This is a genomic window from Nocardioides lianchengensis (assembly GCF_900101465.1).
GTDB lineage: Bacteria > Actinomycetota > Actinomycetes > Propionibacteriales > Nocardioidaceae > Nocardioides > Nocardioides lianchengensis.
The window spans coordinates 167442-222204 of the sequence record NZ_FMZM01000008.1 but is presented as its reverse complement, the minus strand read 5'-3'; the positions used below and the strand labels follow the sequence as shown (position 1 = coordinate 222204).

64 protein-coding genes (2 of these 64 only partly in view) are annotated in these 54763 nt (G+C 72.6%); 29 read left to right on the top strand and 35 right to left on the bottom strand.

Annotated elements, in window-relative coordinates; translation table 11 throughout:
• On the top strand, positions 1-346 hold the final stretch of the coding sequence (ilvA, locus tag BLT76_RS16015; RefSeq protein WP_090858203.1) for a threonine ammonia-lyase. 863 nt of this gene lie to the left of the window's left edge; the window shows 346 of its 1209 coding nt (coding positions 864-1209); its start codon lies off the left edge, out of view; the stop codon is at positions 344-346.
• Between the two features lie 3 nt (positions 347-349).
• On the opposite strand, the gene greA is transcribed toward ilvA, so the two are convergent.
• Together greA and BLT76_RS16005 are read right to left on the bottom strand one after the other, a co-directional pair.
• On the bottom strand, positions 350-853 hold the full coding sequence (greA, locus tag BLT76_RS16010; RefSeq protein WP_090858200.1) for a transcription elongation factor GreA: 504 nt from the start codon (positions 851-853) through the stop codon (positions 350-352).
• 212 nt (positions 854-1065) lie between these two features.
• Positions 1066-1482: a DUF4307 domain-containing protein gene (locus BLT76_RS16005; RefSeq protein WP_170867090.1), complete on the bottom strand. Its 417-nt coding sequence runs from the start codon at positions 1480-1482 to the stop codon at positions 1066-1068.
• 21 nt (positions 1483-1503) lie between these two features.
• Here BLT76_RS16005 and mca point away from each other — a divergent pair, with 21 nt between their 5' ends.
• Positions 1504-2397 carry a mycothiol conjugate amidase Mca gene (gene mca / locus BLT76_RS16000; protein ID WP_373366988.1) on the top strand — a complete coding sequence of 298 codons (894 nt, stop codon included), beginning with the start codon at positions 1504-1506 and terminating at the stop codon, positions 2395-2397.
• Between the two features lie 13 nt (positions 2398-2410).
• On the top strand, positions 2411-2650 hold the full coding sequence (locus tag BLT76_RS15995; protein WP_139175573.1) for a hypothetical protein: 240 nt from the start codon (positions 2411-2413) through the stop codon (positions 2648-2650).
• On the opposite strand, the gene BLT76_RS15990 is transcribed toward BLT76_RS15995, so the two are convergent.
• Both BLT76_RS15990 and BLT76_RS15985 read right to left on the bottom strand, forming a co-directional pair.
• Complete coding sequence (locus BLT76_RS15990; protein WP_090858188.1) at positions 2647-3069, bottom strand: SRPBCC domain-containing protein; 423 nt, start codon at positions 3067-3069, stop codon at positions 2647-2649. The genes BLT76_RS15995 and BLT76_RS15990 overlap by 4 nt on opposite strands.
• A 25-nt stretch (positions 3070-3094) precedes the next feature.
• The gene (locus BLT76_RS15985; RefSeq protein ID WP_090858186.1) at positions 3095-3463 is read right to left on the bottom strand and encodes a thioredoxin family protein; all 369 of its coding nucleotides are present in this window, start codon (positions 3461-3463) and stop codon (positions 3095-3097) included.
• 53 nt (positions 3464-3516) lie between these two features.
• Between BLT76_RS15985 and lplB the strand changes: the two genes are divergently transcribed.
• The 4 genes from lplB to BLT76_RS15965 are packed head-to-tail and all read left to right on the top strand — an operon-like array spanning position 3517 to position 6939.
• Entirely contained in the window at positions 3517-4569 is a 1053-nt protein-coding gene (lplB, locus tag BLT76_RS15980) for a lipoate-protein ligase small subunit (protein ID WP_090858183.1), read from the top strand.
• 24 nt (positions 4570-4593) lie between these two features.
• Entirely contained in the window at positions 4594-5568 is a 975-nt protein-coding gene (locus BLT76_RS15975; protein ID WP_090858180.1) for a YhjD/YihY/BrkB family envelope integrity protein, read from the top strand.
• Between the two features lie 37 nt (positions 5569-5605).
• Complete coding sequence (locus BLT76_RS15970; protein WP_090858177.1) at positions 5606-6097, top strand: SigE family RNA polymerase sigma factor; 492 nt, start codon at positions 5606-5608, stop codon at positions 6095-6097.
• Positions 6097-6939 (top strand): hypothetical protein, encoded by an 843-nt coding sequence (locus BLT76_RS15965; RefSeq protein ID WP_090858173.1) that lies wholly within the window; start codon positions 6097-6099, stop codon positions 6937-6939. The genes BLT76_RS15970 and BLT76_RS15965 overlap by 1 nt, the downstream gene beginning before the upstream one ends.
• Positions 6940-6958: 19 nt before the next feature.
• Here BLT76_RS15965 and BLT76_RS15960 read toward each other — a convergent pair whose 3' ends face one another.
• Positions 6959-7783: a DMT family transporter gene (locus tag BLT76_RS15960; protein WP_211753005.1), complete on the bottom strand. Its 825-nt coding sequence runs from the start codon at positions 7781-7783 to the stop codon at positions 6959-6961.
• 24 nt (positions 7784-7807) lie between these two features.
• On the opposite strand from BLT76_RS15960, the gene BLT76_RS15955 reads away from it, so the two are divergent.
• Positions 7808-8317 carry a TetR/AcrR family transcriptional regulator gene (locus BLT76_RS15955; protein WP_090858462.1) on the top strand — a complete coding sequence of 170 codons (510 nt, stop codon included), beginning with the start codon at positions 7808-7810 and terminating at the stop codon, positions 8315-8317.
• Here BLT76_RS15955 and bla read toward each other — a convergent pair.
• Positions 8280-9134 (bottom strand): class A beta-lactamase, encoded by an 855-nt coding sequence (gene bla, locus BLT76_RS15950; RefSeq protein WP_090858170.1) that lies wholly within the window; start codon positions 9132-9134, stop codon positions 8280-8282. The two genes, BLT76_RS15955 and bla, sit on opposite strands and share 38 nt — an antisense overlap.
• On the bottom strand, positions 9131-10099 hold the full coding sequence (locus BLT76_RS15945) for an ArsR/SmtB family transcription factor (protein ID WP_090858167.1): 969 nt from the start codon (positions 10097-10099) through the stop codon (positions 9131-9133). The genes bla and BLT76_RS15945 overlap by 4 nt, the downstream gene beginning before the upstream one ends.
• 56 nt (positions 10100-10155) lie before the next feature.
• Between BLT76_RS15945 and BLT76_RS15940 the strand changes: the two genes are divergently transcribed.
• Positions 10156-11424 carry an MFS transporter gene (locus BLT76_RS15940; RefSeq protein ID WP_090858164.1) on the top strand — a complete coding sequence of 423 codons (1269 nt, stop codon included), beginning with the start codon at positions 10156-10158 and terminating at the stop codon, positions 11422-11424.
• On the opposite strand, the gene BLT76_RS15935 is transcribed toward BLT76_RS15940, so the two are convergent.
• The 3 genes from BLT76_RS15935 to trhA are packed head-to-tail and all read right to left on the bottom strand — an operon-like array spanning position 11361 to position 14591.
• A complete protein-coding gene (locus tag BLT76_RS15935) occupies positions 11361-12689 on the bottom strand; it encodes a flavin-containing monooxygenase (RefSeq protein ID WP_090858161.1) in 1329 nt (442 codons plus the stop codon). The two genes, BLT76_RS15940 and BLT76_RS15935, sit on opposite strands and share 64 nt — an antisense overlap.
• A complete protein-coding gene (locus BLT76_RS15930) occupies positions 12686-13819 on the bottom strand; it encodes a serine hydrolase domain-containing protein (RefSeq protein WP_090858158.1) in 1134 nt (377 codons plus the stop codon). Before BLT76_RS15930 ends, BLT76_RS15935 begins: the two co-directional genes overlap by 4 nt.
• A 46-nt stretch (positions 13820-13865) precedes the next feature.
• Positions 13866-14591: a PAQR family membrane homeostasis protein TrhA gene (gene trhA, locus BLT76_RS15925; RefSeq protein WP_244509434.1), complete on the bottom strand. Its 726-nt coding sequence runs from the start codon at positions 14589-14591 to the stop codon at positions 13866-13868.
• A gap of 78 nt (positions 14592-14669) precedes the next feature.
• Between trhA and BLT76_RS15920 the strand changes: the two genes are divergently transcribed.
• From BLT76_RS15920 to BLT76_RS15910, 3 genes are all read left to right on the top strand, one after another.
• Positions 14670-15443 (top strand): isoprenyl transferase, encoded by a 774-nt coding sequence (locus tag BLT76_RS15920; protein ID WP_090858155.1) that lies wholly within the window; start codon positions 14670-14672, stop codon positions 15441-15443.
• Positions 15444-15729: 286 nt separating this feature from the next.
• Complete coding sequence (phoH2, locus tag BLT76_RS15915) at positions 15730-17064, top strand: RNA 5'-3' helicase PhoH2 (RefSeq protein ID WP_090858152.1); 1335 nt, start codon at positions 15730-15732, stop codon at positions 17062-17064.
• A 164-nt stretch (positions 17065-17228) separates the two neighbouring features.
• Positions 17229-17894, top strand: coding sequence for an aggregation-promoting factor C-terminal-like domain-containing protein (locus BLT76_RS15910; protein ID WP_090858149.1), 666 nt, complete (start codon positions 17229-17231; stop codon positions 17892-17894).
• A 44-nt stretch (positions 17895-17938) separates the two neighbouring features.
• On the opposite strand, the gene BLT76_RS15905 is transcribed toward BLT76_RS15910, so the two are convergent.
• Positions 17939-19408: a SulP family inorganic anion transporter gene (locus tag BLT76_RS15905; RefSeq protein ID WP_244509433.1), complete on the bottom strand. Its 1470-nt coding sequence runs from the start codon at positions 19406-19408 to the stop codon at positions 17939-17941.
• Positions 19409-19517: 109 nt separating this feature from the next.
• Between BLT76_RS15905 and BLT76_RS15900 the strand changes: the two genes are divergently transcribed.
• Positions 19518-20003, top strand: a complete 486-nt coding sequence (locus tag BLT76_RS15900) for an HIT family protein (RefSeq protein ID WP_211753003.1) — start codon at positions 19518-19520, stop codon at positions 20001-20003.
• A gap of 6 nt (positions 20004-20009) precedes the next feature.
• On the opposite strand, the gene BLT76_RS15895 is transcribed toward BLT76_RS15900, so the two are convergent.
• Genes BLT76_RS15895 through BLT76_RS15885 form a run of 3 tightly spaced genes read right to left on the bottom strand, consistent with a single transcriptional unit; the run spans position 20010 to position 22439 of the window.
• Positions 20010-21401, bottom strand: coding sequence for a class II fumarate hydratase (locus tag BLT76_RS15895; RefSeq protein ID WP_211753001.1), 1392 nt, complete (start codon positions 21399-21401; stop codon positions 20010-20012).
• Positions 21398-22081, bottom strand: a complete 684-nt coding sequence (locus tag BLT76_RS15890; protein WP_090858147.1) for a spermine/spermidine synthase domain-containing protein — start codon at positions 22079-22081, stop codon at positions 21398-21400. Before BLT76_RS15890 ends, BLT76_RS15895 begins: the two co-directional genes overlap by 4 nt.
• A gap of 37 nt (positions 22082-22118) precedes the next feature.
• Positions 22119-22439 (bottom strand): TFIIB-type zinc ribbon-containing protein, encoded by a 321-nt coding sequence (locus BLT76_RS15885; RefSeq protein ID WP_090858144.1) that lies wholly within the window; start codon positions 22437-22439, stop codon positions 22119-22121.
• Between the two features lie 69 nt (positions 22440-22508).
• Here BLT76_RS15885 and BLT76_RS25760 point away from each other — a divergent pair, with 69 nt between their 5' ends.
• Positions 22509-22715 carry a hypothetical protein gene (locus tag BLT76_RS25760; protein ID WP_090858141.1) on the top strand — a complete coding sequence of 69 codons (207 nt, stop codon included), beginning with the start codon at positions 22509-22511 and terminating at the stop codon, positions 22713-22715.
• Positions 22716-22808: 93 nt separating this feature from the next.
• On the top strand, positions 22809-23291 hold the full coding sequence (locus BLT76_RS15875; protein ID WP_090858138.1) for a DoxX family protein: 483 nt from the start codon (positions 22809-22811) through the stop codon (positions 23289-23291).
• A gap of 84 nt (positions 23292-23375) precedes the next feature.
• Here the strand turns inward: BLT76_RS15875 and BLT76_RS15870 are convergent, their stop codons facing one another.
• Complete coding sequence (locus tag BLT76_RS15870) at positions 23376-25079, bottom strand: fumarate hydratase (protein ID WP_090858135.1); 1704 nt, start codon at positions 25077-25079, stop codon at positions 23376-23378.
• 138 nt (positions 25080-25217) lie between these two features.
• On the opposite strand from BLT76_RS15870, the gene BLT76_RS15865 reads away from it, so the two are divergent.
• From BLT76_RS15865 to BLT76_RS15840, 6 genes are read left to right on the top strand one after another with little or no spacing between them, the layout of a single operon-like run.
• Entirely contained in the window at positions 25218-26342 is a 1125-nt protein-coding gene (locus tag BLT76_RS15865; RefSeq protein ID WP_090858132.1) for an ABC transporter substrate-binding protein, read from the top strand.
• Complete coding sequence (locus BLT76_RS15860; RefSeq protein ID WP_211752999.1) at positions 26343-27254, top strand: ABC transporter permease; 912 nt, start codon at positions 26343-26345, stop codon at positions 27252-27254. It abuts the gene before it with no gap.
• The gene (locus BLT76_RS15855) at positions 27251-28033 is read left to right on the top strand and encodes an ABC transporter permease (RefSeq protein ID WP_090858126.1); all 783 of its coding nucleotides are present in this window, start codon (positions 27251-27253) and stop codon (positions 28031-28033) included. Before BLT76_RS15860 ends, BLT76_RS15855 begins: the two co-directional genes overlap by 4 nt.
• Before the next feature lie 2 nt (positions 28034-28035).
• A complete protein-coding gene (locus BLT76_RS15850; protein ID WP_090858123.1) occupies positions 28036-29094 on the top strand; it encodes an ABC transporter ATP-binding protein in 1059 nt (352 codons plus the stop codon).
• Positions 29095-29116: 22 nt separating this feature from the next.
• The gene (locus BLT76_RS25755; protein WP_170867089.1) at positions 29117-31555 is read left to right on the top strand and encodes a tetratricopeptide repeat protein; all 2439 of its coding nucleotides are present in this window, start codon (positions 29117-29119) and stop codon (positions 31553-31555) included.
• Entirely contained in the window at positions 31552-32193 is a 642-nt protein-coding gene (locus tag BLT76_RS15840; RefSeq protein ID WP_090858120.1) for a DUF1707 SHOCT-like domain-containing protein, read from the top strand. The genes BLT76_RS25755 and BLT76_RS15840 overlap by 4 nt, the downstream gene beginning before the upstream one ends.
• Before the next feature lie 13 nt (positions 32194-32206).
• Here BLT76_RS15840 and BLT76_RS15835 read toward each other — a convergent pair whose 3' ends face one another.
• The 7 genes from BLT76_RS15835 to BLT76_RS15810 all read right to left on the bottom strand — a co-directional run bounded on the left by BLT76_RS15835 (position 32207) and on the right by BLT76_RS15810 (position 38503).
• On the bottom strand, positions 32207-32734 hold the full coding sequence (locus BLT76_RS15835; RefSeq protein ID WP_090858116.1) for a hypothetical protein: 528 nt from the start codon (positions 32732-32734) through the stop codon (positions 32207-32209).
• A 1-nt stretch (position 32735) separates the two neighbouring features.
• Complete coding sequence (locus BLT76_RS25420; RefSeq protein ID WP_139175570.1) at positions 32736-33038, bottom strand: hypothetical protein; 303 nt, start codon at positions 33036-33038, stop codon at positions 32736-32738.
• A 125-nt stretch (positions 33039-33163) separates the two neighbouring features.
• Entirely contained in the window at positions 33164-34387 is a 1224-nt protein-coding gene (locus BLT76_RS15830) for an ABC transporter ATP-binding protein (RefSeq protein ID WP_139175567.1), read from the bottom strand.
• A gap of 4 nt (positions 34388-34391) precedes the next feature.
• The gene (locus BLT76_RS15825) at positions 34392-35222 is read right to left on the bottom strand and encodes a carbohydrate ABC transporter permease (RefSeq protein ID WP_090858113.1); all 831 of its coding nucleotides are present in this window, start codon (positions 35220-35222) and stop codon (positions 34392-34394) included.
• Between the two features lies 1 nt (position 35223).
• Positions 35224-36165 carry a carbohydrate ABC transporter permease gene (locus BLT76_RS15820; RefSeq protein WP_211752997.1) on the bottom strand — a complete coding sequence of 314 codons (942 nt, stop codon included), beginning with the start codon at positions 36163-36165 and terminating at the stop codon, positions 35224-35226.
• Positions 36162-37469, bottom strand: a complete 1308-nt coding sequence (locus tag BLT76_RS15815; protein ID WP_090858110.1) for an extracellular solute-binding protein — start codon at positions 37467-37469, stop codon at positions 36162-36164. Before BLT76_RS15815 ends, BLT76_RS15820 begins: the two co-directional genes overlap by 4 nt.
• 125 nt (positions 37470-37594) lie before the next feature.
• Complete coding sequence (locus tag BLT76_RS15810) at positions 37595-38503, bottom strand: alpha/beta fold hydrolase (RefSeq protein WP_090858107.1); 909 nt, start codon at positions 38501-38503, stop codon at positions 37595-37597.
• 93 nt (positions 38504-38596) lie between these two features.
• Between BLT76_RS15810 and BLT76_RS15805 the strand changes: the two genes are divergently transcribed.
• Positions 38597-39436 carry an alpha/beta fold hydrolase gene (locus BLT76_RS15805; RefSeq protein ID WP_090858104.1) on the top strand — a complete coding sequence of 280 codons (840 nt, stop codon included), beginning with the start codon at positions 38597-38599 and terminating at the stop codon, positions 39434-39436.
• Here BLT76_RS15805 and glpX read toward each other — a convergent pair.
• From glpX to BLT76_RS15775, 6 genes are read right to left on the bottom strand one after another with little or no spacing between them, the layout of a single operon-like run.
• Entirely contained in the window at positions 39401-40417 is a 1017-nt protein-coding gene (gene glpX, locus BLT76_RS15800) for a class II fructose-bisphosphatase (protein WP_090858102.1), read from the bottom strand. The genes BLT76_RS15805 and glpX overlap by 36 nt on opposite strands.
• A 43-nt stretch (positions 40418-40460) precedes the next feature.
• Positions 40461-41498, bottom strand: a complete 1038-nt coding sequence (locus BLT76_RS15795) for a sulfate/molybdate ABC transporter ATP-binding protein (protein ID WP_090858098.1) — start codon at positions 41496-41498, stop codon at positions 40461-40463.
• Entirely contained in the window at positions 41495-42283 is a 789-nt protein-coding gene (locus BLT76_RS15790; RefSeq protein WP_244509432.1) for an ABC transporter permease, read from the bottom strand. The genes BLT76_RS15795 and BLT76_RS15790 overlap by 4 nt, the downstream gene beginning before the upstream one ends.
• Before the next feature lie 5 nt (positions 42284-42288).
• The gene (modA, locus tag BLT76_RS15785; RefSeq protein ID WP_090858095.1) at positions 42289-43056 is read right to left on the bottom strand and encodes a molybdate ABC transporter substrate-binding protein; all 768 of its coding nucleotides are present in this window, start codon (positions 43054-43056) and stop codon (positions 42289-42291) included.
• Positions 43056-43451 (bottom strand): TOBE domain-containing protein, encoded by a 396-nt coding sequence (locus BLT76_RS15780; protein ID WP_090858091.1) that lies wholly within the window; start codon positions 43449-43451, stop codon positions 43056-43058. The genes modA and BLT76_RS15780 overlap by 1 nt, the downstream gene beginning before the upstream one ends.
• Positions 43452-43507: 56 nt before the next feature.
• Positions 43508-44755 (bottom strand): SLC13 family permease, encoded by a 1248-nt coding sequence (locus BLT76_RS15775; RefSeq protein WP_090858087.1) that lies wholly within the window; start codon positions 44753-44755, stop codon positions 43508-43510.
• Between the two features lie 34 nt (positions 44756-44789).
• On the opposite strand from BLT76_RS15775, the gene BLT76_RS15770 reads away from it, so the two are divergent.
• The gene (locus BLT76_RS15770; RefSeq protein ID WP_090858084.1) at positions 44790-45368 is read left to right on the top strand and encodes a DUF4245 family protein; all 579 of its coding nucleotides are present in this window, start codon (positions 44790-44792) and stop codon (positions 45366-45368) included.
• Here BLT76_RS15770 and BLT76_RS15765 read toward each other — a convergent pair.
• Positions 45365-45577, bottom strand: coding sequence for an exodeoxyribonuclease VII small subunit (locus BLT76_RS15765; RefSeq protein ID WP_090858082.1), 213 nt, complete (start codon positions 45575-45577; stop codon positions 45365-45367). The genes BLT76_RS15770 and BLT76_RS15765 overlap by 4 nt on opposite strands.
• Complete coding sequence (gene xseA, locus BLT76_RS15760; protein WP_090858079.1) at positions 45570-46805, bottom strand: exodeoxyribonuclease VII large subunit; 1236 nt, start codon at positions 46803-46805, stop codon at positions 45570-45572. Before xseA ends, BLT76_RS15765 begins: the two co-directional genes overlap by 8 nt.
• 45 nt (positions 46806-46850) lie before the next feature.
• Between xseA and BLT76_RS15755 the strand changes: the two genes are divergently transcribed.
• Both BLT76_RS15755 and BLT76_RS15750 read left to right on the top strand, forming a co-directional pair.
• On the top strand, positions 46851-47858 hold the full coding sequence (locus tag BLT76_RS15755; RefSeq protein ID WP_090858076.1) for a 4-hydroxy-3-methylbut-2-enyl diphosphate reductase: 1008 nt from the start codon (positions 46851-46853) through the stop codon (positions 47856-47858).
• A 3-nt stretch (positions 47859-47861) separates the two neighbouring features.
• The gene (locus BLT76_RS15750; RefSeq protein WP_090858073.1) at positions 47862-48485 is read left to right on the top strand and encodes an L-threonylcarbamoyladenylate synthase; all 624 of its coding nucleotides are present in this window, start codon (positions 47862-47864) and stop codon (positions 48483-48485) included.
• Here the strand turns inward: BLT76_RS15750 and BLT76_RS15745 are convergent.
• The 4 genes from BLT76_RS15745 to BLT76_RS15730 form a co-directional block, all read right to left on the bottom strand.
• The gene (locus BLT76_RS15745) at positions 48442-48909 is read right to left on the bottom strand and encodes a DUF6542 domain-containing protein (RefSeq protein WP_244509431.1); all 468 of its coding nucleotides are present in this window, start codon (positions 48907-48909) and stop codon (positions 48442-48444) included. The genes BLT76_RS15750 and BLT76_RS15745 overlap by 44 nt on opposite strands.
• A complete protein-coding gene (locus BLT76_RS15740; protein ID WP_090858070.1) occupies positions 48906-49982 on the bottom strand; it encodes a DNA recombination protein RmuC in 1077 nt (358 codons plus the stop codon). The genes BLT76_RS15745 and BLT76_RS15740 overlap by 4 nt, the downstream gene beginning before the upstream one ends.
• Before the next feature lie 46 nt (positions 49983-50028).
• The gene (locus BLT76_RS15735; protein ID WP_090858067.1) at positions 50029-50331 is read right to left on the bottom strand and encodes a hypothetical protein; all 303 of its coding nucleotides are present in this window, start codon (positions 50329-50331) and stop codon (positions 50029-50031) included.
• Positions 50332-50400: 69 nt separating this feature from the next.
• Positions 50401-51192: an exodeoxyribonuclease III gene (locus tag BLT76_RS15730; protein ID WP_090858064.1), complete on the bottom strand. Its 792-nt coding sequence runs from the start codon at positions 51190-51192 to the stop codon at positions 50401-50403.
• Between the two features lie 35 nt (positions 51193-51227).
• Between BLT76_RS15730 and BLT76_RS15725 the strand changes: the two genes are divergently transcribed.
• Both BLT76_RS15725 and BLT76_RS15720 read left to right on the top strand, forming a co-directional pair.
• Complete coding sequence (locus BLT76_RS15725; RefSeq protein ID WP_090858060.1) at positions 51228-51971, top strand: CDP-alcohol phosphatidyltransferase family protein; 744 nt, start codon at positions 51228-51230, stop codon at positions 51969-51971.
• Positions 51972-52193: 222 nt separating this feature from the next.
• Positions 52194-52655, top strand: coding sequence for a hypothetical protein (locus BLT76_RS15720; protein WP_090858057.1), 462 nt, complete (start codon positions 52194-52196; stop codon positions 52653-52655).
• Positions 52656-52668: 13 nt separating this feature from the next.
• Here BLT76_RS15720 and BLT76_RS15715 read toward each other — a convergent pair whose 3' ends face one another.
• Positions 52669-53706 (bottom strand): alpha/beta fold hydrolase, encoded by a 1038-nt coding sequence (locus tag BLT76_RS15715; RefSeq protein ID WP_090858054.1) that lies wholly within the window; start codon positions 53704-53706, stop codon positions 52669-52671.
• Positions 53707-53749: 43 nt separating this feature from the next.
• Between BLT76_RS15715 and BLT76_RS15710 the strand changes: the two genes are divergently transcribed.
• Positions 53750-54604 (top strand): MOSC domain-containing protein, encoded by an 855-nt coding sequence (locus BLT76_RS15710; protein WP_090858052.1) that lies wholly within the window; start codon positions 53750-53752, stop codon positions 54602-54604.
• A gap of 39 nt (positions 54605-54643) precedes the next feature.
• On the top strand, positions 54644-54763 hold the 5' portion of the coding sequence (gene ychF / locus BLT76_RS15705; RefSeq protein WP_090858049.1) for a redox-regulated ATPase YchF. The gene runs 954 nt beyond the window's last position; the window shows 120 of its 1074 coding nt (coding positions 1-120); it begins with the start codon at positions 54644-54646; its stop codon lies beyond the right edge, outside the window.

Sequence of the window (54763 nt, the reverse complement as noted above, 5' to 3'; positions counted from 1 at the left end):
CGAACCCGGCCGGTTCCGGACCCCGGCGGTCGCGGTGCTCTCCGGTGGCAACGTCGACCCGCTGCTGCTCGGCAAGGTGATCCGGCACGGCATGGCCGCCGCCGGCCGCTACCTCAACCTGCACGTCACCGTCCCCGACACCCCGGGCGGCCTGGCCCAGCTGCTGGGCGAGGTGGGCGCCGCCGGGGCCAACGTCCTCGAGGTGGTCCACGAGCGGATCTCGCCGTCCCTCAACCTCGACGAGGTCGAGGTCCACCTGCAGCTGGAGACGCGCGGAGCCCCGCACACCGAGCTGCTGCTGGAGCGGCTGCGGGGGCGGGGCTACCGGGTGTTGGGTGGTGCCTGAGTCTCAGCCCGTGTAGGGCACGGCGTCCAGGATGACGACCTTCAGCTCCTTGCCGTTGGGCGCCTCGTAGCTGACCGTCTCGCCCTTGTTGTGGCCGTTGATGGCCGAGCCGAGCGGTGACTGCGGGGAGTAGACCGTGAGGTCCTCGGGCTCGATCTCGCGGGCGCCCAGCAGGAAGGTCTCGGCCTCGTCGTCGTCATCGCCGACGAACTTGTAGGTCACGACCATGCCGGGCTCGACGACGCCGTCGTTGGGGGGCGTCTCGCCGACCTGGGCGCGGCGCAGCATGTCCTCGAGCTGGCGGATCCGGCCCTCGACCTTGCCCTGCTCCTCGCGGGCGGCGTGGTAGCCGCCGTTCTCCTTCAGGTCGCCCTCGTCGCGCGCGGCGCTGATCCGGGCGATGACCTCCTGGCGGATGGGTCCCTTGAGGTCCTCGAGCTCCTTCTGGAGCTTGTCGAAGGCGTCCTGGGTCAGCCAGATGGTGCCCTGCTCGGTCGACTGGGTCATGGCGATGCTCCTGCACTGCTGGGGGGTACGACGGGACGAGCCCGCCGGGGATCGGGGTGTGGCGTCCGCTCCGGTCGGCCACCACGTGGCACTGTCCCGGAAGTCGCGGGGCCTCATCTGGACAGCCCGGCGGGACGGCTCAGACGGATGAGTTTAGCAACCTGCCCCCGAGGAAGCAGGTCGACGCGTGACCTGGGTCTCAGGTCGAGGCGTCAGCTGGGGCGGGCCTGGCCCTCGGCGGTGCAGCCGAGGAACTCGACCGAGGTGGCCCTCCGCTCCGTGCGGACCGACTCCTCCATCCGGTTCGGGTCGCCCGGCTCGGGATTGAAGGCGAGCTCGCCGACGACGCTGTGGTCCTCGGCGAACGCCCGCAGCAGGCAGGAGACGTCGGTCGCGTCGTCGGCGACCCGCACGTCGACCACGGCGGTCGCGGTGTGCTCGTCGACCACGTCGAAGGAGACCAGGTCGGAGTCGACGGGCTTGGTCGACTGGTCGGCGATCGTCCACGCGAGCCAGGCCAGGAACACCGCGGCGACCGCCGCGCTGACGGCCCAGAGGACACGTCGACGCCAGGGCGCGGGGGCGCCGTACCGCTCCGCGAGGGCGGTGGAGGAGTCCTGCGGGGTCACCCGTCCATGGTCGCACCTACGATGGAGACCATGTCGCAGCACCCCCGGTCGGGCCTCCGGCTGATGCATGTCCACGCCCACCCCGACGACGAGTCGAGCAAGGGCGCCGCCTCGACGGCGAAGTACGTCGCGGAAGGCGTCGACGTCCACGTCGTGACCTGCACCGGCGGCGAGCGCGGCTCCATCCTGAATCCCAAGATGGAGCGCCCCGACATCCTCGAGAACATCACCGAGATCCGGCGTCAGGAGATGGAGCGCGCCCGCGACATCCTCGGCGTCAAGCAGGACTGGCTCGGGTTCGTCGACTCCGGCTGGCCCGAGGGCGACCCCAAGCCCCCGCTCCCGGAGGGCTGCTTCGGGCTGGTGCCGCTGGAGGAGGCGGCCGCGCCGCTGGTCCGGCTGATCCGCGAGCAGCGCCCCCACGTCATGACGACCTACGACGAGCGCGGCGGCTACCCGCACCCCGACCACATCAAGTGCCACGAGATCAGCGTGTACGCCTTCGAGGCGGCCGCCGACCCTGAGCGCTACCCCGAGCTCGGCGAGCCGTGGCAGGTCCTGAAGCTCTACTACCACCACTCGTTCAACCGCGACCGGATGCAGCGGCTGCACGACGCGATGCTCGCCCACGGGCTGGAGTCGCCCTGGGCGGAGCGGCTGAAGGAGTGGAAGCCCGAGCCCGAGTGGGACGCGCGGGTGACCACGAAGGTTCCGTGCGCCGACTACTTCGGCGTGCGCGACCAGGCGCTGCTGGCCCACGCCACCCAGATCGACCCCGACGGCTTCTGGTTCGCGATCCCGCGCGAGCTCCAGGAGGAGGTCTGGCCCACCGAGGACTTCGAGCTCGTCGTGAGTCACGTCCCGTCCACCACCCCGGAGGACGACCTGTTCGCCGGCATCACCGACCCCGTCTGAGAGGGTGGCCGTCATGCAGCACCTGCTCCTCGTCGCCGCCACGATCCTCACCAGCGACCCCGTGCCCGAGGACGAGGACGTGGTGGCCGGTTGGCCCGGATTCGTGATCTTCATCGGGCTGATCCTGGCCGTGGCCGTGCTCGGGTACTTCCTCACCAAGCAGCTCAAGCGCACCGAGGCCAACCGCAAGGCGGGCGTGTTCGGCCCGGTCGACGACGAGGAGCCCCGGGACCCCGAGGAGCCCCGCTCCTAGGTGCCGGCGCAGGCCGCGGCGTAGCGGCCCAGCAGGTGCGGCCAGTCGCCGTACCTCGCCCGGGCCTCGCCGTTCGCGGCGGTCCACCCGCCGTGCTCGAAGGTGACCTCGCAGACGCCGTCGACGTCCACGAACCTCACCTCGATGGTCGAGGGGTACGCCGGGTCCATCGCCAGCCAGAAGGTCTGCGCGTAGCGGACGCCCGGCTCCCAGGCCGTGACCGCCCCGAACACGGACCGCGTGTCGCCCAGCAGCAGCTCGACCGCTCCGCCCACCTCCGGCGGGACCGCGATGCCGGTGAAGGCGGCCGGGTCCGGCGAGTACGCCGGGTCCCACCAGCCGCCCATGCCACGGGTGAAGACCGTGAACGCGTCCGCGGCGGTGCTGGCCACGCTGACGACGTGGCGGATCGGCTCCATGGGCCGATCCAACCACCGGACCGCCTCAGCCGGCGGTCTGCTGCTCCGCGACCTGCCGGTGCACGTCGGCCATGTCCAGACCACGCACGGCCTCGATGAGCTGGTCGAGCGCGGGGGCCGGCAGGGCGCCGGCCTGCGAGAACACCAGTACGCCCTCGCGGAAGGCCATCAGCGTCGGGATCGACTGGATGCCGGCCGCGGCCGCGAGCTGCTGCTGGGCCTCGGTGTCGATCGAGCCGAAGACGATGTCGGGGTTCGCCTCCGAGGCGGCCTCGTAGGTCGGGGCGAACTGGCGGCAGGGGCCGCACCAGCCGGCCCAGAAGTCGACGAGCAGGATGTCGTCGCCCTCGACGTGGGTGCTGAAGTTCTCGGCGGTCAGCTCGATCGTGGCCATGCTCCCCACGGTACGAGCGGCATGAAACGGCGGCCCGCGGTGTTCGCTCCGTTGTGAGGAAGCACGGTGAGTACAAGGTCTCCGGCGGCAAGCTCGTGGTCGCCGACGTCGACGTGGTGGAGGGCCGCCTGCGCGACGTCGTCCTCTCGGGCGACTTCTTCCTGGAGCCCGACGAGGCGCTCGGCTGGATGTCCGACGCGCTGGAGGGTCAGCCGGTGGACGCGCCGCTCGGCGCGCTGACCGAGGCCGTCGACCGGGCCGCGGGCGCCGCCGTACTCGTCGGGTTCGACGCCCGGGCGGTCGCGCTGGCCGTGTTGCGGGCGCTCGGGCGCAGCACGGCCTGGCACGACCACGCCTTCGAGCTGGTCGAGACCGGGCCACTGCACCCGCCGGTGCAGATGGCGCTCGACGAGGTGCTGGCCCGGCAGGTCGGCGACGGCACCCGTCCGCCGAGCCTGCGGGTCTGGGAGTGGGCCTCGAACGCGGTGATCATCGGCTCGTTCCAGTCGCTCTCGAACGAGGTCGACCTCGACGCGGCCGCGCGCCACGACACCACCGTCGTACGACGGATCTCCGGCGGCGGCGCGATGTTCGTGGAGCCCGGCAACACCATCACCTACTCGCTCTACGTCCCGGCGACGCTGGTCGAGGGGCTGAGCTTCGCCGAGTCCTATGCGTTCCTGGACGCCTGGGTGATCCGCGCGCTGCGCGAGCTGGGCGTCGACGCGTCGTACGTGCCGCTCAACGACATCGCCTCGCCGCTCGGCAAGATCGGCGGCGCCGCGCAGAAGCGGCTGGCCAACGGGGCCGTGCTCCACCACGTGACGATGTCCTACGACATGGACGCCTCGAAGATGCTCGACATCCTGCGCATCGGGCGCGAGAAGCTGTCGGACAAGGGGCACGTCAGCGCGGCCAAGCGGGTCGACCCCATCCGCAGCCAGACCGGTCTGACCCGCGCGAAGGTGGTCGACGCGATGCTCGGCCACTTCGAGGCGTCGTACGGGCTGGCCCGGCGGGCGGTCGACGACGCGACGCTGGCCGAGGCCGGCGAGCTGGCGGTCTCGAAGTTCGGCGACCCGGACTGGCTGGCCCGCGTGCCCTGAGGCCCGCGCGGGCACTCTCTCCGGGTGACCACCGCCCGCACGGTCCCCGTGACCACCGAGCTCGACGGCGACGAGCTCGACGCCGAGGACGCCTGGCACCTCGCCCGCAAGCACGGGCTGCGCACGGTGGCGGTCGGCGCCTTCGTGCGGTTCCGGTACGGCGACGGCTTCAGCAGCTCGCGCGCGCTCGCGCTGCAGGCCTGCCTGGCGCTGGTGCCGTTCCTGCTCGCGCTCACCGGGTTGGCCGCCGACCTCGACGAGGAGCGGGTCTCGACCGTGGTGGCCCAGACCGTGGACGGGATCTCGCCCGGGCAGGGGTCCGGCGACGCGCTGGCGTCCGCGGTGGCCGGCGACGAGAGCAGCGAGGACGCCGGCGAGCTGGCCCTAACCCTCGGGCTGCTGCTCTCGCTCGCCTCGATGACCACCGCGATGGCCCAGGTCGAGCGGGGCGCCAACCGGATCTACGGCATCCGGCGCGACCGGCCGGCGCTGCAGAAGTACGGCCGCGCGGCGGTGCTCACCGCGCTGCTCGCGCTGCCGGTCGGGCTGGGCTTCCTGCTCCTGGTCGGCGGGCACGCGTTCGGTGCCGCGATGACCGAGTCCTACGGCTGGTCGGACGGGACCCGACTGGCCTGGAACGTCGCGCGCTGGCCGATCGGGGTCGCGCTCGCGGTGCTGGCGATCGCCGTCCTGCTGGACCACGCGCCGCGGCGCCGCCAGCCCGCGCTGAGCTGGCTGGCCCTCGGCGGGACCCTCGCGGTCGCGCTGAGCATGGTCGCCACCGGCGCACTGGCGGCGTACGTCGGGCTCAGCGGCTCGTTCGGTGCCACCTACGGCCCGCTCGCGGGCATCGTCGCCCTGCTGCTGTGGGCCCTGGCCGCCGCGGTCTCCTTCTTCTACGGCGTCGCGGTCTGCGCCCAGCTGGAGGCGCTGCGCGCCGGCGTCCCGGAGCCGGCGTACGACGATCCCGGGCGTCCGCACGGACACGTCGTGGAGTGAGGTGAACCCGCCGCGGGGTCGGCGGAGTATGAACGGTATGCAGCGAGGCGACCGGGACGCGGAGTTCACCGAGTTCTACGGTGCGCGCGTCGCGGCCCTGCGTCGGGTGGCCTACGTCGTCACCCGGGACTGGTACGCCGCCGAGGACGTCACCCAGCGGGCGTTCGTGAAGGTCTACCGGGCCTGGCCCCGGATCAGGCCCGACGGGCTCGAGGCCTACGTGCGCCGGGCCGTCGTCAACGAGGCGTTGAGCTGGACGACCCGACGCCCGCGCGACGTCGTCGCGGAGCACCTGCCCGAGCGGGCGGTGGTCGAGCCCGAGACGCCGCTCGACCTGGAGGCCGCCCTGGCGACCCTGCCGGCCCAGCAGCGGGCGGTGGTCGCCCTGCGGTTCGTCGACGACCGCTCCGTCGCGGAGACCGCCGTGGCCCTGGGCCTGGCCGAGGGCACGGTCAAGAGCCACACCGCCAAGGCGATCGCCACGCTGCGCCGCCACCTCCCGACCCTCACCGAGCCCTGGAGCCCCTGATGACCGAGCACGAGCTCTCGACCCTGCTGCGCGAGCGCCTCGCCGATCCGCCGCCCGCGCGGGTGACCGCCGCCGACGCGATCCGCACGGGCCGCCGCCAGACCACCCGCCTGCGCGCCGTGGTCGCCGGTGCGGGCGCCCTCGCGGTGGCCGCCGTCGCGACCCTCGGCGGTTCCGGGGTGGTCGGCCGTGGGGACGACCCCGGCCCGGTCGCCCAGGAGCGGCCGGCGCCGGTGCTGCGCACGGGGCCGCTCGACCAGGTGATGGAGGCCGTCGCGACCGACGCCCTCACGCCGTACGTCGGCGCGCTGGGCGAGCCGCGCTGGAGCGTCAACGACGTGCTCGGACGGCCGGTCGGGGTCGGCGACCCGGCCGCGCAGGTCTTCCTGCTCGACTATCGCCCCGCCGGCACCCCGCAGGTCAACCTCACCGTCGGGGGCTTCGCCGAGGAGGACCGCGAGAACTACCCGTTCGAGGGTGCGTGCGCCGCCGGACTCGCCCGCGGCACCCTCGCGGACTGCGACGAGACGACCCTGGAGGACGGCTCGCTGCTGACGGTCAGCGTGGGACCGATCTCGCAGATCGGGGGCGACTCGCCCCGACTGCTGACCCTGGCCGAGGTCGAGGGCCGCGATCCCAGCACCTTCGCCTGGTCGCGGGTCGTCTCGGTCGACTCGGCCGACGAGGTGAGCACCCGGGCGTCGGAGTACGTCCGGGGCGCGGACGTCGGTACGGCGGACTGGCAGGTCCCGGTGTCGGTGCTGCGCGAGCTCGCCCTCGACCCGTCCCTGCTCGCGGCCGAGGTGGCGCACGAGCCGATGCCGCTGTTCACCGGCGAGTAGCGCGCCGTCACAGTGCCCCTCAGAGGGCCAGGGCCAGCGCGCCGGCGACGATCACGGCGGTGCCGCCCAGGGTGCGGGGCGTGCGCGGCTCGTGCAGCAGCCAGATGCCGACCAGGGCCGCGAAGACGACGTTGAGCGCCCGGCCGGCGGCGATCACGGCGGGCGGCGCGAGCTCCATCGCCACCAGGACCAGGCCGTAGGCGGCCGGCACCAGCACGGTTACCGCGAGCGCGGCGCGCCAGTGTGTCCGGGTGACGGCGGGGACCCGGGCGCGGTGGGGGAGGACGACGACCGTCAGCAGCACAGCCTGGGCCAGCGAGCTCACCGCGAGGTAGGGGAGCGGCGCGACGTCGAGGGAGGTGATCGCGAACGCGTCCCAGAGGGTGTACGCCGTGATGAACGCGGCCACGCCCAGGCCGGCCACGACCGCCGCCAGGCCGCCCGCGCCCGGCCGGACCGGTCCGCTCATCAGGGTCAGGCCGGCGACGACCAGGACGATCCCCACGAGCTCGGGGGCGCTCGGGACCCCGACGAACGGCGCGCTCACCGCCAGGACGAGGACCGGGGCGGCGCCCCGGCTGACCGGGTAGACGACGCCGAGGTCCGCGCCGGAGTACGCCCGCTGGAGGGTGATCGCGTAGCCGGTGTGCAGCAGCATGCTGACCAGGGCCGCCCACCAGGCCGGGCCCGGTCCGGTGACCAGCAGGACGGCGAGGGCCACCGGGGCGGCGAGGACGCAGTAGAGCCACACGAAGAGGACGTCGGCGGTGCCGGAGCGCTTGACCAGGAAGTTCCACCAGGCGTGCAGCGCCGCGCTGAGGGTCAGCAGCAGCACGGCGGTCACCCGCCGATGGTAGACACTGTCTACATGCCTTCCGATCTCGAGGTCCGGCTGGTGGCCGCGGCACGCGCGCTGCTCGACGAGGCGGGCGCCGACGCGGTCACGATCCGCGAGGCGGCCCGCCGGTGCGGGGTCAGCCACGGCGCCCCGCGCCGACACTTCCCCTCCCTGACCCTGCTGCTCGCCCGGCTCGCGGGCGACGTGGCCGACGAGCTGGGCGTCGTCCTGGTCGCCGTCGCCGCCGAGCCGCGCGCGATGGCCGAGGCCTACGTCGGGTACGCCGTCGCCCACCCGCACGCGTTCGACCTGATGACCCGCCACGACCTGGTGGCGGGCTCCGGGTTCGGCCTGCGCGCCCACACCCTGCCGCTGCTCGACGCCTGGGTCGCCGCCTGCCGGGCGCACCTGCCCGGCGACGAGCTCGACGCGGTCGCGCGATGGGCGGGCGTGCACGGCGTCGCGACGCTCGCCGCGCGGACCGCCCTCGACGTACCGGGGGTCAGCGCCGCGAGCCTGCTGGACCGGCTGCTGCGCTGACCACCAGGCGCGCGACGGCCGCGACGAGGTCCTGGTCCGGCTCGGCCGCCGGGTCGTCGTACGACGTGTAGACGGCGAGCACGAACGCCTCGCCGCCGGGCGGACGGACCACCGCGACGTCGTGGGTGCTGCCGTAGCCGCCGGTGCCGGTCTTGTCGCCGACCCACCAGTCCTCGGGGAGTCCGGCGCGGATCCGCTCGGCCCCGGTCGTGCTGCCGACCAGGAGGTCGGTCAGCAGGTCCCGGGCGCCGCGGGGGAGCGCGTCGCCCAGGACCAGAGTGCGGTAGGTCGCGGCGATCGCGCGCGGGCTGGTCGTGTCGCGCGGGTCGCCCGGGACCGCCGAGTTCAGGTCGGGCTCGCGCCGGTCCAGGCGGGTGACGTCGTCCCCGAGCGTCCGGGCGAACCGGGTGACCGACGCCGGTCCGCCGAGGCGGTCGATCAGCCGGTTGGCGGCGTCGTTGTCGCTGTCGCTGACCGCTCGCCGGAGGTCCTCCCGGAGCGAGGCGCCGGGCTCCGGCTCGCCGGCCAGGACGGCTCCTGCCAGCACGGTCTTGAACGTCGAGCACAGCGCGAACCGCTCGTCGGCGCGGTGCTCGAGCGGTTCGGTCGGCGGGTCGACGTAGACGCCGATCCGGGCACCGCTGCGACGCTCCAGGCGGGCGAGTCCGGGGATCCGGGTGGACGGTCGTGCCGGCGCGGCCGGTGGCGCGGGCGTCGGCGTCCTCGGCGGCGTCGGGTCCTCGTCCGCGCAGCCCGCCAGCAGGCCGAGGGATCCGGCCAGCAGGAGGGGGCGGCGTCCGAGGCGTCGAGGGGTCATCCGGAGGTCGATCCTGCCAGCAGCGCGTCCCCGAGCTCCGAGCGCAGGTAGAGCACCGACCGCCCGTGCCGGGCCGAGGTGAGCCATCCGGCGGCCCGCAGAGCGCGCAGGTGCTGGTTGACCGCCGACGTCGTCACGCCGAGCCGTACGGCGAGCTCGGTCGACGAGGCGGGTGACTCCAGGGCGGCCAGCAGCCCGGCGCGGACGTCGCCTACGAGCGTGGCCAGGGCCGCGGGCCCGCCGGTGCGATCGGGCTGCCAGACGGTGCCGGTGCCGCGGGCGAGGTAGACGAGGAGCGGCGCCTCGTCCGGGTCGAACGGGCCGGCGGTCCGGTGGGTGAACAGGGTCGGCACCAGGGTGAGTCCGTCGCCCGCGGTGACCCGGCGGCGGAGCACGGCGCTGCCACCCTGCACCCGGACGACGTCGCCGGTGAGGGTCACGTCGGGGGCGAGGTCGGCGAACATCGCCGCCACGCCGGCGCGGGCGGTGGTCCGCCCGCGGTGCACGACGTCGGCCTCCAGCACCGCCCGCATCCGCGGCCACCACGGGGCCAGGGCGACGGCCCAGTAGTCGGCGAGCTCGGCCACGATCCGACCCAGGACCCGGGCCGTCGGACCCCGGAGCGGGCCGGGCAGGCCCTCGGGGTGGACCTCGGCGAAGTCGGCGCGGACGACGTCGAGCGGCGTCGCGGCGACGACGGCCAGCTCGTCCTCCAGCCGCTCCAACGGGGTGCGCGGCCGGGGCGTGAGGAAGTCGGGGAGGCCCAGGCGGGTGTTGGTCAGGGCGACCAGCAGGTCGCCGTCGAGGCCCTCCCGGGCGCGCTGGGTCGCGGTGAGCCACGGCAGCTGCAGCGGGAACCGGCCCGGGTCGCGCCAGGCGCGCAGCGAGAACGCCAGCTCGTTGACCGGCGAGATCGCGAACCGGACCGCGCCGAGATCCGAGCCGCTCAGGTCGTACTCCAACATGAAGCAGGACGCTACATCGTTAACGTCCGGCCGGGCGCCGGTGCGAGAACGGTCCCATGACCCGCACGATCCTCCCGGCCGACCCGGTCGAACGCGCCCTCACCTTCACCACCCTGGCCGGCTCGATGGCCAACGGCGTCTTCTACGGCGTCAGCGCCCTCTACTTCACCCGGGTCATCGGCCTCTCCGCCGCCTCCGTCGGCGTCGGCCTGACGATCGCGGGCGCCGCCGGCGTCGTCGCGTCGTACGCCGGGGGACGCCTGTCCGACCTGGTCGGCGCCGACCGGGTGCTGCGCTGGGCGTCGGTCGCTCAGGCGCTCGCCCTGCTGGCGTACGTCGCGGCCGCAGGCTGGTCGTCGTTCGTGGCGATCGCCTGCGCCGCGGTCGGCTTCCGCAGCCTCCAGGGCTCGGCGAAGTCGGCCCTGCTCGCCCGCTGGTTCACCGGCCCCGACCGGGTGGCGGTCCGGGCCCGGCTGCGGGTGGTCATGAACGTCTCCATCGGCCTCGGCACGCTGGCCGCCGGCCTCGCCCTGCTGGTCGACACCCGGGCCGCCTACCAGGCCGCGATGGTCGTCGTCGGGCTGCTCGCCCTGCTGTCCGTGCTCCCGGTGCTGGGCCTGCGCGAGCGGGTGCCGGGCCTGGCGGAGGCGATCGGCGTGCGCACGCCGGGCACTCCGGCGGCCGTGCGCGGCCGCTCGCCGTTCCGCGACCCGACGTACCTCTCGGTCTCGGCGCTGAACGCCGTCATCGCGATGCAGTTCGGCATGCAGAGCGTCGGCGTCCCGCTGTGGATCGCCGGCCACACCGACGCGCCTGCGGTGATGATCTCGGTGCTGCTCGTGCTCAACACGGTGCTGGTCGCCTCGCTGCAGGTGCGCGCGGCCCGCGGGACCGACGACGTCCTGGTCGCGGGCCGGACCGTACGGCGCGCCGGCGGGGCGCTCGCCGTCGGCTGCCTCCTGTACGGCGCCGCCGGCAGCCTCGGCGCGCTCGCGGCCGTGCTGGTGCTGCTCGTCGCCGAGGTGGTCGCCACCCTGGGCGAGATCTGGGCCGAGGCCGGCGCCTGGGGCCTGGCCTTCGAGCTGGCCGACCCCGCGAGCGTCGGGGCCTACCAGGGCGTCAGCCAGATGGGCTACGCGATCGCCGGCATGCTCGCCCCGCTGGTCGTCACGGCCACCGCCATCGACCACGGCCTGCTCGGCTGGGCCGCCCTGGGCTGCGTGTTCACGGTGGCCGGGATCGCCGTCGCCGCGATCGCCCGTCACGCCTCCGCGCGCGCCCTCTCCTCCCCGGCCGCGATCTCGGCGTGCAGGTCGACGCAGTAGCGGCCGAAGTCGATCTGGATGGTGTGCCGCGGGGCGTCGTAGTACTGCTCCAGGTGGGCGGCCTCGTCGGCGCGCATGATCCGCTCCTGCTCCACCACCGACGGCAGCCGGTAGGAGCCGTCGAGCACGCCGGCGATCAGCTTCGACTGCTGCTCGGCCAGGTTGACGATCGTCGGCGACGACTGCGCCAGCCCGGCGTAGAAGAGGTGGTCGACGCCGGGCTTGATGATCCGCTTGAACAGCGGATAGCGGTGCTCGTCGTCGGGGTGCAGGTCGGCCTCGCCCCCCTCGAAGAACGGGAAGCTCATCTCGTAGCCGGTCGCGCAGACGATCACGTCAGCCTCGACCGACGAGCCGTCGGCGAGGTGCACGGTCGAGCCGTCCAGCCGCTCGATCGCCGCGAGCATGTGGATGTCGCCCGACCCGGCCTTGGTCAGGAAGTCGGCGCTGACCGACGGGTGCGCGGCGAGCGGCTCGTGGTCCGGCTCGGGCAGCCCGTACGACGACATCGAGCCGACCAGGTCGCGGATCAGGGCCCGGGACGCGACCAGCGCCTGCTCCTTCGGGATGTCCGGCGGCGCCATCACCTTGTCGGCGGGCTGACCGTTGCGGTACTTCGGCAGCACCCACACGCCGCGCCGGGCGGAGACGTAGAGCCGGTCCGCCATCCACGGCGCCGACAGCTCGCTGGCAATGTCCATCGCCGAGTTGCCCATCCCGACCACGACCACCCGCTGGTGGCGCATCTGGACCGGCTCGAACGGCGAGACGTACTCGTGGCTGTGCATCAGCACGCCGTCGAAGTGGCCGGGGTAGTCGGGCAGCCGCGGCTTCCAGTGGTGGCCGTTGGCGACGACCAGGTCGGTGTAGCGGCGGGTCTCGCCGGTGCTCAACGTGACGTCCCATCCGCCGCTCGCCGTACGGACGGCACGCTCGACGCCGGTCCGGAAGGTGATCGCGTCGCGCAGGCCGAAGTGGTCGACGTAGTCGCGGAAGTAGGCGTGGATCAGCGTGTGGTGCGGGAAGTGCGGGTAGTCCGCCGGCGCCGGGAAGTCCTCGAACTCCAGCCGGGTGGTCGAGGTGTCGATGTGCAGCGACTCGTAGACCGCGGACCGGCCGTTCGGGTTGCGGAAGTACCAGTTGCCGCCGACGTCGTCGGACAGCTCGAACTGGTCGTAGGCGATGCCGTGGTCGGCCAGCCGCTTCGCCGTGGTGATGCCGGAGCAGCCGGCGCCGATGATGCAGACCTTCACGTCGGTGCTCACCGGGCCACCGCCTCGAGGCACGCGAAGGCGGTCCGCACGTAGGCGTCGGTGCGCGGCGAGGATGTGAAGTGGTTCTCCATCCGGTTCATCGCGTAGGCGACGGTCACCCGCCGGTCGAGGTCGTTGACGACGATCGCGCCGCCGTACCCGGTCCACCAGCAGACCCGGCCCTCCGGCACGGCCGGCGCGGACGCGGGCTGGGGGAGTCCGTAGCCGATGCCCCAGCGCAGTGGGACCATCAGCACCAGGTCCGGCCCGTCGGCCTGGACCTCGAAGATCCGGTCGATCGTCGCGGGGGAGAGCAGGCGTACGCCGCCCACCTCGCCGCCGTGCGAGACCACCGACTGCGCCCGGGCGATCGACCGTGCGTTGCCGTGACCGTTGCACCCCGCCACCGAGACCCGCCGCCACTCGGCGCTGTTGCAGAACCCGCCGACGTCGAGCAGCGGGTTGGCGATGGTGGGGACCAGCAGGTTGCCCTCGGGGAGCAGCGAGAGGTCGAGGCCGCCGGGCGGGGGTGGCTCCAGGTCGGCGCAGCGGTCCAGCGCCTCCTCGGGCACGCCGAGGTGGAAGTCGGCGCCGAGCGGCCCGGCCACCAGGTCCCGGTACTGCTCGGCCAGGGGCTTCCCGGTCGCCGCCCGGACCAGCCCGTCGAGCAGGTGGCCGTAGCCGATCATGTGGTAGCCCGAGGCGGTCCCGGGCTCCCACCACGGCTCCTGCTCGGCCAGCAGCTGCTCGCTGTGCTCGAGGTCGAGCAGCCCGGCGACGTCGAGCGGCGCGGTCCAGCCGGCGTAGCCGGAGGTGTGCGCGAGCAGGTGCCGGACCAGTACGTCGCCGCGCCGGAACGCCGGCCAGTACGACGCCACCGGCGCGTCCAGGTCGAGCGCGCCCCGGTCGACGAGCACCAGCACGGTCAGCGCGGCCATCGGCTTGGTGACCGACCAGACCTGCACGATCGTGTCCTCGAGCCACGGCTCGCCGGCGCGCGCCGTACCGCCCCAGAGGTCGACGACGAGCTCGCCGTCCCGGACGACCGCGAGCGAGGCGCCGGCCTCGGCGCCGGAGGCGAGGTTCGCGTCGAGCAGGTCGCGCAGCGGGGTGAACGGTTCCTGGCAGGTGCCCTGGGTCATGCCCAGGAGGATAGGAACGTGTTCTAGTTCGTGCTACCCCTGGCCGTCAACGCACCGCGTAGGTCGCCAGCGAGACGCCGACGTAGTGCGACACGAAGGCCAAGATCGTGAAGGTGTGGAAGACCTCGTGGAAGCCGAACCAGCGCGGCCAGGGGTTGGGCCGCTTGAAGCCGTAGACCACGCCGCCCAGGGTGTAGAGCGCGCCGCCGACCACGATCATCACGAAGGCCGCGATGCCGACGCCGCCGAAGGTCCGGGCGCCCTCGAGGAAGCCGGGGATGAAGAAGATCGCCGCCCAGCCCATCGCGATGTAGATGGGGGTGTAGAGCCAGCGTGGGGCGTCGGTCCAGAAGACCCGGAACAGCACGCCGAGGATGGCTCCGGTCCACACCACCGAGAGCAGCACCGTGCGTTGGGTGCCCTCCAGGAAGATCAGGCTGAACGGCGTGTAGGAGCCCGCGATCAGCACGAAGATGTTCGAGTGGTCGAAGCGGCGCAGGAACGCCCACGTCCGCGGCGACCAGGTGCCGGTGTGGTAGATCGCCGAGACCGTGAAGAGGATCAGCGCCGAGGCGGTGAAGACCGCCGACCCGACCCGGGTGAGGGTGTCGGGGGAGAGCGAGATGAGCACGATGCCGCCGGCCAGCGTCAGCGGGGCGATGCCGAGGTGGAGCCAGCCGCGCAGCTTGGGCTTGAGCTCCTCGAGGGTCTCGTGCAGCGACTCACCGAGGTGCTCGATCCCCGCACGCACGTCGTTCATCGCCTTCGCCATGTCCTTAAGTTACCCGCCAGGAGGTTGGCGAACCGCCGAACGAGGTGAAGCACACCTTCGCGCCGCTACCCTGGGACGGTGGCGGACTGGAAGCGCGGGCTCAGGCGGGTCGTCTATCCCGCCTACGAGGCCCGGATGCTGCGCAAGATGCCCGCCGACCTGCCCCAGCACATCGGCGTGATGCTCGACGGGAACCGCCGCTGGGCCAAGGCCGTGGGCCGCGACACCGCCCACGGCCACCGCGCCGGCGCCGCCAACATCGAGCCGCTGCTCGGCTGGTGCGACGAGGTCGGGATCAAGGTGGTCACCCTCTGGCTGCTGTCCACCGACAACCTCAACCGCCCCGAGGCCGAGCTGGCCCCGCTGCTCGAGATCATCGAGGAGGCGGTCGACTCGCTGGCCGACCAGCGTCGCTGGCGGCTGCACCCGGTGGGCGCGCTCGACCTGCTGCCCGCCACCACCGCCGAGCGGCTCAAGGCCGCCGAGGAGGCGACCCGCGACGTCGACGGCATGCTCGTCAACATCGCCGTCGGGTACGGCGGCCGCCGCGAGATCGCCGACGCCGTCCGCTCGCTGCTCCACGAGCACGCCGCGAAGGGCACCTCGCTGGAGGAGCTCGCCGGCATCCTCGACGTCGAGCACATCGCCGACCACCTCTACACCAAGGGCCAGCCCGATCCCGACCTGGTGATCCGCACCTCGGGCGAGCAGCGCCTCGGCGGCTTCCTGCTCTGGCAGTCCGCCAAGTCGGAGTTCTACTTCTGCGAGGCCTACTGGCCCGACTTCCGGCGCGTCGACTTCCTGCGCGCCATCCGCGCCTACGCCCTGCGCGAGCGTCGCTTCGGCTCCTGACCGGACCCGCCGCGACCCCGCGTTACGGACGTGTGACGTTCACTTCTGGTTTCGGGCGTGTCGCCGAAAACCGAGCAGCGGGCGGCGTACGTTCCGAGCATCGGTGAGTGGGGAAGCTCGCCGTACCGGGAGGCCCGATCGTGAGCATTCACGACTGCACCGCACGACGGCTCGTACGCCGTGCGTTCGGAGGCGGGCACTCCCGTCTTCGGGTGTGTCCCCGGTCCGTCAGCAGCAACTAGGACCGGGACGACGAGTGCGCGTGCCGGCCCGTGAGGGGTGAACCGTGCCGTCGAAGGCCGAGAAGAACCAGCGTTCCGCTCCCACCGCCCGCACCTACGTGCTCGACACCAGCGTGCTGCTCGCCGATCCCGGCGCGCTCAAGCGCTTCGCCGAGCACGAGGTGGTGCTGCCCGTCGTCGTGATCACCGAGCTCGAGGGGAAGCGTCACCACCCCGAGCTCGGCTACTTCGCGCGCAGCGCCCTGCGGATGCTCGACGAGCTGCGGATCACCCACGGCCGGCTCGACGAGCCGGTGCCGGTCGGGGAGGATGGCGGGTCGCTCCGGGTCGAGCTCAATCACACCGACCCCCAGGCCCTCCCGTCGGGCTTCCGGCTGGGCGACAACGACACCCGCATCCTCGCGGTCGCCAAGAACCTCGCCGACGAGGGCCACGCCGTCACGGTGGTCTCCAAGGACCTGCCGATGCGCATCAAGGCCTCGGCGGTCGGCCTGGACGCCGAGGAGTACCGCGGCGAGGCGATCAGCGAGTCCGACACCGGCTACTCCGGCATGGCCGAGATCGAGGTCCCGGCCTCCGACCTCGACGAGCTGTACGACGACGGCGTGCTCGACCTCGCCGAGGCCCGCGAGCTGCCCTGCCACCAGGGCCTGGTGCTGCTGTCCGACCGTGGCACCGCCCTCGGGCGGGTCGGTCCGGACAAGCAGGTGCACCTGGTGCGCGGCGACCGCGAGGCGTTCGGGCTGCACGGCCGGTCGGCCGAGCAGCGGATCGCCCTGGAGATGCTGCTCGACCCCGAGGTCGGCATCGTCTCGCTCGGCGGCCGGGCCGGCACCGGCAAGTCCGCCCTGGCCCTCTGTGCCGGCCTGGAGGCGGTCATGGAGCGCCGCCAGCACAAGAAGGTCGTCGTCTTCCGTCCGCTCTTCGCCGTCGGCGGCCAGGAGCTCGGGTACCTGCCCGGGTCGGAGTCCGAGAAGATGTCGCCCTGGGGCCAGGCGGTCTTCGACACCCTCGGGGCGATGACCTCGCGCGACGTGATCGACGAGATCCTCGACCGCGGGATGCTGGAGGTGCTGCCGCTGACCCACATCCGTGGCCGGTCCCTGCACGACGCGTTCGTGATCGTCGACGAGGCGCAGTCGCTGGAGCGCAACGTGCTGCTCACGGTGCTCTCGCGGATCGGGGCGAACTCCAAGGTGGTGCTCACCCACGACGTCGCCCAGCGCGACAACCTCCGGGTGGGTCGCCACGACGGCGTGGTCGCGGTCATCGACAAGCTGAAGGGGCACCCGCTGTTCGCCCACGTCACGCTGACCCGCTCCGAGCGGTCGCCGATCGCGGCGCTGGTGACCGAGATGCTGGAGAACGTCACCCTCTGAGGCTGTGGCCGGAGTGCCCCACGGGTCTGCTGTGACTCGTGGGGCACTCGGGTCGTCACCGCAGCCTCAAGAAGTCCTCAACAACCGGACGTTCGGTTTGCGACCCTCCTGCCCGTCGGGCAGGGTGGTCGGGACCCACGACCCCTACCCGTGAGCCATCCCCTGTGTCGAAGCACGTCAAGCACGTCCCCACGCACCGCGGTGCCCCGAAGCGACCCGTCTCCGCCGACGCTCCCAAGAAGGCGATCCGGACGACCCTGGTGATGTCCTCCGTGGCCGTCGCCGCGACCGGTGCGACCATCTCCGGCGGACTGCTGGGGTCCGCGCCCGACACCGTGAGCGCCGCGGCCGCCGACCTGGGTGCGACCCGGGACGACCAGGCTGCCGACACCGGCGCCACCGCGGCCGCCGAGGCGCCGGCGCGCACCCCGGTCGTCTCGCGCTCCGACCGCCGCGAGGCCTCCGACCCGGTGAAGGTCGCCGCGCTGTCGCAGGCCGAGGGTGGGGCGATGACGGTCACCGAGTCCCTCTCCGACAACGACCCGCGCGACATCGCCCGGGCGCTGCTGGGCGAGTACGGCTTCTCGTCCGACCAGTTCGGCTGCCTCGACTCGCTGTGGACCAAGGAGAGCGGCTGGAACATCCACGCCGACAACCCGTCGTCCTCGGCCTACGGCATCCCGCAGGCGCTCACCGCCACCCACGACCTCGGTGCCGACTACATGACCAACCCGGTCACCCAGATCGAGTGGGGCCTCGGCTACATCCGCGACCGCTACGGCTCGCCGTGCAGCGCCTGGGGCCACAGCCAGAGCACTGGCTGGTACTAGCGAAGTCGCGACCCGCGTGACGAGACCCGATCTTGGCTTGCGGGTTACGACAAGGTCCCGCTCAGCCGGCCGTGCATGGCCGCGCTCGGGGCGTTCAGCCCGACGATCTCCAGGGTGACCCCGCGGGCGGCGTACTTGGTCTCGACCGCGTCCAGCGCGGCGACGGTCGAGGCGTCCCAGACGTGCGAGGCGGTGAGGTCGACCACGACCCGCGGCGGGTCCTCGGCGTACGAAAACTGCGTGTAGAGATCGTTGCTGGAGGCGAAGAACAGCTCGCCGGTGACGCGGTACGTCGCGGTGCCGCCGTCCGGTGACAGTTCGCGAGTGACCTCGGCCAGGTGGGCGACGCGGCGGGCGAAGAGCATCATCGCGACCAGCACGCCGGCGACGACGCCGATGGCGAGGTTCTCGGTGGCGACCACGACGGCCACCGTCACGAGCATCACGGCGGTCTCGCTGCGCGGCATCCGCCGCAGGGTCGCGGGCCGGATGCTGTGCCAGTCGAAGGTGGTGACCGCGACGACCGTCATCACGCAGGCCAGGGCCACCATCGGGATCCGGCCCACCGTCTCGCCTAGGCCGACGACGAGGACGAGCAGCCACACGCCGGTCATGAACGCCGAGACGCGCGAGCGGGCGCCGGCCTCCTTCACGTTGACCATCGTCTGGCCGATCATCGCGCAGCCGCCCATGCCGCCGAAGAACCCGGTGACCAGGTTCGCGCCGCCTTGGCCGAGCGCCTCGCGGGTCTTGCTCGACCGGGTGTCGGTGAGGTCGTCGACCAGCTTGGCGGTCATCAGCGACTCCATCAGCCCGACCAGCGCCACCGCCAGGGCGTACGGCGCGATCACCCGCAGCGTCTCGCCCGTCATCGGCACGTCCGGCCAGACCAGGCCGGGCAGGCTGGTCGGCAGCTCGCCCTCCCCGGAGAGCAGGGGTACGTCGAGGCCGCCGACCGCGACCAGCACACCCAGCAGCAGCACCGCGATCAGCGGCGCCGGCACCACCCGAGTGACCCGGGGGAGCAGCACCAGGACCACGACCGCCAGCACCGCGAGCGCGTAGACGGGGCCGCCGTGCCCGACCAGGTGCGGCACCTGGGCGACGAAGATGAGGAGGCAGAGGGCGTTGACGAAGCCCACCATCACCGAGCGCGGGATGAACCTCATCAGCCGGCCCAGCCCGGCCAGGCCCAGCACCAGCTGCATCGCCCCGGCGAGGAGCACGGTGGCGATGAGGTACTCCATGCCGTGCGAGGCGACCAACGGAGCGATCACCAGCGCCGTGGCGCCGGCCGCGCCGGAGACCATCGCGGGCCGGCCGCCGAGCACCGCCGCGGTCACGGCCATGGTGAAGCTGGTGAACATCCCCACCCGCGGGTCGACCCCGGCCAGCACCGAGAACGACAGCGCCTCCGGGATCATCGCCAGCGCCACCACGAGCCCCGCGACCACCTCAGTGCGCAGCAGGCGGGGCGAGCGGAGGACTGTCAGGACGGTGGGGCTGGCGGACACCGGAGAAGGCTAGGAGCACTCGCCCCGTTCCCGTGAAACGCCGACCCGTCACTGAATGCCCCGTTTCTGCGGCGTGTCGGCCACGGATCGACGGCTCGGTGAGGGCTGGATGGACGACGTGTCCTCCGACTTCCGCACCGACCGCGTGGGCGCGGCCCTCGCCGGCACCAACCCGACCGTGCTGCGCCGGATGCGGGCCGGGTTCGCCGTCATCGGCGACAACCAGCACCTGCCGGGCTACTGCGTGCTGGTCAGCGACACCCCGGGCATCGACCAGCTGACCGACCTGTCGCCGGCACGACAGCTGGTCTTCCTGGAGGACATGGCCCTCCTCGGTCGCGCCGTCTCCGCCGTGTGCGCGCGCCGCGACCCCGAGGGGTTCCGCCGCATCAACCTGGAGATCCAGGGCAACACCGACGCGTTCCTGCATGCCCACGTCACCCCGCGCTACCACTGGGAGCCGGCCGAGGTCGTCGGCTGGCCGGCCGCCCGGTGGCACTGGGAGGGCCGGGTCCCGCCCGCGCCGTACGACGACCCCGCGTACGACGGCCTGCGCCACGAGCTCGGCGAGGAGCTGGACCGACTCGCCGGCTGACGCCGCTCAGGGGTGGGTCATCGACTCCACGTCGAGCGCCTCGTCGAGCTGCTCCTCGGTGAGCTCGCCGCGGTCGACGTACCCGAGGGCCAGGACGGTCTCGCGGATCGTCGCGCCGTCGGCGAGCGCCTTCTTGGCGATCTTGGCGGCGGCCTCGTAGCCGATGTGCTTGTTGAGCGGCGTGACCACCGAGGGGGACGACTCGGCGTACTGCCGCATCCGCTCGGGGTTGGCGGTGATGCCGTCGACGCAGCGCTCGGCGAGGACCCGCGAGGCGGCGGCCAGGAGCCGGGTCGACTCGAGGACGTTGCGGGCGATGACGGGCATGGCCACGTTCAGCTCGAAGCTGCCGCTCGCGCCGGCCGCGGTGACCGCGGCGTCGTTGCCGACGACCTGGAAGCAGACCATCAGCGTCGCCTCCGGGAGCACCGGGTTGACCTTGCCGGGCATGATGCTCGACCCGGGCTGCAGGTCGGGCAGGTGGATCTCGGAGAGACCGGTGGTCGGGCCGGACGACATCCAGCGCAGGTCGTTGCAGACCTTGGTGAGGCCGACGGCGTACGTCCTCAGGACCCCGCTGAGCTCGACCAGCGAGTCGCGGGTGCCCTGGGCCTCGAAGTGGTTGCGGGCCTCGGTGAACTCCTGCCCGGTCAGCTCCCCGAGTACGGCGATCGCGCGCTCCGCGAAGCCGGCGGGGGTGTTGATGCCGGTGCCGACGGCGGTGCCGCCGAGGGGCAGCTCGCGGACCCGGGGGAGCACCGAGGCCAGTCGCTCGGCGGCGTAGCGGACGGTCGCGGCGTACCCCGAGAACTCCTGGCCGAGCATGACCGGGGTGGCGTCCATCAGGTGCGTCCGGCCGGACTTCACCAGGCCCGCGAACTCCTCGGCCTTCGCCTCGAGCGATGTCGCGAGGACGTCGAGCGCCGGCAGCAGGTCGTCGACGACGGCCAGGGTCGCCGCGACGTGGATCGCGGTCGGGAAGGTGTCGTTGCTGGACTGGCTGGCGTTGACGTGGTCGTTGGGGTGCACCTCGGTGCCGGCGCGGGCGGCCAGGCTGGCGATGACCTCGTTGGCGTTCATGTTGGAGCTGGTGCCCGAGCCGGTCTGGAAGACGTCGATGGGGAACTCCGCGTCGTGTGTCCCGGCGGCCACCTCGGCGGCGGCGTCCCGGATCGCGTACGCCTGCTCCCGCGGCAGCACGCCCAGCTCGAAGTTGGCCCACGCGGCGGCCTGCTTGACCGTGCCGAGCGCCTGGACGAGCCGGGGCTCGATCGGGGTGCCGCTGATCGGGAAGTTCTCCACCGCCCGCTGGGTCTGGGCCCGCCACAGGGCGTCGGCCGGGACGAGGACCTCGCCCATGGAGTCGTGCTCGGTGCGGAACTGCTGGTCGTCGCTCACTCCTGCGACGGTACCCGCGCGACGTAGAGCCAGTAGTGCTCGTCGCGGTCCTGCAGTCGGACCTCCAGCGGCCTCGCCTCGGCGCTGCCGAAGACGCCGGCCAGCGTGGTCTCGAGGTCCGGCGCGACGTCGGCCGACCACACGACCAGCGCACCGCCGGGCCGCAGCGCCGCGCGCGCCGTCTCGAGGAAACGGGTCTGGTAGAGCCGGGCGTTGGTGTCGTGGACCAGGTAGCCGGGACCGTTGTCGACGTCCAGCAGCACGAGGTCGTACGACGCCGGCCGCGCCTCGGCCATCGCGACCGCGACGTCGGCGACCACGAGCGCCGCGCGCTCGTCGGCCAGCAGGGTCGGGCCGTGCGGCACGGTGCCGTCGCGCATCCAGCCGACCAGCGCCTCCTCGATCTCCACGACCGCGCACCGCTCGACCCGGCTGTCGGCGAGCACCTCGTGCAGGGTGAAGCCCAGGCCGAGCCCGCCGACGACGACCGCCCGTGGGTCGGCGACCAGGTCGAGTGCGGCCGTGGCGAGGGCCTGCTCGGTGCTGGTCTCGAGCGTGTCCATCACGAAGACGCCGTTGGCGCGCAGCTCCAGCACCACCGGCGCACCCTCGTCGCGGCGCTCCCGCAGGACCAGCTCTCCGCGCTCGGACTCGGCGCGCGCGACCTCGACGTACTCCACCCGGACAGCCTGCCAGGCCGGTCCGGGCGGCCCGACGTCAGTCGAAGATCTCGCTGAGCCAGCTCTCCTTGCGCTTCTTCTTGTAGGAGCCCTGGTCGTAGCGGCGGTCGTCGTAGCGCCGGTCGTCACGGTCCCGGCGGTCGTCCCGGCGGTCGTCGCGGTCGTAGCGCTCGTACGACGGCGCGGGGGCCGGCGGCGGCACCGGTGCGGCCGCGGCGGGCTGGCCCAGCGAGCGGTCGATGATCTTGTCGAGCTCACCCCGGTCCAGCCAGACGCCCCGGCAGGTGGGGCAGTAGTCGATCTCGATCCCGCTGCGCTCGCTCATCACCAGCGTGGTCTCGTCGGTCGGGCACTTCATCGGGTCCTCCTGGGGGTCACCCCTGTCCAACGTCCGCGTCGCGCGGGAGGTTCCGGGTACCGGGCGCACATGAACCAGCACCAGGACGACGCGCAGGAATCCGCCGGCCAGGTCTCTGAGGTCGGCGCGATGGACCCGGCCGACGCCGACACCGAGATCTCCGACGACCAGGGCGTCGCGGGCAACCCCGATGCCGACAACGCGCTCGAGGAGGGCGAGGATGCCGGGCCGAACGGCAAGCCGGCCGGCAACAAGGAGTCGAACCGCAGCTACTGACACACAGTCGTCACCGCGCTCTCACCGTTCTCTCATGCTTGCTGCCTACCGTGGTCGGTGAACGATCAACTACCTCCTCGGAAAGGCAGCATCGTGAAGTCACTCCTCGGGAACCACGCACCCGCGTCCGCCCAGGACGCCGTCCTCCTCCTCGCCCGGGTCCTGCTCGGCGTCGTGCTGGTCAGCCACGGCTGGCAGAAGGTCGTCACCAACGGCTTCGGCGGCACGGCCGACGGCTTCGACATGATGGGCATCCCCGCGCCGTACGCCGCCGCCGTGTTCGCCGGCCTGGTCGAGCTGGTCGGTGGGGCGCTGCTCCTGCTCGGCCTGATCACCCAGGTCGTCGGCGTCCTGGTCGCCGCGAACATGGCCGGCGCCTTCTGGTTCGCCCACCGCGGCACGGAGGTGATGGCCAGCGAGGGCGGCTGGGAGCTGGTCGGCGTGATCGGCCTGGCCGGCCTGGTGTTCGCCGCCGTCGGCCCCGGCCGGCTCTCGCTCGACCATGCGCTGTCCGGACGCCAGCAGGTCGGCGAGCCGGTCCTCAGCAAGGAGGCCCGGGAGCCCGCCCGCGCCTGATCGCCGAGTCAGCAGAAACCGAGGGCCGAGTCAGCACTACTGGTGCTGACTCGGCCCTCCACTTCTGCTGACTGGGCAGTGGGGCTACTGGGCGGAGCGGACGCGGAGGCCCGTCACGGGGACCGTGACGGTGCCGGACGGGTCGGTGAAGAAGTCGTTGCCCTGGTGGTCGACGACGATGAAGGCGGGGAAGTCCTCGACCTCGATCTTCCAGACCGCCTCCATGCCGAGCTCGGCGTACTCGATGACCTCCTGGCTGCGGATGCAGTCCTGGGCCAGCCGGGCCGCGGGGCCGCCGATCGAGCCGAGGTAGAAGCCGCCGTGGGCGTGGCAGGCCTCGGTGACGGCCTTCGAGCGGTTGCCCTTGGCCAGCATCACCATCGAGCCGCCCGCGGCCTGGAACTGCTCGACGTAGGAGTCCATGCGACCCGCGGTGGTGGGGCCGAACGAGCCCGAGGCCATCCCCTCCGGCGTCTTGGCCGGGCCGGCGTAGTAGACCGGGTGGTCCTTCAGGTACTGCGGCATCTCCTCGCCCGCGTCGAGCCGCTCCTTGATCTTCGCGTGCGCGATGTCGCGCGCGACGACCAGCGGGCCGGTCAGCGAGAGCCGGGTCTTCACCGGGTGCTTGCGCAGCTCGGCGAGGATCTCGCTCATCGGCTGGTTGAGGTCGATCTGGACGACCTCGCCGCCCGCGATGTCCTCGGCGACGCCGGCGTCGGGCATGTACTGCGCGGGGTCGGTCTCCAGCTGCTCGAGGAAGACGCCCTCGGGGGTGATCTTCCCGAGCGCCTGGCGGTCGGCCGAGCAGGACACCGCGATCGCGACCGGGCAGGACGCGCCGTGCCGGGGGAGCCGGACGACGCGGACGTCGTGGCAGAAGTACTTGCCGCCGAACTGGGCGCCGATGCCGAACGACTGGGTCAGCTTGAAGACCTCCTCCTCCAACTCGAGGTCGCGGAAGCCGTGAGCGGACATCGAGCCCTCGGTCGGGAGGTGGTCGAGGTAGTGCGCCGAGGCGTACTTGGCGGTCTTCAGCGCGAACTCCGCGCTGGTGCCGCCGATCACCACCGCCAGGTGGTACGGCGGGCAGGCGGCCGTGCCGAGGGAGCGGATCTTCTCGTCCAGGAACTCCAGCATCCGGGTCGGGTTGAGGACCGCCTTGGTCTCCTGGAACAGGAACGACTTGTTGGCCGAACCGCCGCCCTTGGCCATGAAGAGGAACTTGTACTCCTGCCGAGGAATCCCATCTGGCCCACTCGTCTGCGGGGTCGAGTAGAGCTCGATCTGCGCGGGCAGGTTGGTGCCGGTGTTCTTCTCGTCGTACGTCGTCAGCGGCGCCAGCTGGGAGTAGCGCAGGTTGAGCTTCGTGTAGGCGTCGTACACGCCGCGGGAGATCGCCTCGCCGTCATCGACGCCGGTCAGCACGCCCTCGGACTTCTTGCCCATCACGATCGCGGTGCCGGTGTCCTGGCACATCGGCAGCACGCCGCCCGCGGAGATGTTGACGTTCTTCAGCAGGTCGAGCGCCACGAACCGGTCGTTCCCGGAGGCCTCGGGGTCGTCGATGATCTTCCGCAGCTGGGCCAGGTGCGCCGGGCGCAGGTAGTGGGAGATGTCGTGCATCGCCTCCGACGTCAGCCGCTGGATCGCCTCGGGGGAGACCCGCAGGAACGTCTGGCCGTCGGCCTCGAAGGTCGAGACGCCCTCGGTCGTGATCAGCCGGTACGGCGTCTCGTCGGTGCCGAGGGGCAGGAGGTCGGAGTAACGGAACTCTGGTTCGGTCGCCACGAGCCGCCAGCGTACGCCGCGCCGTGGTCGTTCATCGCAGGACCTCCGAAAGGCCACCTAGGAGTACCGTCCGAGCCATGCCCACCCCTCAGGGTGAGCGCCGGCGCAATCCCATGCGCCCTTGAATCAGGAGAACACGTGAAGGTACGCACCTCGTTCATCTCGGTCCTGGCGGTCGCGTCGCTCATCTCGCTCGCGGCCTGCGCTCCTCCCGAGGACGACAAGGACTCGGGGTCCGGCAGCTCCGCCGACGCCGCCGAGGCCACGTCGGCCGCCGACCTCGGGGGCCTGGAGGGTCTCGTCGACGCCGCCGAGGAGGAGGGTGAGCTCAACGTCATCGCCCTGCCCCCGGACTGGGCCAACTACGGCGCGATCATCGACGCCTTCGAGGCCAAGTACGACATCACGGTCAACTCGGCGCAGCCCGACGCGGCGAGCCAGGACGAGATCAACGCGGCGAACCAGCTCGCCGGCACCGACCGCGCACCCGACGTGTTCGACCTCGGTCAGTCGGTGGCGCTCGCGAACACCGACATGTTCGCGCCGTACCAGGTGGAGACGTTCGACGACATCCCGGCCGAGTTCAAGGACCCGGACGGCACCTGGGTCAACGACTACGGCGGCTTCATGTCGGTCGGCTACGACTCCGCCAAGGTGCCGGACGTGACGTCGCTCGACGACCTACTCGGCTCGGAGTTCAAGGGCAAGGTCGCGCTCAACGGCGACCCGACCCAGGCCGGTGCCGCGTTCAGCGGCGTCGTGATGGCCTCGGTGGCCAACGGCGGCTCGGCGGACGACATCGCTCCGGGCGTCGACTACTTCGCCGAGCTGAAGAAGGCCGGCAGCTTCCTGCCGGTCGACCCGACGGCCGCGACCATCGAGTCGGGCCAGACCCCGGTCGTCATCGACTGGGACTACCTCAACGCCGCCGAGTCGGCCAAGCTCGACAGCTGGAAGGTCTTCGTCCCCGAGGACGCCCCGATCGCGGGCTACTACTTCCAGGCCATCAACGCCGATGCCCCGCACCCGGCAGCGGCTCGGCTCTGGCAGGAGTTCCTCTACAGCGACGAGGGCCAGAACCTCTGGCTCGCCGGCGGTGCCCGCCCGGTGCGCGCCGACGCGATGGTCGAGGCCGGCACCATCGACCAGGAGCTGTACGACGCCCTGCCGGAGGTCACCGGCACGCCGGTGGTCCCGACCAACGAGCAGACCGAGACCATGGCGGCGTACCTCGCCGAGAACTGGGCGAAGGCCATCTCCTAAGTGACCACGACCGCTCCGCTGCCGGCCCCGGAGACGGGGCCGGCAGCCGACCGGAGGCGCGGGACCCGGTTGCGGCCGGGTCCCGTCCTCGGGCTGCTCCCGTTCCTCGTCTTCATCGGCATCTTCCTGCTGGTCCCGACCGTGACCGTCGTCATCGGCGCCTTCCAGGGTGACGACGGCGGCTTCTCCCTCGATCGCGTGCGCGCCCTCACCGAGGAGACGCCGATGCGCGCGCTCCGCGAGAGCCTGCTGCTGTCGCTCTCGTCGGCCGCCGTCGGCTCGGTCCTCGGGGCGCTGCTGGCCTACCTGGTGGTGACGGCCCCGCCCACGAGCGTGATGCGACGCGCGGTCACCGCGGTCTGCGGGGTCCTCGCGCAGTTCGGCGGCGTCACCCTGGCCTTCGCGTGGATGGCGACGCTCGGCTTCGGGGGCCTGCTGACCAACCTGCTCGCCGACGTGCTCGGACGGGACGACGCCGGGTCGGCGTGGCTCTACGAGCTGCCGGGCCTGGTCCTCGTCTACACCTACTTCCAGATCCCGTTGATGGTGATCGTCTTCCTGCCGGCGCTGGAGGGCTTGCGCCCGCAGTGGCGGGAGGCGGCGGTCAACCTCGGGGCGAGCACCCGGCAGTACTGGTTCCAGGTGGCCCTGCCGCTGCTGCGGCCGGCCTTCCTGGGCTCGGCGCTGCTGCTGTTCGCCAACGCGTTCGCGGCGTACGCCACCGCAGCCGCGCTGGTCAGCCAGGGTGCGCCGATCACTCCGCTGCTCATCCGCTCCGCCCTCACCAGCGAGATCGTCCTCGGGCAGGCCAACTTCGGCTACGCGCTGGCCCTCGAGATGGTGGTGGTCGTCGCGATCGTGATGGCGCTGTACGCCTGGCTCCTGAAGCGGACGTCGAGGTGGCTCTCGTGACCGGCTCGACGACGTGGCGGGTGCTCCGCTGGGTGCTGCTGCTGGCCTTCGGCCTGTTCTTCCTGCTGCCGCTGGCCGCCCTCCTCGACTTCAGCACGAAGGTCCCCGGGACCGGGGAGCGCACCGGGGAGGCGTGGCGGACCCTGCTGGACGACCCCACCCTGACCGAGGCCATCACCACGTCGGTGCTGCTGGCGCTGCTCACCGTCGTCGGGATGGTGGTGCTGCTGGTGCCGACGATGATCTGGGTCCGGCTCCGGGTGCCGCGAGCCTCCCGGCTCGTCGAGTTCCTGTGCCTGCTCCCGCTGACCATCCCGGCCCTGGTGATCGTGGTCGGGATCAAGAACGTCTACGCCTGGGTGCACTACTTCATGGGGGACTCCGCCCTGACGCTCACCTTCGTGTACGTCGTGCTGGTGCTGCCCTACGCCTACCGCTCCCTCGACGCCGCCCTGTCGTCGATCGACGCGGTGACCCTCGCGGAGGCGGCCCGCTCGCTCGGCGCGAGCTGGCTGACCGTGATCGTCCGGGTGATCACCCCCAACATCTGGACGGGGGTGCTCGGTGCCGCCTTCATCTCGGTCGCGTTGGTGCTCGGCGAGTACACCGTCGCCTCCCTGCAGAACTACGAGACCCTGCCCGTGGTGATCGTCCTGCTCGGCAAGAGCGACGCTCCCCAGTCGATGGCCCTCTCCCTGGCCTCGATCCTGTTCGCCGCTGTCCTGCTGGTGCTCCTGTCGTTCCTCGACCGGCGCCGGCGTACCTCCGGAGGGAAGTGACCATGACCGACGAGAACCCGAACGCCGGCCTGGCCGTGTCGATGAGCGGTCTGCGCCGTTCGTACGGCGACGTGCACGCGCTCGACGGACTGGACCTCCGGCTCGGGCCGGGCGAGCTGGTCGCGCTGCTCGGACCCTCCGGCTGCGGCAAGACCACGGCGCTGCGGATCCTGGCCGGACTGGAGCGGCAGGACGCCGGCACCATCACCGTCGGCGGCCGCGACATCAGCGGCGTACCCGCGAACAAGCGCGACATGGGCATGGTCTTCCAGGCCTACAGCCTCTTCCCGCACCTGACGGTCCTCGACAACGTGGCCTTCGGGCTCAAGCTGCGGGGCCGCTCGCGCAAGGTGCGGCACGCCCGCGCGACGGCGATGCTCGAGCTGGTGGGCCTGGCCCAGCACCGCGGCCGCTACGCCAACCAGCTCTCCGGCGGCCAGCAGCAGCGGGTCGCCCTGGCCCGGGCCCTGGCCGTGGAGCCGGCGGTGCTGCTCCTCGACGAGCCGCTCTCGGCGCTCGACGCCAAGGTGCGCGTGCAGCTGCGCGACGAGATCCGCCGGATCCAGCTCGACGTCGGCACCACGACCCTGTTCGTCACCCACGACCAGGAGGAGGCGCTGGCCGTCGCCGACCGCGTCGGCGTCATGAACGCCGGGCGCCTCGACCAGATCGCCACGCCCGCCGAGCTCTACAGCGCCCCGGCGACGCCGTTCGTCGGCGAGTTCGTCGGGCTCAGCAACCGGATCCCCGCGCGGGTCTCCGGCGGCGTCGCCGACGTCCTCGGCACCCCCGTCCCCACGTTGGCGGGGTCGGCCGAGGGGTCCGGGGTCGCGCTCGTCCGTCCCGAGTCCGTGTCGCTCGTCGCCGACGACACCGGTACGGCGACCGTGCTGTCGGTGGCCTTCCTGGGCGGGCTGTCCCGGGTGACGGCGGCCCTCGGGGACGGCACCCTGGTGGTCGCCCAGCTCGGCAACGCCGAGGCGCAGGCCCTCGCCGCGGGCACCCGGGTCCGGATCGTCGTCGACCCGATCCCGGTGCTGGTGGTCGCGACCGACGGCTGAGAGGCCTGACTAGGATCGCGGGGTGAGCAGCGGCGACCGGGCACCTCGCCCGGTCGGGGCGACGACGCTCGACGATCTCACCCGCGCCCTGGCCGAGCTGCGGGCCTGGGCGGGCGGCCCGTCGTACGCCGCCCTCGCGACGCGGGTCGGCGGGCTGAGGAGCGAGCGTGGGCTCCGCACCGGCCGGCCGGGCAAGGTGACGGTCTACGACTGTTTCCGGCCGGGGCGGCGACGCCTCGACGGCGAGCTCTACCTCGATCTGGTCACCGTGCTCGGGGTGCCCGCCGGCGACCTGGCGCACTGGCGGGCGGCCTTCCGCGACGTGCACGGGGCGGGCGCGGCCCCGGAGCGGCCGCCGCTGGTCCGGCCGCGCCGGGAGCTGGTCGGCCGCGACGAGGTGCTGCGCACGGTGGTGGCGCACCCGCCCGGCGGCGTCACCTCGGTCGTCGGCCTCGCCGGCATCGGCAAGACCGAGGTCGCGCTCCACGTGGCCCGGGTCTGGCAGGACCGGCTCGGCCCGGCCTGCCGCACGGTCGGCCTGGACGCGCGCGGCTACGACCCCGAGCGGCCGCCGCTCGACCCCTCGGCCGTGCTGGGTGGCCTGCTCGTCGGCCTCGGCGTCGTCCCGCAGCGGTACGACGCCCTGGACCTCGCGGGCCGTCGCGAGCTGCTGTGGCGCGAGCTGTCCGCGACGCCGGCCGTGGTGCTGCTCGACAACGTCCGCGACGCGACGCCGGTCGCCGCGCTGCTCCCCATCCCGCCGCGGGCCCGCGTCCTGGTGACCGGGCGGCGGGCGCTGACCGGCCTGCCCCGCGCCACCGAGCACCGAGAGGTGGTCCTCACCGAGCTCTCGGAATCCGCTGCGCTGGACCTGCTCGCCCGGACCGGCGGTCGCGACGTACGGGTCGAGGACCGGGCGGCCGCGGAGCGGATCGTCCGGGCCTGCGGCCGGATGGCGCTCGACCTCACCGTCGCCGGGGCGCTGGTCGCCGCCCAGCCGGAGTGGACCCTGGACGACCACGCCGCCCGGCTCGAGGCGCTCCCGCGCGACGAGCGGCTCCGCCCGGCGCTGCGGATGGGCCACGACCTACTTCCCGTCGACGTCGCCGCGACCCTCCGGGCCCTGGCCCTGCACCCCGGGCCCGAGCTCACGGAGTGGGTCGTCGCGGCGCTGGCGGGGGTGGCCGAGGACGTGGCCGCGGACCACCTCGAGCAGCTGGTCGCCGAGCAGCTGCTCCGCCAGGACGGACGCGGGCGCTACCTCCTGCACGACGTGGTCCGGGCCTTCGCGACCCACCTCGGGCTCATCGTGGACCCGCGGTCGGCCCAGCAGGCCGCGCGTGAGCGGCTGCTCGACACCGTGGTCGAGCGGACCCGTGAGCACGCACCGGCGGGCGACCCGGACGTCGGCTGGCTCACTGACGAGCAGTCGTCGTTGCTCGCCGTCGCGGACGCGGCCCCCGGGTGGGGGCGTCCTCGGGCGACCGCCGACGTCGCGCTGCTGCTGGCCGACCACCTGGAGGTGACCGGCCAGTGGGCGACCTGCGACGCGCTCTGCACGCACGCCCTGGACGCGGGCGTCGACGACCGCGGCGTACGGCGCCTGCGCGCCCGCAGCCTCGAGATGCGCGGCCGGCTCGACGAGGCGTTGGCCGAGCTGGAGCGGGCCCACGACGTCGAGGATCCCGCCGACACCGAGGCGGCGCGCGTGGTGAACGGCATCGGCAACATCCACAAGCACCGCGGTCGCTACCGCGACGCCGTCCACGCCTACGCCCGCTCGGTCCGCCTCGCGGCCGCGCGCGGGCATGACCAGGCCCGCGGTCGGGCGCTCGGCAACCTCGCCGACACCCTGCGCCTCCTCGGTCACCCCCGGATCGGTGCGGAGGTCTACGACGCCTGCGAGGAGTACGCCGCCCGCGCGGGCGACGACCTCGCGCTGGCCATCGTGCGCAGCAACCGGCCGCTGCTCGCGGAGGCGCTCGGTGACCCGGTCGGGGCGGTCCGGCTCGGCATCGAGGCCGTGACCGAGCTGGAGACGGGCGGATTCGCCACCCTGGCGGCGATCAGCCGGGGCTGGCTGGCCCGGCACCGCGAGCAGGTCGGCGACCTCGAGGCGTGTGCGACCGACCTGGCACACGCCGAGACCGCCCTGGCCCGGCACGAGCTGGGCGAGGCGCTGGCCCTGCTCGACGTCACCCGCGGGCGGCTGCTGGCCGGTCAGGGCGACCCGGCGGCCGGCGTCCGCGTCCTGGAGGGGGCGCTGGCCCGGTCCCGCGAGCACGGCTGGGGCTCGCCCGAGGTCGAGGCGATGCTCGCCCTGGGCGACCTCGCCGCCGCGGGGGAGGACCCCGCCACCGCCGTGCGCTGGTACGACGAGGCCGAGGCGCTCGCCGAGCGGCAGAGCCGCCGCCCCGAGCGGGACCGGGCCCGGTCCGCCCGCACTACCCTGGTGCCGTGATCGAGCCGCACCAGCAGCGCATCTCCGACGACGACCGGCACCGCACGGCCGAGTTCCTGCGCCAGGCCGCCGGCGAGGGCCGGATCGACCTGGAGGAGCTCGACGAGCGGCTGGAGGCGGCGTACGCCGCGAAGGTGTACGGCGACCTGGTGCCGCTGGTCGTCGACCTGCCCGGCGCGGAGGCCCCGCTGCCGACCGGTCTGGTGCCGGCCCCGCGGCCCGGCCAGCTGCCGGCGCCGACCGGGGCGCCGCGCTACGGCACGAGCATCGCGGTGATGAGCGGGACGGACCGCAAGGGGGTCTGGGAGGTCCCGCCGATCCACACGGCGTTCACGATGATGGGCGGGGTCGACATCGACCTGCGCGAGGCGGTCTTCACGACGCCGGAGGTCGTCATCACCGCCAACGCCGTCATGGGGGCCGTCGACGTCATCGTCAACGCCTGGACCCGGGTCACGGTCGAGGGGGTCGGGATCATGGGCACCTTCGAGGAGGGCCGGGCCAAGGTCGATCCCGAGATCGGCCCGGCCTCCCCGCACGTACGGGTCCGCGGCGTCGCGCTGATGGGCGCGGTCACCGTCGTGCGCAAGCCGATGCCCGGCGAGAAGCGCAAGCGCCTCCGCCGGGCATCCGACTGAGTCGTCCCGAGGATCAGGCCGGCCAACGCTCCGCGCAGGCCGTGATGAACTGCTGCCCGTTCGGCAGCACCCGGTAGTCGAAGAACGACCCGTCCGTGAAGGTGAACCGGACGACGACCGCGCCGCCCTGGGCCCTCTTGCCCGTGTCGACGACCGAGCGCACCTGCTCGCCGGTGATCCGCAGCACGAAGGTCGGCGGGTCCTGCTGGCCGTTGAGGCCGAAGTCCCACAGCGAGAGCCCGCGAGCGCTGAGGGCGGCGTACCGGAGCTCGCCCTCGCGCGGGAGCGCCGCGGCGATGCTGTCGGCGTCGCCCCCGACGTGCTTCTTGCCGGACACCGCGTTGGTCGCGGCATCGACGGCCTTCATCGCGATCTGGGTGCCGTTCAGCAGGCGGCCTCCGCCGCCCCGCCCGTACGCCGCCGGCAGCACGCCGGCCGTGGCGACGAAGGCGTCCTCAGGGCCGAGCTGCCCGGCGAGGACGGCGGCGTGGTCGATGCCCATCGAGGCGAGCTTGGCGGTCAGCTTGTCGAACAGACCCATCTCAGGAGTCCTCTCGGTCGGTCCGGAGCTCGTGGACGAGGGCGACCAGCCCGACCAGCGCGACGAGGCCGAGGACGCCGGCCACGGGCAACCGGCCGAGGTCCTCCAGCCGGCCGAGAAGCCCGCCGAAGCGGCGGCTGTCGTTCTCGACGATCCAGGAGTCCCAGAGGGACGGGATCGTGAGGGCGCCGGCGAGGGCGCCGAAGAACGCGGTCGTGGCGGCCAGGCCGAGCCACGAGGTCGTGTCCTCCTCCGGCGCGGGTCCGCGCTCGATCGCAGGATGCGGGGTGGGGCCGTCGGGCACCGAGACCTCCGGGGGTTGGGGGAGCTGTCCCGGCGATCGTGTCCCTTCGGGCCGTACGACGACGGGGCGGGCGCCGGAGTCCGAACGACCCCGAACGCCCGCCCCGTCGGGTGGGTCCGTGCGACTCAGCCGGCGGCCGCCGGCTGCTCGGCTGCCTCGGCCATCGCGTTGCCGAGGATCCGTCCGGCGTTGGCCTTGTCGACCGTCAGGTTCTCGCCCGTCGCCGGGTCGAAGAGGTGCATCTTGCGCGAGTCGATCCAGATCTGCGCCTCCTCGCCCTCCTTGATCCTGCTGGTGCCGTCGAGGGCGACGACGAGCTGCGTGCGCAGCGACTCGCCGTCGAGGTCGCGCTCGAGCTGGCGCAGCTGCTCCTCGACCTCGGGCGGGGCCTCGAAGGGGATGTAGGCGTAGGTCTCGTTGCCGAGCCACTCCACGACCTCGACCTTCGCGGTGAAGGTCGACGCCTCGTCCTTGGCCTCGATCACCGAGGCGTCCTCGAAGTTCTCCGGCCGGATGCCGGCGATGAGCAGGCCCTTGCCGGCCACCTTCTCGGCCTTGTCGGCCGGGATCTGCACGGAGCCGAACGGCAGCTTGACGGTGGTGCCGTCGACCTCGGCCGGCAGGAAGTTCATCGGCGGAGAGCCGATGAAGCCCGCGACGAACAGGTTGCCGGGGTTGTCGTAGAGCTCGCGCGGAGAGGCGAGCTGCTGGAGCACACCGCGCTTGAGGACGGCGACGCGGTCGCCCAGCGTCATCGCCTCGGTCTGGTCGTGGGTGACGTAGACGGTGGTGATGCCGAGCTTCTTCTGCAGCCGGGAGATCTCGGTGCGCATCTGGCCACGGAGCTTGGCATCGAGGTTGGACAGCGGCTCGTCGAAGAGGAACGCGTCGGCCTCGCGGACGATCGCCCGACCCATCGCGACCCGCTGGCGCTGACCACCGGAGAGGTTGGCCGGCTTGCGCTCCAGGTGCTCGTCCAGCTCCAGCGTCTTGGACGCCTCGCGCACCTTCTTGTCGACCTCGTCGTTGCTCGCGCCGGCCAGCCGGAGCGGGAACGCGATGTTCTCGTAGACCGACAGGTGGGGGTAGAGAGCGTAGTTCTGGAACACCATGGCCAGGTTGCGCTCGCGCGGGGCCAGGTCGTTGACTCGCTTGTCCCCGATGACCATGTCGCCGGAGGTGATGTCCTCCAGGCCCACGATCATCCGCAGCAGGGTCGACTTCCCGCAGCCCGACGGGCCGACCAGGATCACGAACTCCCCGTCGGCGACGTCGATGGAGACGTCGTTCACGGCCGGGAAGCCGTCGCCGTACTTCTTGACGATGTTCTTCATGGTGATGGCAGCCATGGCGTTATCCCTTCACCGCGCCGGACGTCAGTCCGGCCACGATCTTGCGCTGGAAGAGCAGGACGATGACGACGATCGGGATCGTCGCGATGACGGCGGCGGCGGCGAGCAGGCCCGCCGGCCGCTGGAACGGGTCGGGTCCGACGAAGAACGAGAGTGCCGCCGGGATCGGTCGGGCGTTCTCGGTCGAGGTCAGCGTGATCCCGAAGACGAAGTCGTTCCAGGCGAAGAAGAACGTCAGGATCGCTGCGGTGAAGACACCGGGTGCCGCGAGCGGGACGATCACCTTGCGGAACGCCTGCCACGACGTGGCGCCGTCGACCTGCGCGGCCTGCTCCATCTCCCACGGGATCTCCCGGAAGAAGGCGGAGAGGGTCCAGATCGCCAGCGGCAGCGTGAACGACATGTAGGGGATGATCAGCCCCGGCCAGGTGTCGTAGAGGCCGATGGTGCGCCACAGGTCGAACAGCGGGCTGACCAGGGAGACCACCGGGAACATCGCGATGGCCAGGGCCACGGTCAGCACGAACTTCTTGCCGCGGAACTCCAGACGGGCGATGGCGTACGCCGCGAGCGTCGCGATGATCACCGAGAGCAGCGTGGCGATCAGGCTGATCCCCAGCGAGTTCAGGATGGCCCGACGGAACTGCTCGTCGTCCCACACCGCCTGGTAGTTGTCCCAGCCGGTGAAGGAGTCGAGCGGGAGGAAGCCGGGGTCGGTGCCGTTGGACACCGCGTCCTGACTCTTGAAGGACAGCGAGACGATCCACGCGACGGGCAGCAGGCACCACACGAGCACCGCTGCGACGCCGACGACGAGTCCGGTCTTCTTCATCTCAACCCTCCCCTCGGGCCTGGGCCAGGTCGACCCGGAACAGCTTGACGATGATGAACGCCACCAGCAGCACCGACAGGAAGAGCAGGACGGCGAGCGCCGAGCCCATGCCGAGCTGGAACTGCTCGATGGTCTGCCGGTAGGTGAGGAACGAGATCGACTCGGTGTTCACCGCACCGTTCGTCATCACGAAGATGTTGTCGAAGATGCGGTACGCGTCGAGGGCCCGGAACAGCACCGCGACCATGATGGCCGCCCGCATGTTCGGGATGATCACCTTCCACAGCCGCTGCCACCAGGTGGCGCCGTCGACCTTGGCCGCCTCGATCATGTCGTCGGACACCTGGGCCAGGCCGGCCAGGAGCAGCAGCGACATGAACGGCGTCGTCTTCCAGATCTCCGAGACCATGATCGCGATGACGGCCGGCACGGTGTCGCCGAACCAGTTGAACTGGTCGTCGATGAACGGGAGCCAGCCGTTGACGAAGCCGTTCTGGTAAGTGAAGGCGAACTGCCAGGCGAAGCCCGAGACGACCGTGATGATGCCGTAGGGGATCAGGATCGAGGTCCGGATCACGCCGCGGGCGAAGATCACCCGGTGCATCACCATCGCGAAGATGAAGCCGATGACCAGCTCCACGCCGACGGTGACCACCATGTAGATCACCGTCATGCCGATGTCGCGCCAGAACAGCCCGTCGGTGAGGGCGGTGAGGTAGTTGCTAAGCCCGACGAACTCCTTGTCCTCGGGTGCGGTGAGCGAGTAGTTGTAGAACGACAGCCACAGGGCTCGCAGGATCGGGAACGCCGTGACGACGAGCATCACGACCAGGGCCGGGGCGACGAGCTTGGCGGCGAGCCGGCTCTCGGCCTTGGCGCGGTCGCTCGTCTCGGGGGCCTGGCGCCCGCCCTTGGTGGCGGGGGTGGCGACGGTGGAGGTCACAGCAGGGCCTTCCCTTCGAGCACCTCGGAGAGGAACTTCGCCGACTCCTTCGGGGTGGTGTCCGGGTCGACCGACTCGGGCGAGTGCCACACGCTCTGGATCGCGCTGGAGATCGTGGCGTAGTAGGCGCTCTTGGGTCGCGGACCACCCTGGTCGACGCTCTCCTGGAAGAGCGCGAGCAGGTCAGCGGGGTACGCCTCGGCCAGCTCGGGCGACTCGTAGGCCGACTGGGTCGCCGGCATCAGTCCGGCGTCGACGGCCAGTCGCACCTGCGACTCCGTCTCGGTGATGCACTGCGCGGCTTCGAGGGCGAGGTCGGGGTGCTTGCTGAACGCTCCGACCCCGATGTCGATGCCGCCGACCGGGGGCTTGGACTCCTCGCCCTCCACGGTGGCCGGGTAGCGGGCCCAGCCGAGGTCAGCGAAGTCCTCCTCGGTGATGTCGCCGCCGACCAGGCCCTTGTAGTTCTGGTAGACGAAGGTCCAGTTGGTCATGAACTCACCGGGCCCGGAGTACATGGCCGGCAGGCTGGTGCCCTCGCGGGACACGGAGAGGTCGCCCTGGGCGGCGCTGGACCCGGCCAACTGCTGGATGACGGTGGCGGCGGCCCGGCCGGCGTCCGAGTCGATGTCCACCGACGCGTCCTTGCCGGCCTCGACGTCCGAGATGATGTCGCCGCCCGCGCCCTGGATGAGCGCATTGATCCACACGACGTAGGCCTCGTACCGGTCGGCCTGGACGCCGACCTTCGCGTCCGGGACCGACGACGCGGCGTCGATGACCTGCTCCCAGGTCACGGGACCGCTCATGTCGAGCCCGGCCTGCTCGGCCAGGGACTTGCGGTACCAGAGCACCTGGGTGTTGGCCCACAGCGGAGCGGCGTACACCTTGTCGTCCCAGCGCACGGTCTCGGCGATGCCTTCGAGCGTGTCGTCGGTGAGCGTGTCGGCCGGCATCTCCTCGAGCCAGCCGGCGTTGGCGAACTCGGCCACGAAGACCGGGTCGAGGTTCATCAGGTCGGCGGTGTCGTCCTCGGCCGCCAGCCGGCGGGCCAGCTGGACGCGCTGGTCGGTGGCGCCGGTGGGCAGCAGCTCGGTCTCGATGTCGTAGCGGTCGGTGCTGCACCGCTCGGCGATGCCGTCGAGCACCTCGACGCCGTCGGGGTTGAGGTACCAGGTGAGCACCGGCTTGCCGGAGTCACCGCCGCAGGCGGTCAGCAGGCCGGCGGCGCAGGTCAGGACGGTCGCGGCCGCGAGCGACCGACGCCTCCTCCTCCGCCTCGGTGGTGGTGCGGATGACGACATGCGGCCCCTCCCCGGATCGTGTGGCACGTGTCACACGGTCTAGTCCCTGTTCACGTGGTTTGTCCACTAACCAAGGAGGGCTCTCAGGAAACGTCGTCGTCACCCCAAAAGGTGAGCGGGGTGGTTCAGGCTCGATCGGCGTTGCGGCGGATCACGGCGGTGAAGGTCTCGAACAGCTCGACCGGGAGGTCGTGGCCCATGCCGTCGACCAGCAGCAGCTCGCTGCCGGGGACCGCCGCGGCGGTCGCCCGCCCGCCAGAGACGTGCACCATCTTGTCGGCCAGGCCGTGCACGACCAGGGTCGGGACCCGGATGCCGCGCAGCCGCTGGCCGCGGTTGGGCTGGGTCAGCACGGCGACCATCTGGCGCAGCACGCCCGCCGGATTGATGCCGCGATCGAACGTCTCCTCGCCACGCAGGCGGGCACCCTCCTCCGGCTCGGGGTAGGCGGGCGATCCGATCAGCCGGGCCATCACGACGCTGCCGGCGACGTACTCCTCGCGCGAGTCGCCGCGTCCGCCCAGCAGGGTGGGGAGCAGCGAGGGGTGCTGCCAGCCGACGCTGCGCTTGCCGGTCGTCGACATGATGCTGGTCAGCGAGCGGACCCGGGACGGGGCGTCGAGGGCCACGGTCTGGGCGATCATGCCGCCCATCGACACGCCGACGACGTGGGCGGAGTCGAGGCCGAGGTGGTCGAGCAGCCCGACGGCGTCGCGCGCCAGGTCGGCGATGGAGTACGGCGCCCGCACCTTCGCGCCGGTGAACGCCCGGACCAGCGTGGCCCGGCCGACCCGCCCGGTCATCCGCGAGGAGCGGCCGGTGTCGCGGTTGTCGTAGCGGATGACGAAGAAGCCGCGGCCCGCGAGCATCCGGCAGAGCTCGGGGTCCCACCAGGTCATCGGGCCGCCGAGGCCCATGACGAGCAGCAGCGGCTCGTCGTCGGGGTCGCCGAACGTCTGGTAGCAGAGCTCGACGCCGTCGCCGACGGGAGCGAACAGCTCGGGGGAGACAAGGACCTCGGGCGCGCTGGTCATGGATAAGAGTGTTGCTGACACTGCCGCTGTCAGGAAATGCCCGGATGGTTGGAATTCCTACGATTTCGTGTGGCATCGCCGTAATCTGCTGGTGTGAGCCAGAACACCCTCGCCTCGTTCCTGCTCCCGGCGGGCTTCGCCCGACCCGGGGTCGGAGCGGTGCTGCGCGAGGCGAGCCTGGTCGGCGAGGCCGGTCGCCACGTCGTCCGGCGGGTCGGCGACCGACGGGTCCGCCACGCCACGCCGTACGGCGACCGCGCCCCGGAGCGGTTCGCCGACCCGGTGGTCCTGGTGCCGGGCTTCCTGGCCGGCGACCTGTCGCTGAGCCTGATGTCGACGGTGCTGCGCCAGCGCGGATTCCGCACCTACCGCTCGCACATCCGCGCCAATGTGGGCTGCACCCTCAACGCCGCGGCCCAGCTGGAGGCCCGGCTCGAGTCGATCGCGATGCGGCGCGGCAGCCGCGTGCAGGTCGTCGGGCACAGCCTCGGCGGGATGCTGGCCCGCGGGGTCGCCGTACGACGCCCGGACCTGGTGTCGGGCATCGTCACGATGGGCAGCCCGATGCTGGCGCCCGGCGCTCACCACCTGGCCCTCACCGCAAGCGTCGACGTCCTGGTCCGGCTGAGCCGGGCCGGGCTGCCCGGGCTGATGTCGGAGGAGTGCGTGGGCGGCGCCTGCGCGCGGCAGAGCTTCGACGAGAGTCGCGAGCCGCTGGCCGACGACGTCGCCTTCACCGCGATCTACAGCCGGCGCGACGGCATCGTCGACTGGCGGGCCTGCGTCGACCCGATCGCCGTCCCGGTCGAGGTGACCGCGAGCCACGTCGGCATGGCCGTGGACCCGCGGGTCGTCGACCAGGTCAGCGCCGCCCTGGCGACGCAGCTCACCCCGCTGTCAGCGGTCGAAGTCGATCGCGGAGTAAGCGCGTAGCTTCTGCAGGCGGTGCTCGGAGGTGATCGAGCGGATCGTGCCGCTGCGCGAGCGCATCACCAGCGAGTGCGTGGTGGCCCCGCCGCCGGCGTAGCGCACGCCGCGCATGAGGTCGCCGTCGGTGATGCCGGTGGCCACGAAGAAGCAGTCGTCGCCGGTGACCAGCTCGTCGGTGGTGAGCACGAAGTCGGGGTCGAGGTTGTGGCCGGCGTCCAGCGCCTTCTGCCGCTCCTCGCCGTCGGTCGGCCACAGCTGGCCCTGGATCACGCCGCCCATCGCCTTCATCGCGCAGGCGGTGATGATCGCCTCGGGGGTGCCGCCGATGCCGAGCAGCAGGTCGACACCACTGTCGGGCCGGGCCGCCGAGATGGCACCCGCGACGTCGCCGTCGACGATGAACTTGATCCGGGCACCGGTGGCCCGGATCTCGTCGGCGAGCTGCTGGTGGCGGGGCCGGTCGAGGAGCACCACGGTGACGTCCTCGGGCTTGCCGCCCTTGGCCTTGGCGACCTGGTGGATGTTCTCGGCGACCGGGAGGCGGATGTCGACGACGTCTGCCGCCTCGGGGCCGGTGGCGAGCTTGTCCATGTAGAACACCGCGGACGGGTCGTACATCGAGCCGCGCGGGGCCACCGCGAGCACCGCGACGGCGTTGCTCATGCCCTTCGCGGTCAGGGTGGTGCCGTCGATCGGGTCGACCGCGACGTCGCACTCGGGCCCGGTGCCGTCGCCGACCTCCTCGCCGTTGTAGAGCATGGGCGCGTTGTCCTTCTCGCCCTCGCCGATGACCACGGTGCCGCGCATGCCGATGGTCGAGATCATCACCCGCATCGCGTTGACCGCGACGCCGTCGGCGCCGTTCTTGTCGCCCTTGCCGACCCAGCGACCGGCGGCCATGGCCGCGGCCTCGGTGACGCGGACGAGCTCGAGGGCGAGGTTGCGGTCGGGGGACTCGGGGGCGACGCTCAGGCTCTCCGTCATGGGCCGAACCCTATCGGTGATCCGGGGTCGGCAGTTCCCCCGCTCAGGTGCGGTAGACCGCGACCTCGCTGGCCTTCACGCTGAACGTGACCCAGGTCCCCGGAGCGAGGTCGAGCTCGGCGGCGGCGTACGTCGTGACGTCGGCCGCGAGGTCGCCCGCCCGGACCCGGACCTGGTCGCCGAGCGGCTCCAGATCGGTGACCTCGACCGCGAACGCGTTGCGCGGGCTGCCACCGGGCGGCTCGCGGTAGACCGCCACGGCGGCGGGCCGGAAGACGGCCACGACCGGGTCGCCCGGCTCCGGCTCCGGGCCGGTCACCAGGCCGTGGACGAGGGAGCCGTCGGCGGTCCGGACGCCGCCGTCCCAACGGCCGCGGAGCATGTCGAGGCCGGCGATCCGGGCGGCGAAGGCGCTGCGCGGCCGGGCCAGCACCTCGGCGGCCGGTCCCTCCTCGGCGACCCGGCCGTCCTCCAGGACGACCACCCGGTCGGCCAGCAGCAGGGCGTCGAGCGCGTCGTGGGTGACCACGACGACCGAGCGGTCGGCGAGCACCCGGCGCAGGGTCTGCCGCAGGGCCGGGGCCACGGCGACGTCGAGTGCGGCCATCGGCTCGTCGAGCAGCAGCAGCCGCGGGTCGGCGGCCAGCGCCCGGGCGACGGCGACCCGCTGACCCTGGCCGCCCGAGAGCCGGGCGGGGGAGCGGTCCGCGAGGTCCCCGGCCCCGACCTCGGCGAGCCAGTGCCGGGCCGTTTCGCGCGACACGGCCCGGCGGGCACCCGCGCTGCGTGGGCCGAAGGCCACGTTGTCGAGCACGCTGAGGTGGGGGAAGAGCAGCGGCTCCTGGGCGAGCAGGGCGACCCGGCGGTCGTGGGGCGCGACCCAGGCCCGGTCGCCGCTGAGCTCGCGGTCGTCGAGGTGGACGGCGCCGGAGTCGGGGCGCAGCAGCCCGGCGACCAGGTCGAGGGTCGTGGACTTGCCGGCGCCGTTGGGTCCGAGCAGCGCGACCGTCTCCCCGTCGGCGACGTCGAGGGCGACGTCGTACCCGCGGTCGGCGACGGTGGCGTGCAGGTGCAGGGTCATCCCGTGCGCCCCGGGCGGGCGAAGCCGATGACGACGACGGCGACCACGACCAGCAGCAGGGACATGGCCACGGCGGCGTCGGGGTCGGTGACGCGGAGCTGGTAGATGTAGAGCGGCAGGGTCCGGGTGGTCCCCTCGAGGCTGCCGGCGAAGGTGATCGTGGCGCCGAATTCGCCCAGCGACCGGGCGAAGGCCAGCGTCGCGCCCGACACCAGCCCGGGCAGGACCAGCGGCAGGGTGACCCGCCGGAACACCGTGGTCGGCGAGGCGCCGAGCGAGGCCGCGACCACCTCGTAGCGCTGCCCGGCGCTGCGCAGCGCCCCCTCCAGGCTGACGACCAGGAACGGCAGCGACACGAAGGTCTGGGCCAGCACGACCGCGATCGTCGAGAAGGCGACCTGGACGCCCAGGGCGTCGAGCTCGGCACCGAGCAGGCCCTTGCGGCCGAAGGTGTAGAGCAGTGCGATGCCGCCGACGACCGGCGGCAGGACCATCGGCAGCAGCACCAGCGAGCGCAGCACGCCCTGACCCGGGAACGACGTCCGGGCCAGCACGACCGCCATCGGCACGCCGAGCAGCACGCAGAGCGCCGTACTGACGGCGGAGGTGCGCAGGCTCAGCCCGAGCGCCGTGCGGGCGGACTCGGTGGTGACCAGGTCCACGAACCTCGACCAGTCGACCCGGCTGAGCATGCCGGCCAGCGGCAGCAGGACCAGGACAGCGCCGAGCAGTGCGGGCAGGTAGATCCAGGCGGGGACCCCGACCTGGCGCTGCTGGGTGGTCACAGGGGCTAAGGCTGCCCGAAGCCAGCGTCCTGGAGGACCGACTGGCCGGTCGCGCCGAGCACGAAGTCGACGAACTCCTGCGCCAGGTCGGCCTCGTCGCTGTCGGCGACCGGGGCGATCGGGTAGGTGTTGACCACGTCGGCCGACTCCGGGAACTCGATGCCCTCGACGTCGTCGCCAGCGGCGGCCACGTCGGTGACGTAGACCAGGCCGGCGTCGGCCTCGCCCGACGCGACCTTGGCCAAGACGTCGGTCACGGCCTGCTCCTCGCTCACCGGCGAGAAGGTGACCCCGGCCGCCTCGGCGACCTTCTGCGCGGCCGCGCCGCACGGCACCTCCGGCGCGCAGAGGACCAGGTTGAGGTCGCCGGTGAGGTCCTGCAGCGACTTGACGCCCGCCGGGTTGCCCGGGGGTACGGCGATCTCCAGCACGTTGGTGGCGAAGTCCTGCGGCTCGGCGCCGGTCAGGTCGGCCGCGACCAGGTCGTCCATGTTCTTCGTGGCGGCGGAGGCGAAGACGTCGGCCTCGGCACCCTCCGTGATCTGGGTGACCAGGTCGGACGAGCCGCCGAAGCTGAGCTCCACCTCGACGCCGTCGTGCTCGGCCTCGAAGTCCTCGGCGATCTGCTCGAAGGTGGCGGTGAGCGAGGCGGCGGCGTACACGGTCAGGGTGGTGATCCCGCTGCCGTCGTCGCTCGCGGTGCTCTCGTCGTCACCCCCGCAGGCCGTGAGCGGCAGCAGCAGGGCGAGGGCAGGCAGCAGGGCACGCTTCATCAGGGACGCTCCACGACGACGTTGGTGGACTTGACGGACGCGATCGCGCGTACGCCGGGGGCCAGGCCGAGCTCCTCGGCGGCCTCGGTGCTCATCAGGGAGACCATCCGGTAGGGCCCGCAGATCAGGTCGACCTGCGCCATCACGGTGTCCTTGGTGACCTTGGTGACGATGCCGGCCAGGCGGTTCCGGGCGCTGACGGCCGCGGCTCGGGTGGCGTCCCGGTCCGGGTGGTCGGCGAGGGACTCGGCCAAGGCTGCGAGGTCGGTGCCGACGATGACCGTGCGGCCGTCCTCGGTGGTCGAGGCCACCCGGCCGGCCTCGGTCCAGCGCCGCAGGGTGTCGTCGCTGACGCCGAGCAGCTCGGCGGCCTCCGCGATCCGGTACGTCGTCACGCGGCCATCATGCCGCAGATACGGCTCTTCTGCTCGATTGGTGCCGCAGATGCGGATCAGTAGGTCCAGCTCAGCATCGCGACGGCGACCAGCAGCGAGACCGGGGTCAGCGCCAGGCTCACCCGGTGCAGGTCGCGCAGCCCGGGGGCGGCGCCGGTGCGGGCCAGGGTGCGCCGCCACAGCAGGTTGGCCAGCGAGCCCGAGTAGGTCAGGCCGGAGCCGATGTTCAGCCCGAGCAGCGCGGCCAGCACGGCCTCCGGGCCCAGGGGCGCCACCAGCGGCACCACCAGCAGGGTCGCGCTCAGGTTGGTGAGCAGGTTGGCCAGCACGGTGGCGAGCACGGCGACGGCGAGCAGCCCCGCGAAGCCGGTCCCGCCCGGCAGCAGGTCGGCGACCACGTCGCCCACGACCCCGTCGGCGACCCCGGCCACGACGACGCCGAGGCCGAGCACGAACACGGCGAACGACGGGTGCGCGGCCGAGGCGGTCGCCCGCACGCCGATCAGGCCGCGACGGCCGGCCCAGGCCACCAGCACCGCCGCGGCCACCGTCGAGACCCAGCCCGGCTCGACACCGAGCGGCGAGAGCAGGCCGAAGGCGGCCAGCATCAGCCCGACCACGACCAGCGGCACCGGCTCCACGGCGGGCCGCTCGGGGACGTCGGGCGTCGTCGGCCCGGCCAGCTCGCGCCGGAAGAGCAGCCGCAGCCCGACGTACTCCACCACCAGGACGGCGGCCAGCACCGGTGCCATCGCCACCGCGAACTCGTGGAACGACAGGTCTAGGTCGGGGAGGGCGAGCAGGTTGGTGAGGTTGGAGACCGGCAGCAGCAGCGAGGCCGAGTTCGCCATCCGCAGGCAGGCGTGGGCGACCGGGCGGGTCGACGTCCCGAGAGCCGCGGCCGCCGCGACCGCGACGGGGGCGAGGAGCACCACCGTGGCGTCCAGGCTCAGCACCGTCGTGACCAGGGCGGCCAGCACGAACGTCCCGGCCAGGAGGCGGACCGGCCGGTCGCCCGCCGTACGGCGCACGGCGTACGCCGCCGCGGCGAAGACGCCGGCCCGCGCGCAGACCTCGGCCACCACGAGGATCGTCACGAGGAACAGCACCACCGGGGCGAGGTGCTCCACGGCGTCCCACGCGTCCCCGAGCGGTACGGCGCCCGCCGCGAGCACGACCGCGGCCGCGAGCACCGCGACGGCCGTCTCGACGCGGGCGCGCGGGTGTCGGTAGGCCGTGGTCAGCAGGGCGGCGAGGGCGACGAGCGGCACGACCTGCTGCAGCAGGTCGACGGAGGGCGGCACGCGCGCAACCTACGGCACCTGTGAGGATGGGGCCGTGAGCGAGTCAGGGCAGCCGGCCGAGAAGCCGGGCCGCTACCAGCGGACCACCGGCGGCCTGATCGGGTCGATGATCGTGGCAGTGGTGGCGGTCCTGGGGGTCGTCATCTTCCGCGAGGTCTTCCGCGACACCCCCGAGGCCGACCTCCAGCCGGTCGACTACCTCCCGGCCGTCGCGGCCCTCCAGGACAGCGGCCGCCAGGTCGCCTACCCGCCGACGCTGCCCGAGGGCTGGAAGGTGACCAGCGTGGTCGTCGACCGCGGCCCGCGCCCGGGCTGGGGTCTCGGGATCCTCACTGACGACGGCAGGTACGTCGGGCTGCGCCAGCAGGACGAGTCCGTCGACGACCTGGTCGCCGACCTGGTCGACGAGGACGCCACCGAGGACGGGCCGGCCACGGTGGAGAGTGCCCTCGGCTCCGAGTGGGACACCTTCTCCGACGAGGGCGGGGACCACGGCTTCGCCACCGAGGTCGTCTCCGGACAGGGTGAGGAGAACCTGCTCGTCTACGGCTCCGCGCCGGTCGCGGACCAGGAGACGCTGATCGGGCTGCTGACGCTCGACCCGGTCTCCTAGCCCTCGTCCTTCTCAATCGCGTCGTCGAGGCGCTGGCGGGCGCCGTCGAGCCACTCCTGGCACCAGGTGGCGAGCTTCTCGCCGCGCTCCCACAGGGCCAGCGACTCCTCGAGCGTGGTGCCGCCGGCCTCCAGGCGACGGACCACGTCGACGAGCTCCTCGCGGGCGTCCTCGTAGGAGGGCTTCTGCTCGGTCTGCTTCTCAGGCACCGGGGTCCTCCAGCTGCTCGGTGGTCGTGGTCGTGGCGTGCACCCGGCCGTCGGCGACCCGGACGCTGACCGCGTCGCCCGCGGTCACGTCGGCGACGGAGGTCAGGACGTGGCCGTCGCCGTTCTGCAGGACGGCGTACCCGCGCTGGAGGGTGGCCAGCGGGGAGAGGGCGCGGGCGCGGGCGCGCTGGTGACCGACGTCGTCGGCGGCCCGGTCGAGCGCGTGGCCGAGGGTGCGCCGGGCCCGGTCGCGGAGCGCGTGCACCTCGTCGAGCCGGACGTCGAGGAGGTGGCGGGGATCGGCCAGGGCGGGGCGGGAGCGGAGCGCGTCGAGACCGGCCTGCTCGCGGTCGAGCATCCGGCGCAGCCCGGCGCGCACCTGGTCGCGGGCCCAGGTGACCCCGCGGACCTCCTCCAGGACGTCGGGCACGACGAGCTTGGCCGCGTCGGTCGGCGTCGAGGCACGCACGTCGGCGACCAGGTCGAGCAGCGGGCTGTCGGGCTCGTGGCCGATGGCCGAGACCACGGGAGTGCGGGTGCGGGCGACGGCGCGGACCAGGGCCTCGTCCGAGAAGGGCAGCAGGTCCTCGACCGAGCCGCCGCCGCGCGCGACGACGATCACCTCGACGTCGGGGTGGCGGTCGAGCCGCTCCAGGGCCTCCATCACCTCGCTGGCCGACCGGGGACCCTGCATCGCGGCGTACGCGACCTCGAAGCGGACGGCGGGCCAGCGGCGGCGGGTGTTCTCCAGGACGTCGCGCTCGGCCGCGCTGTTGGGGGCCGTGACCAGGCCGACGCAGCCCGGGAGGAACGGCAGCGGTCGCTTCAGCTCGGCGGCGAACAGGCCCTCGGCGGCCAGCAGCTGGCGGCGCCGCTCCAGCTGGGCCAGCAGCTCACCGAGGCCGACCATCCGGATCTCGCGGGCGTAGAGCGACATCGTGCCGCGGTTGGCGTAGTAGGACGGTTTCGCGTGCACCAGGACGCTCGCGCCCTCGACCAGCGGCGGGTTGAGGCCGTCGAAGTAGGTGCGCGAGCAGGTCACCGGGACCGAGATGTCGGCGACGGTGTCGCGCAGGGTGAGGAAGACCGTGCCGACGCCGGGACGGCGGTTGACCTGGGCCACCTGGCCCTCGACCCACACCGCACCGAGCCGGTCGACCCAGCCGGCGATCGCGTTGGCGATCTGCCGGACCGGGGCCGGTGCCTGCGGCGAGGTCTCCAGGGCCATGCGGGGAGATTAGGGGATGCCAGGGACACACCTAGACTGGGCGCCATGACGACCGACATGGGCATGCCGCCGATCCTGTCGCCGGAGGACGCCGAGAAGGCGGTCCTGCTGGCGGCACCGCGCGGCTACTGCGCCGGTGTCGACCGCGCCGTCGTGACCGTGGAGCAGGCGCTGGAGCTCTACGGCTCGCCGGTCTACGTCCGCAAGCAGATCGTGCACAACAAGCACGTCGTCGCCGACCTCGAGTCGCGCGGTGCGATCTTCGTGGAGGAGATCGCCGAGGTGCCGGCCGGCCAGACCGTGGTGTTCTCCGCCCACGGCGTCTCGCCGGAGGTGCACCGCCAGGCCGCCGAGCGCGAGCTGAAGACCATCGACGCGACCTGCCCGCTGGTGACCAAGGTCCACCACGAGGCGCGGCGCTTCGCCGACGACGACTACGACATCCTGCTGATCGGGCACGCCGGTCACGAGGAGGTCGAGGGCACCGCGGGCGAGGCCCCGGACCACATCCAGCTCGTCGAGAGCCCGGCCGACGTCCCGAACATCGTGGTGCGCGACCCCTCGCGGGTCGCCTGGCTCTCGCAGACCACGCTGTCGGTCGACGAGACCCTCGAGACGGTCGCGGCGATCCGGGCGCGCTTCCCCGAGCTGCTCGACCCGCCGAGCGACGACATCTGCTACGCCACCCAGAACCGCCAGCTGGCAGTCAAGGAGATCTCCCCGGGCGCCGACCTGGTGATCGTGGTCGGCTCGGGCAACTCGTCGAACTCGGTGCGGCTGGTCGAGGTCGCCCTGGAGGCGGGGGCGAAGGCGTCGTACCGGGTGGACGACGCGAGCGAGATCGACGAGGCCTGGCTGGACGGCGTCCGCAGCGTCAGCGTCACCTCGGGCGCGAGCGTCCCCGAGGCGCTGGTCGACGGCGTGCTGGCGTTCCTGGCCGAGCGGGGCTTCCCGGACGCGAAGGCCGTGCACAGCGCCGAGGAGTCGCTCATCTTCTCGCTGCCCAAGGAGCTGCGCCGCGATCTGAAGGCCGCTGCCGCGGCGCGGGCCTGAGCCGTGGCCCGCTACGTCGACATCCACCCGGACAACCCGCAGCCGCGGCTGCTGGGGCAGGTCGTGGACGCCCTGCGTGACGACCAGCTGATCGCCTACCCGACCGACTCCGGCTACGCGCTCGGTTCGCGGCTCGGCAACCGGGACGGGCGCGACCGGATCCTGAAGATCCGCGGGCTCGACGACCGCCACCACTTCACGCTGGTGTGCAAGGACTTCTCGCAGCTGGGTCAGCTGGTGCACGTCGACAACGCGGCGTTCCGGGCGATCCGGGCCAGCACGCCCGGGCCCTACACCTTCATCCTGCCGGGCACCCCCGAGGTGCCGCGCCGGCTGCTGCACCCGAAGAAGAAGACCGTCGGCGTGCGGATCCCCGACCACACGGTCGTGCAGGCCCTGCTGGACCTGCTGGGGGAGCCGCTGCTGAGCAGCACGCTGATCCTGCCGGGCGAGACCGAGCCGCGTACGTCGGGCTGGGACGTCAAGGAGGAGCTCGACCACCAGGTGGACCTGGTCGTCGAGGCGGGGGACACCCCGGCGGAGCCGACCACCGTCGTGGACTGGTCGGACGGCGCGCCGGAGGTCACCCGGCGTGGTGCTGGGGATCCGGAGCGGTTCGAGGCCTGACGTCCGCGGCGGGCGCGGCCGGCCGGGGCTCCGCCGGCACGAACCGCTGACGCACGGCCAGACAGGCCAGGCACAGGCCGTAGCCGAGGACGAGGGCCACCGAGTGGCTCGACAGGCCGGAGATCACAGCCTGGACGACGCTGTCGTCGGGGTGGGCGACCGCCTCCGGGCGGGTGGCCGCGAGCAGCAGGAACACCGACACCATCACCAGCGGCGGCAGCACACCGACGGTGAAGAAGTCGCGCGGGCGCACCCGCAGGGCCAGGCCGATGGAAAGGGCGACGAATGCGATGTCGAACAGCACGCTGACCCGCCCGGTGAGGAGCAGGTCGAGCGCGACGACGGTCAGGGCGGCGGCGAGTCCGAGCGCGACCATCTGCCGACCGGGCTCGTGGCCCTGCTCCCAGAGGGTCCTGCCGCTCACCGCGCCTCCTTCTCCCAGCCCACGTTAGGGGTGGGGGCGGTCTCGTCGGGGGCGGCGCGCCGGTCGACGGCCCGCAGCTCGACGGCCCGCGGGGTGGGCAGCGGCTCGTCGGTGACCGCCAGGTCGCTGAACCGGCGAGCGGCGACCAGCACCCGCGACTCCAGTGAGCCGACCGCCGAGTTGTAGTGGCCGACCGCGGCGTTGAGCGAGCGGCCCACCAGGTCGAGGTGTCCGCCGAGGGTCCCGAGCCGCCCGTGCAGGTCGCGGCCCAGGCGGTGGATCTCGCGGGCCTGGTCGGCGAGGGCCTCGTGGGTCCAGCCGTGGGCGACCGTGCGCAGCAGCGCGATGAGGGTGGTCGGCGTGGCGAGCACGACCTGGCGCGCCGCGGCGTACTCGATCAGGGACCCGTCGGTCTCGAGCGCCGCGGCCAGGAACGACTCGGCCGGCACGAAGAGCACCACGAACTCGGGCGTCTCGGGCAGCGCGCGCCAGTAGGCCTTGGCCCCGAGCTGGTCGACGTGGGTGCGGAGCTGTCGGACGTGGCGCGCGAGGTGGGCCGGGCGCTCGTCGTCGTCGGCGGAGGTGGCGTCGAGGTAGGCGTCGAGCGGGACCTTCGCGTCCACGACCACGCTGCGGCCGCCGACCAGCCGGACGACGAGGTCGGGGCGGAGCGCACCGTCGTCCAGCCGGACCTGCTCGGAGAAGTCGCACCGGTCGACCAGCCCGGCCAGCTCCACGGCGCGGCGGAGGTGGAGCTCGCCCCAGCGGCCCCGCACCTGGGGCTTGCGCAGGGCGGTGCTCAGCGCGTGGGTCTCGCGGCGCAGCGTCTCGGTCGAGAGCCGCATGTCGGCCACCTGCTGGTGCAGCTGGCCCTGCCAGATCGAGCGCTGGTGGTCGAGGTCGGCCAGCTGGTCGCTCAACCGGTCGAGGCCCAGCATCACCTCCGCCTGGTCGACCATGCCCTGGCCGACGGCCTGCACGTGCTGGGGGCGCGAGCGCGCCCACAGGACGCCGACGAGCGCGCCCAGGGCGAGCCCGACCAGCAGGGTGAGGAGGGCGGTGAGGGTCTCCATGGAGCCAGCATGGCGGGGGCCACCGACAGTGCCGGTGACACCGGACTCAGCGCGAGCGCCGGAAGGCGTCGATCAGCCAGGCGGCGGCCACCAGCGCGACGCCACCGACCGCCCAGAGCAGGCCCTCGACGACCGCGACGCCGCACTCACCCGTGGAGGCCGCCCCCCGGCACTGCGTCACCTCGAAGTGAGCGGTCCCGGTCAGGAATCCGACAAGCGCGAGGACGACCAGCGCGGCGAGCCAGAGGGTCGTGCGGAACCAGGGCGGGAGCGGGTCACGCGTGGTCGGGAGCAGGAGGAGGGCGACGAACGCCAGGGTGACCAGCAGCGGGAGCGACCAGACGAGCATGCCGCCATCCTGGATCCCCGCGGGTCCGCGCCGCCTGAGCAGGCGGACTCAGGGCCACGGACGCCGTGATCAGTCCGCCAGGTCGACGACGACGGGCGCGTGGTCCGACGGCGGGCCGGAGAACTGCGCGGGGTCGCGCTCCTCGGTGTCGATGAAGGCGCCGGTCACGCGGCTGGCGAAGGAGGCAGAGCCGAGGACGAAGTCGATGCGCAGGCCGCGGTTGCGCTCGAAGCGCTGCCGGTAGTAGTCCCAGTAGGTGTAGACGTCCGGGCCGGGGGTGTGCGGGCGGACGACGTCGACGTACCCGTCGTCGAGGAAGCGCTGGAAGGCCGCGCGCTCGGGCGGGGTGACGTGGGTCGACTTCGCGAACTGCTTCACGTCGAAGACGTCCTCGTCGGTCGGGGCGATGTTCCAGTCGCCCACCAGCGCGGTGGGGCCGTCGGTCCAGGCCTGCGCGGCGTCGCGCAGCCGGGCCAGCCAGTCGAGCTTGTAGACGTAGTGCGGGTCGTCGGGCTTGCGGCCGTTGGGCACGTAGAGCGACCACACCCGTACGCCGCCGCAGGTCGCCCCGATCGCGCGCGCCTCCGGGGCCAGCGGCTCGCCGTACCCGGGCATGTCGGCGAAGCCGACCTCGACGTCCTCCAGGCCGACCCGGCTGATGATCGCGACGCCGTTCCACTGGCTGACGCCGGCCGCCGCGACCTCGTAGCCCAGGGACTGCAGGCCCATCAGCGGGAGCTGGTCCTCGCGGGCCTTGGTCTCCTGCAGGGCCAGGACGTCGACGTCGTGACGTTGCAGGAACGCCTCGACACGGTCGATGCGGGAGCGGAGGGAGTTGACGTTCCAGGTGGCCAGTCGCACGGGCTCACCCTAGTAAGCCCGTAGGGTTGCGCCACATGGAGAGGTTCGCCGCGTGGTCCGTCCACGCCTACACCGCCGTCGGCTCCGTGCTGGCGCTGCTGATGGTGCACTTCTCCTACGAGGGCGAGGTCGAGACCGTCCTGTGGCTGTTCCTGGTCGCGATGGTCGTCGACGGCACCGACGGCTTCCTGGCCCGGCACTTCCGGGTCAAGGAGGTGGTGCCCCAGATCGACGGGGCGCTGCTCGACAACATCGTCGACTACCTCACCTACGCGTTCGCGCCGATGGTGCTGCTGTGGGCCAACGGCTACCTGCCGGACGGCGCCGCCGGCGGGGTGGTCGCGGCGATCCCGCTGCTGGCCTCCTGCTACCAGTTCTGCCGCAGCGACGCGAAGACCGAGGACCACTTCTTCCTGGGCTTCCCGTCGTACTGGAACGTGGTGGCCTTCTACGTCATCGTCTTCGGGATCGGCACCGGGGCGACCGTGGTGCTGCTGATGGCCTTCGCGGTGCTGGTCTTCGTGCCGGTGAAGTACGTCTACCCCTCGCGCACGGCCGACCTCTGGTACCTCAACATGACCCTCGCGACCCTCTGGCTGGTCGCGTTCGGCGTCATCACCGCCCAGCTGCCGGACGCCCCCGACTGGCTCTCGGTCGCCTCGCTCGCGTACGTCGCCTACTACGTCGCGGTGAGCCTGTGGCTCACCTTCCGCGCGCGGCCCTCGGCCGGCCGGACGGCCGCGGTCCCGGTGGAGCCCGAGCCCGACCCCGCTGCCTGAGAGATCTCTTCAAACCCGGATCCTTCCGCTCTCCGACCGGGCGTGGTCGGCCGCACGTCGGCTACCGGGCGTGCGACAGAAGCACGACATCTGAAGAAACGGAGCAAGAGGATGACCCGCACACGGGCCACTCGCCGGATCACCAGTGCAGTCGCTGCTACCGCCCTGATGGGGGTGGGACTGGTCAGTACCGCAGGAGTCGCGTCCGCTGCCGACTGCTCGATGGCGCAGGACGGGCAGACCACGATCTGGAGCATCACGGGCATCACGTCCGGGACCGCGCCGACCGGTCTGGAGAGCAACTGGGTGGAGGGATCCGGGTCGATCAACTACTCGGAGAGCGCGACGGCGAGCACCACCGCCACCGTCTCCGCCTCGGTCTCGGCCGAGGCCGGGGTGATCTTCGCCCAGGCCAGCGCCACCGCAGGCGTCTCGCTCGCCCAGCAGTGGGGGGCGACGAAGACCTGGTCGTACACCCTGAACACACCGGGCGCCGCCGGGGTCCAGTACCAGATGTACCAGACCCAGGAGACGCGCTCGTTCACCGCGAGCAAGCTGCGCTACCAGCTGCAGTCGAACGGCCGGTGCGGCTACAGCCCCACCGGGACGTCGGGCACGGTGTCGAACGCGCCGGTCAACAGCGAGTCGACGCTGGTCTGGAAGCTGCGCGAGCGGCCCGCCTGACCGACCGCTCGTCCTACGTCGCCCCGGGTGCCTCGCGCCCGGGGCGACGTACGTCGTCGTCGGGTCGCGTGAGCTCGGCCAGGTCGCGCAGGAGGTCGTCCCGCTCCTGGCCCAGCCAGTGACGCTGCCGCGCGGCGAACCGGCGGACCTGCAGGTCGAGGACGGCGGTCGCGGCGATCTCCGTCAGCCCGCGCTCGCGGACCAGACGCTCCGACGCCTCCCGGACGTCCGCCGACCCGAGGACCAGGTCGAGGACCGTGTGGGCGTCGTCGACCGCCTCCACCAGCGGACCGATGATGTCGAGCCGTTCGCGGACATGGGAGGCGGCCTCGCCGGGGTCGGGCTCGCCCGGAGGTCGCCCCACCTCCGGCGCGACGAGCGCCCACCAGTGCTCGGGGTGGGTGTGCCAGAAGTCGTGACCGACGCCGGTCACGACCAGCGGTCGCTCGCTCATCAGCGAGGCCAGCTGGGCGACGGGCCAGGACGGGCGGATGTCGAGCTCGGCGACCACGAAGCGGGGCGGCTCGTCGATCCGTCGGAGCCGCTCGAAGAGGTCCGGCTCGCGGATCCAGCGCCGCCAGTCGTCGAGGAGGGCGCGGTGGACGGCCTCGTCGTACGGGAGGCCGAGGTCGGGCTCGGTGTCCCGCGCTGCCTCGTACGCCGCGTGCCAGCTGCGGTCGTCCTGCAGGCCGGTGCCGCAGACGGAGACCAGCCGGGCGACCGAGTGAGGATGCTCGGCGGCGTAGGCGAGACCGAGATCCGCTCCCGAGGAGTGGCCCGCCACGACGTTCCAGCACTCCAGTCCGAGGGAGCGGCGCAGCGCCTCGAGATCCTCGATCGCCCGCTCAAGGCCGTGCGGCCCGCCTGCGCTGGCGCCGACGCCGCGGGGGTCGGGGGAGATGACCCGGGCCGGGAACCCGTCGGGCGGCGCCGGGAGGTAGTTGACCATCCCCGGACCGCCGGACAGCTGGAGCACGGCCCGGTCGCCTGCGCCCTCGACGCGCGTGGACAGGGCGACGCCGTCGAAGGCGCGGAAGTGGTGGGTGGTCATGGCGGAAGGCTGCCAGGTCCAGGCCGGCCACTAGCCTTCTCCCGTGCCGCACCTGTCCTCGATCCACCGGTTCCCGGTGAAGTCCTGCCGCGGCGAGTCCGTGGCGTCCGCGCTCGTCGAGCCCTGGGGGCTGGCGGGGGACCGGCGCTGGATGGTCGTGGACGAGATCGGGGCCGCGATCACCGCGCGCGAGGTCAACCGGATGCTGCTGGTCCACCCGGAGATCACCGACGACGGGCTCGTCGTGACCGCGCCCGAGCTGCCGCGGCTCGTCGTACCGACGCCCGATCCGGCGAGCCAGGTCCCGGTGGGGCTGTGGAGCTCGCTGCTGACCGCGGCCCCGGCGGGGGAGGAGGCCGACCGCTGGTTCACCGCGGCCCTGGGGCGTACGGCGCGCCTCGTGCACCTCGACGATCCGACGCGGCGACCCACCAGCCCGATGTTCAGTGAGCCCGGCGACCGGGTGTCGTTCGCCGACGGCTACCCGCTCCTCGTCGCGACTGAGGCGTCGCTGGCGGCGCTCAACGACGCCGTCGTGGAGCGGTCGGAGGGCGCGCACGAGCCGCTGCCGATGACCCGCTTCCGGCCCAATGTCGTCGTGTCCGGCACCGAGGCGTGGGCCGAGGACGACTGGCGGCGGGTGCGCATCGGCGACGCCGTCTTCCGCGCGGTCAAGGGCTGCGCGCGCTGCGTGATCACCACCATCGACCCCGACACCGCCGACCGGGAGAAGGAGCCGACGGCGTCGCTGGCGCGGATCCGGCGGTGGGACGGCGCCGTGTGGTTCGGCGTCAACCTGGTGCCCGACGTCGCGGGCGTGACCATCCGGGTGGGCGACGAGGTCGAGGTGCTCGAGGCGGTCCCGCCGGGGGACGGCCCCATCCGGCCGGTGCGCTGATTCCTGGGTGCTCGCCGTACGCACCTAGACTCGCCCCTCGTGGCTCTCACCATCGGCATCGTCGGCCTGCCCAACGCCGGCAAGTCCACCCTCTTCAACGCCCTGACCAAGAACGACGTGCTCGCGGCGAACTACCCGTTCGCCACGATCGAGCCCAAC

What these genes read in the sequence shown, in the direction of transcription:
- greA (WP_090858200.1), bottom strand. Translation starts at nt 853, where the DNA reads ATGACCCAGTCGACCGAGCAGGGCACCATCTGGCTGACCCAGGACGCC.
- mca (WP_373366988.1), top strand. Translation starts at nt 1,504, where the DNA reads ATGGAGACCATGTCGCAGCACCCCCGGTCGGGCCTCCGGCTGATGCAT.
- BLT76_RS15995 (WP_139175573.1), top strand. Translation starts at nt 2,411, where the DNA reads ATGCAGCACCTGCTCCTCGTCGCCGCCACGATCCTCACCAGCGACCCC.
- BLT76_RS15990 (WP_090858188.1), bottom strand. Translation starts at nt 3,069, where the DNA reads ATGGAGCCGATCCGCCACGTCGTCAGCGTGGCCAGCACCGCCGCGGAC.
- BLT76_RS15985 (WP_090858186.1), bottom strand. Translation starts at nt 3,463, where the DNA reads ATGGCCACGATCGAGCTGACCGCCGAGAACTTCAGCACCCACGTCGAG.
- BLT76_RS15970 (WP_090858177.1), top strand. Translation starts at nt 5,606, where the DNA reads ATGCAGCGAGGCGACCGGGACGCGGAGTTCACCGAGTTCTACGGTGCG.
- BLT76_RS15965 (WP_090858173.1), top strand. Translation starts at nt 6,097, where the DNA reads ATGACCGAGCACGAGCTCTCGACCCTGCTGCGCGAGCGCCTCGCCGAT.
- BLT76_RS15955 (WP_090858462.1), top strand. Translation starts at nt 7,808, where the DNA reads ATGCCTTCCGATCTCGAGGTCCGGCTGGTGGCCGCGGCACGCGCGCTG.
- bla (WP_090858170.1), bottom strand. Translation starts at nt 9,134, where the DNA reads ATGACCCCTCGACGCCTCGGACGCCGCCCCCTCCTGCTGGCCGGATCC.
- BLT76_RS15945 (WP_090858167.1), bottom strand. Translation starts at nt 10,099, where the DNA reads ATGTTGGAGTACGACCTGAGCGGCTCGGATCTCGGCGCGGTCCGGTTC.
- BLT76_RS15940 (WP_090858164.1), top strand. Translation starts at nt 10,156, where the DNA reads ATGACCCGCACGATCCTCCCGGCCGACCCGGTCGAACGCGCCCTCACC.
- BLT76_RS15930 (WP_090858158.1), bottom strand. Translation starts at nt 13,819, where the DNA reads ATGACCCAGGGCACCTGCCAGGAACCGTTCACCCCGCTGCGCGACCTG.
- trhA (WP_244509434.1), bottom strand. Translation starts at nt 14,591, where the DNA reads ATGGCGAAGGCGATGAACGACGTGCGTGCGGGGATCGAGCACCTCGGT.
- BLT76_RS15900 (WP_211753003.1), top strand. Translation starts at nt 19,518, where the DNA reads ATGGACGACGTGTCCTCCGACTTCCGCACCGACCGCGTGGGCGCGGCC.
- BLT76_RS15885 (WP_090858144.1), bottom strand. Translation starts at nt 22,439, where the DNA reads ATGAAGTGCCCGACCGACGAGACCACGCTGGTGATGAGCGAGCGCAGC.
- BLT76_RS25760 (WP_090858141.1), top strand. Translation starts at nt 22,509, where the DNA reads ATGAACCAGCACCAGGACGACGCGCAGGAATCCGCCGGCCAGGTCTCT.
- BLT76_RS15850 (WP_090858123.1), top strand. Translation starts at nt 28,036, where the DNA reads ATGACCGACGAGAACCCGAACGCCGGCCTGGCCGTGTCGATGAGCGGT.
- BLT76_RS15835 (WP_090858116.1), bottom strand. Translation starts at nt 32,734, where the DNA reads ATGGGTCTGTTCGACAAGCTGACCGCCAAGCTCGCCTCGATGGGCATC.
- BLT76_RS15830 (WP_139175567.1), bottom strand. Translation starts at nt 34,387, where the DNA reads ATGGCTGCCATCACCATGAAGAACATCGTCAAGAAGTACGGCGACGGC.
- BLT76_RS15825 (WP_090858113.1), bottom strand. Translation starts at nt 35,222, where the DNA reads ATGAAGAAGACCGGACTCGTCGTCGGCGTCGCAGCGGTGCTCGTGTGG.
- BLT76_RS15815 (WP_090858110.1), bottom strand. Translation starts at nt 37,469, where the DNA reads ATGTCGTCATCCGCACCACCACCGAGGCGGAGGAGGAGGCGTCGGTCG.
- BLT76_RS15810 (WP_090858107.1), bottom strand. Translation starts at nt 38,503, where the DNA reads ATGACCAGCGCGCCCGAGGTCCTTGTCTCCCCCGAGCTGTTCGCTCCC.
- glpX (WP_090858102.1), bottom strand. Translation starts at nt 40,417, where the DNA reads ATGACGGAGAGCCTGAGCGTCGCCCCCGAGTCCCCCGACCGCAACCTC.
- BLT76_RS15795 (WP_090858098.1), bottom strand. Translation starts at nt 41,498, where the DNA reads ATGACCCTGCACCTGCACGCCACCGTCGCCGACCGCGGGTACGACGTC.
- modA (WP_090858095.1), bottom strand. Translation starts at nt 43,056, where the DNA reads ATGAAGCGTGCCCTGCTGCCTGCCCTCGCCCTGCTGCTGCCGCTCACG.
- xseA (WP_090858079.1), bottom strand. Translation starts at nt 46,805, where the DNA reads ATGGCCCTGGAGACCTCGCCGCAGGCACCGGCCCCGGTCCGGCAGATC.
- BLT76_RS15755 (WP_090858076.1), top strand. Translation starts at nt 46,851, where the DNA reads ATGACGACCGACATGGGCATGCCGCCGATCCTGTCGCCGGAGGACGCC.
- BLT76_RS15740 (WP_090858070.1), bottom strand. Translation starts at nt 49,982, where the DNA reads ATGGAGACCCTCACCGCCCTCCTCACCCTGCTGGTCGGGCTCGCCCTG.
- BLT76_RS15735 (WP_090858067.1), bottom strand. Translation starts at nt 50,331, where the DNA reads ATGCTCGTCTGGTCGCTCCCGCTGCTGGTCACCCTGGCGTTCGTCGCC.
- BLT76_RS15725 (WP_090858060.1), top strand. Translation starts at nt 51,228, where the DNA reads ATGGAGAGGTTCGCCGCGTGGTCCGTCCACGCCTACACCGCCGTCGGC.
- BLT76_RS15720 (WP_090858057.1), top strand. Translation starts at nt 52,194, where the DNA reads ATGGCGCAGGACGGGCAGACCACGATCTGGAGCATCACGGGCATCACG.
- BLT76_RS15715 (WP_090858054.1), bottom strand. Translation starts at nt 53,706, where the DNA reads ATGACCACCCACCACTTCCGCGCCTTCGACGGCGTCGCCCTGTCCACG.